General features: G+C 66.5%; 49 protein-coding genes (1 of these 49 only partly in view). 18 read left to right on the top strand and 31 right to left on the bottom strand.

What is annotated here, in order from left to right; translation table 11 throughout:
- Positions 1-132: 132 nt before the first annotated feature.
- The 5 genes from GJV37_RS21230 to GJV37_RS21210 form a co-directional block, all read right to left on the bottom strand.
- Positions 133-1,557 (bottom strand): cbb3-type cytochrome c oxidase subunit I, encoded by a 1,425-nt coding sequence (locus GJV37_RS21230; RefSeq protein WP_193452926.1) that lies wholly within the window; start codon positions 1,555-1,557, stop codon positions 133-135.
- 2 nt (positions 1,558-1,559) lie between these two features.
- Positions 1,560-2,000 (bottom strand): c-type cytochrome, encoded by a 441-nt coding sequence (locus GJV37_RS21225; RefSeq protein ID WP_024766105.1) that lies wholly within the window; start codon positions 1,998-2,000, stop codon positions 1,560-1,562.
- 113 nt (positions 2,001-2,113) lie between these two features.
- Positions 2,114-2,362 carry a cytochrome C oxidase subunit IV family protein gene (locus GJV37_RS21220; protein WP_246228395.1) on the bottom strand — a complete coding sequence of 83 codons (249 nt, stop codon included), beginning with the start codon at positions 2,360-2,362 and terminating at the stop codon, positions 2,114-2,116.
- Positions 2,359-2,952, bottom strand: coding sequence for a cytochrome c oxidase subunit 3 (locus tag GJV37_RS21215; RefSeq protein ID WP_065083741.1), 594 nt, complete (start codon positions 2,950-2,952; stop codon positions 2,359-2,361). Before GJV37_RS21215 ends, GJV37_RS21220 begins: the two co-directional genes overlap by 4 nt.
- The gene (locus tag GJV37_RS21210; protein ID WP_024766102.1) at positions 2,936-3,733 is read right to left on the bottom strand and encodes a CbbQ/NirQ/NorQ/GpvN family protein; all 798 of its coding nucleotides are present in this window, start codon (positions 3,731-3,733) and stop codon (positions 2,936-2,938) included. Before GJV37_RS21210 ends, GJV37_RS21215 begins: the two co-directional genes overlap by 17 nt.
- Before the next feature lie 199 nt (positions 3,734-3,932).
- On the opposite strand from GJV37_RS21210, the gene GJV37_RS21205 reads away from it, so the two are divergent.
- Entirely contained in the window at positions 3,933-4,238 is a 306-nt protein-coding gene (locus tag GJV37_RS21205; RefSeq protein ID WP_169889325.1) for a c-type cytochrome, read from the top strand.
- A gap of 39 nt (positions 4,239-4,277) precedes the next feature.
- Here GJV37_RS21205 and GJV37_RS21200 read toward each other — a convergent pair whose 3' ends face one another.
- A complete protein-coding gene (locus GJV37_RS21200; RefSeq protein WP_193452925.1) occupies positions 4,278-7,121 on the bottom strand; it encodes an EAL domain-containing protein in 2,844 nt (947 codons plus the stop codon).
- A 175-nt stretch (positions 7,122-7,296) separates the two neighbouring features.
- Here GJV37_RS21200 and uvrD point away from each other — a divergent pair, with 175 nt between their 5' ends.
- Entirely contained in the window at positions 7,297-9,477 is a 2,181-nt protein-coding gene (gene uvrD / locus GJV37_RS21195; protein WP_065083748.1) for a DNA helicase II, read from the top strand.
- A 144-nt stretch (positions 9,478-9,621) separates the two neighbouring features.
- On the opposite strand, the gene GJV37_RS21190 is transcribed toward uvrD, so the two are convergent.
- Positions 9,622-11,382, bottom strand: coding sequence for a cation:proton antiporter (locus GJV37_RS21190; RefSeq protein WP_024766093.1), 1,761 nt, complete (start codon positions 11,380-11,382; stop codon positions 9,622-9,624).
- Between the two features lie 257 nt (positions 11,383-11,639).
- On the opposite strand from GJV37_RS21190, the gene GJV37_RS21185 reads away from it, so the two are divergent.
- The 3 genes from GJV37_RS21185 (at position 11,640) to GJV37_RS21175 (ending at position 13,420) form a co-directional block, all read left to right on the top strand.
- On the top strand, positions 11,640-12,524 hold the full coding sequence (locus tag GJV37_RS21185) for a Tim44 domain-containing protein (protein ID WP_193452924.1): 885 nt from the start codon (positions 11,640-11,642) through the stop codon (positions 12,522-12,524).
- A 178-nt stretch (positions 12,525-12,702) separates the two neighbouring features.
- Positions 12,703-13,104: an SMI1/KNR4 family protein gene (locus GJV37_RS21180; protein WP_024766840.1), complete on the top strand. Its 402-nt coding sequence runs from the start codon at positions 12,703-12,705 to the stop codon at positions 13,102-13,104.
- A gap of 103 nt (positions 13,105-13,207) precedes the next feature.
- Positions 13,208-13,420: a YgdI/YgdR family lipoprotein gene (locus GJV37_RS21175; RefSeq protein WP_017521498.1), complete on the top strand. Its 213-nt coding sequence runs from the start codon at positions 13,208-13,210 to the stop codon at positions 13,418-13,420.
- 8 nt (positions 13,421-13,428) lie between these two features.
- Here GJV37_RS21175 and GJV37_RS21170 read toward each other — a convergent pair whose 3' ends face one another.
- Entirely contained in the window at positions 13,429-14,094 is a 666-nt protein-coding gene (locus tag GJV37_RS21170; RefSeq protein ID WP_024766839.1) for a GntR family transcriptional regulator, read from the bottom strand.
- 72 nt (positions 14,095-14,166) lie between these two features.
- Complete coding sequence (locus GJV37_RS21165; RefSeq protein WP_170858210.1) at positions 14,167-14,955, bottom strand: SDR family NAD(P)-dependent oxidoreductase; 789 nt, start codon at positions 14,953-14,955, stop codon at positions 14,167-14,169.
- 127 nt (positions 14,956-15,082) lie between these two features.
- Here GJV37_RS21165 and GJV37_RS21160 point away from each other — a divergent pair, with 127 nt between their 5' ends.
- From GJV37_RS21160 to GJV37_RS21135, 6 genes are all read left to right on the top strand, one after another.
- Positions 15,083-16,477, top strand: a complete 1,395-nt coding sequence (locus GJV37_RS21160; protein WP_084359552.1) for an aspartate aminotransferase family protein — start codon at positions 15,083-15,085, stop codon at positions 16,475-16,477.
- Positions 16,478-16,607: 130 nt separating this feature from the next.
- Complete coding sequence (locus GJV37_RS21155; protein ID WP_170858209.1) at positions 16,608-17,975, top strand: glutamine synthetase family protein; 1,368 nt, start codon at positions 16,608-16,610, stop codon at positions 17,973-17,975.
- Positions 17,976-18,272: 297 nt separating this feature from the next.
- Positions 18,273-19,031: an SDR family NAD(P)-dependent oxidoreductase gene (locus tag GJV37_RS21150; RefSeq protein ID WP_024766837.1), complete on the top strand. Its 759-nt coding sequence runs from the start codon at positions 18,273-18,275 to the stop codon at positions 19,029-19,031.
- Between the two features lie 201 nt (positions 19,032-19,232).
- Entirely contained in the window at positions 19,233-19,712 is a 480-nt protein-coding gene (locus GJV37_RS21145) for an acyl-CoA thioesterase (RefSeq protein WP_024766836.1), read from the top strand.
- 209 nt (positions 19,713-19,921) lie between these two features.
- Complete coding sequence (gene ybaL, locus GJV37_RS21140) at positions 19,922-21,625, top strand: YbaL family putative K(+) efflux transporter (RefSeq protein ID WP_170858208.1); 1,704 nt, start codon at positions 19,922-19,924, stop codon at positions 21,623-21,625.
- Positions 21,626-21,629: 4 nt separating this feature from the next.
- Positions 21,630-22,214 (top strand): YqaA family protein, encoded by a 585-nt coding sequence (locus tag GJV37_RS21135; RefSeq protein WP_024766834.1) that lies wholly within the window; start codon positions 21,630-21,632, stop codon positions 22,212-22,214.
- Positions 22,215-22,438: 224 nt separating this feature from the next.
- Here GJV37_RS21135 and pdxY read toward each other — a convergent pair whose 3' ends face one another.
- Entirely contained in the window at positions 22,439-23,308 is an 870-nt protein-coding gene (gene pdxY, locus GJV37_RS21130; RefSeq protein ID WP_045213929.1) for a pyridoxal kinase PdxY, read from the bottom strand.
- A gap of 147 nt (positions 23,309-23,455) precedes the next feature.
- Between pdxY and GJV37_RS21125 the strand changes: the two genes are divergently transcribed.
- A complete protein-coding gene (locus tag GJV37_RS21125; RefSeq protein WP_205896325.1) occupies positions 23,456-23,920 on the top strand; it encodes a DUF3301 domain-containing protein in 465 nt (154 codons plus the stop codon).
- On the opposite strand, the gene GJV37_RS21120 is transcribed toward GJV37_RS21125, so the two are convergent.
- Positions 23,917-24,270 carry a DUF7079 family protein gene (locus GJV37_RS21120; protein ID WP_024766832.1) on the bottom strand — a complete coding sequence of 118 codons (354 nt, stop codon included), beginning with the start codon at positions 24,268-24,270 and terminating at the stop codon, positions 23,917-23,919. The two genes, GJV37_RS21125 and GJV37_RS21120, sit on opposite strands and share 4 nt — an antisense overlap.
- Entirely contained in the window at positions 24,267-25,145 is an 879-nt protein-coding gene (locus GJV37_RS21115) for an alpha/beta fold hydrolase (RefSeq protein WP_024766831.1), read from the bottom strand. Before GJV37_RS21115 ends, GJV37_RS21120 begins: the two co-directional genes overlap by 4 nt.
- A 103-nt stretch (positions 25,146-25,248) precedes the next feature.
- Here GJV37_RS21115 and GJV37_RS21110 point away from each other — a divergent pair, with 103 nt between their 5' ends.
- The gene (locus tag GJV37_RS21110; protein ID WP_024766830.1) at positions 25,249-27,012 is read left to right on the top strand and encodes a sensor histidine kinase; all 1,764 of its coding nucleotides are present in this window, start codon (positions 25,249-25,251) and stop codon (positions 27,010-27,012) included.
- Complete coding sequence (locus tag GJV37_RS21105; RefSeq protein ID WP_024766829.1) at positions 27,009-28,343, top strand: sigma-54-dependent transcriptional regulator; 1,335 nt, start codon at positions 27,009-27,011, stop codon at positions 28,341-28,343. Before GJV37_RS21110 ends, GJV37_RS21105 begins: the two co-directional genes overlap by 4 nt.
- On the opposite strand, the gene GJV37_RS21100 is transcribed toward GJV37_RS21105, so the two are convergent.
- The 16 genes from GJV37_RS21100 to GJV37_RS21025 all read right to left on the bottom strand — a co-directional run bounded on the left by GJV37_RS21100 (position 28,325) and on the right by GJV37_RS21025 (position 48,580).
- Positions 28,325-29,341 (bottom strand): hypothetical protein, encoded by a 1,017-nt coding sequence (locus GJV37_RS21100; protein WP_065083758.1) that lies wholly within the window; start codon positions 29,339-29,341, stop codon positions 28,325-28,327. The two genes, GJV37_RS21105 and GJV37_RS21100, sit on opposite strands and share 19 nt — an antisense overlap.
- A gap of 65 nt (positions 29,342-29,406) precedes the next feature.
- Positions 29,407-30,411 (bottom strand): hypothetical protein, encoded by a 1,005-nt coding sequence (locus tag GJV37_RS21095; RefSeq protein WP_170858205.1) that lies wholly within the window; start codon positions 30,409-30,411, stop codon positions 29,407-29,409.
- Positions 30,412-30,799: 388 nt separating this feature from the next.
- Positions 30,800-30,994: a hypothetical protein gene (locus GJV37_RS21090; RefSeq protein WP_024766827.1), complete on the bottom strand. Its 195-nt coding sequence runs from the start codon at positions 30,992-30,994 to the stop codon at positions 30,800-30,802.
- Positions 30,995-31,187: 193 nt separating this feature from the next.
- The gene (locus tag GJV37_RS21085) at positions 31,188-32,123 is read right to left on the bottom strand and encodes a LysR family transcriptional regulator (RefSeq protein ID WP_037007681.1); all 936 of its coding nucleotides are present in this window, start codon (positions 32,121-32,123) and stop codon (positions 31,188-31,190) included.
- A gap of 331 nt (positions 32,124-32,454) precedes the next feature.
- On the bottom strand, positions 32,455-33,159 hold the full coding sequence (locus GJV37_RS21080; RefSeq protein WP_038803440.1) for an NAD(P)H-dependent oxidoreductase: 705 nt from the start codon (positions 33,157-33,159) through the stop codon (positions 32,455-32,457).
- A gap of 229 nt (positions 33,160-33,388) precedes the next feature.
- Entirely contained in the window at positions 33,389-34,807 is a 1,419-nt protein-coding gene (locus tag GJV37_RS21075) for an aldehyde dehydrogenase family protein (protein WP_024766825.1), read from the bottom strand.
- Positions 34,800-35,990 (bottom strand): pyridoxal phosphate-dependent aminotransferase, encoded by a 1,191-nt coding sequence (locus GJV37_RS21070; RefSeq protein ID WP_170858204.1) that lies wholly within the window; start codon positions 35,988-35,990, stop codon positions 34,800-34,802. Before GJV37_RS21070 ends, GJV37_RS21075 begins: the two co-directional genes overlap by 8 nt.
- A 55-nt stretch (positions 35,991-36,045) precedes the next feature.
- The gene (locus tag GJV37_RS21065) at positions 36,046-37,656 is read right to left on the bottom strand and encodes a 5-guanidino-2-oxopentanoate decarboxylase (RefSeq protein ID WP_170858203.1); all 1,611 of its coding nucleotides are present in this window, start codon (positions 37,654-37,656) and stop codon (positions 36,046-36,048) included.
- Positions 37,657-37,748: 92 nt separating this feature from the next.
- Positions 37,749-39,836: an acetate--CoA ligase family protein gene (locus tag GJV37_RS21060; protein ID WP_193452923.1), complete on the bottom strand. Its 2,088-nt coding sequence runs from the start codon at positions 39,834-39,836 to the stop codon at positions 37,749-37,751.
- 10 nt (positions 39,837-39,846) lie between these two features.
- On the bottom strand, positions 39,847-41,007 hold the full coding sequence (locus GJV37_RS21055; protein ID WP_193452922.1) for an acyl-CoA dehydrogenase family protein: 1,161 nt from the start codon (positions 41,005-41,007) through the stop codon (positions 39,847-39,849).
- Between the two features lie 17 nt (positions 41,008-41,024).
- Positions 41,025-41,813, bottom strand: coding sequence for an enoyl-CoA hydratase/isomerase family protein (locus tag GJV37_RS21050; RefSeq protein ID WP_170858200.1), 789 nt, complete (start codon positions 41,811-41,813; stop codon positions 41,025-41,027).
- A 391-nt stretch (positions 41,814-42,204) separates the two neighbouring features.
- Positions 42,205-43,632, bottom strand: coding sequence for an amino acid permease (locus GJV37_RS21045; protein WP_193452921.1), 1,428 nt, complete (start codon positions 43,630-43,632; stop codon positions 42,205-42,207).
- Positions 43,633-44,046: 414 nt separating this feature from the next.
- A complete protein-coding gene (locus tag GJV37_RS21040; protein ID WP_170858198.1) occupies positions 44,047-46,290 on the bottom strand; it encodes an ATP-binding protein in 2,244 nt (747 codons plus the stop codon).
- A complete protein-coding gene (locus GJV37_RS21035) occupies positions 46,287-47,072 on the bottom strand; it encodes a substrate-binding periplasmic protein (protein ID WP_084359829.1) in 786 nt (261 codons plus the stop codon). Before GJV37_RS21035 ends, GJV37_RS21040 begins: the two co-directional genes overlap by 4 nt.
- Positions 47,073-47,075: 3 nt before the next feature.
- Positions 47,076-47,822 carry a response regulator gene (locus GJV37_RS21030; protein WP_128082582.1) on the bottom strand — a complete coding sequence of 249 codons (747 nt, stop codon included), beginning with the start codon at positions 47,820-47,822 and terminating at the stop codon, positions 47,076-47,078.
- 110 nt (positions 47,823-47,932) lie between these two features.
- Positions 47,933-48,580: a TetR family transcriptional regulator C-terminal domain-containing protein gene (locus GJV37_RS21025; RefSeq protein WP_037013083.1), complete on the bottom strand. Its 648-nt coding sequence runs from the start codon at positions 48,578-48,580 to the stop codon at positions 47,933-47,935.
- Positions 48,581-48,737: 157 nt separating this feature from the next.
- Between GJV37_RS21025 and GJV37_RS21020 the strand changes: the two genes are divergently transcribed.
- From GJV37_RS21020 to GJV37_RS21005, 4 genes are all read left to right on the top strand, one after another.
- Entirely contained in the window at positions 48,738-49,841 is a 1,104-nt protein-coding gene (locus GJV37_RS21020; RefSeq protein ID WP_024766703.1) for a polyamine ABC transporter substrate-binding protein, read from the top strand.
- A 225-nt stretch (positions 49,842-50,066) separates the two neighbouring features.
- On the top strand, positions 50,067-51,485 hold the full coding sequence (locus GJV37_RS21015) for an aminotransferase (protein ID WP_193452920.1): 1,419 nt from the start codon (positions 50,067-50,069) through the stop codon (positions 51,483-51,485).
- Between the two features lie 53 nt (positions 51,486-51,538).
- Positions 51,539-52,408 carry a helix-turn-helix transcriptional regulator gene (locus GJV37_RS21010; RefSeq protein ID WP_024766701.1) on the top strand — a complete coding sequence of 290 codons (870 nt, stop codon included), beginning with the start codon at positions 51,539-51,541 and terminating at the stop codon, positions 52,406-52,408.
- Between the two features lie 219 nt (positions 52,409-52,627).
- Positions 52,628-53,638 (top strand): alpha/beta fold hydrolase, encoded by a 1,011-nt coding sequence (locus tag GJV37_RS21005; protein WP_193452919.1) that lies wholly within the window; start codon positions 52,628-52,630, stop codon positions 53,636-53,638.
- A gap of 421 nt (positions 53,639-54,059) precedes the next feature.
- Here the strand turns inward: GJV37_RS21005 and choV are convergent, their stop codons facing one another.
- The 3 genes in view from choV to GJV37_RS20990 are tightly spaced (at most 54 nt apart) and all read right to left on the bottom strand, a layout consistent with a single transcriptional unit that may run on beyond the window.
- Entirely contained in the window at positions 54,060-55,238 is a 1,179-nt protein-coding gene (gene choV, locus GJV37_RS21000; RefSeq protein WP_024766699.1) for a choline ABC transporter ATP-binding protein, read from the bottom strand.
- Between the two features lie 5 nt (positions 55,239-55,243).
- Positions 55,244-56,083: a choline ABC transporter permease subunit gene (gene choW / locus GJV37_RS20995; RefSeq protein ID WP_193452918.1), complete on the bottom strand. Its 840-nt coding sequence runs from the start codon at positions 56,081-56,083 to the stop codon at positions 55,244-55,246.
- A gap of 54 nt (positions 56,084-56,137) precedes the next feature.
- Positions 56,138-56,749, bottom strand: partial view of a choline ABC transporter substrate-binding protein gene (locus GJV37_RS20990; RefSeq protein WP_037010356.1) — the 3' portion only. Its footprint extends 327 nt past the window's final position; 612 of the gene's 939 nt are visible here — the last part of the coding sequence; the start codon falls outside the window, past its right edge — the gene reads right to left on this strand; the stop codon is at positions 56,138-56,140.

Below are 56,749 nucleotides of genomic sequence, written 5' to 3'. Positions count from 1 at the left end.
CCGAACCAGTCCCCTCTCCCCTCAGGGAGGGGGCGCTAGAAGCGCTGACGGTCATATCGCAGTCATCCGACAGGCGCTGTAAACGTCGAAAGGCCCGCCGCAAAGCGGACGGGCCCGGGTTGACGAGATCGATCAGCCCACCTGTGCCACGCCGGAAGCGACAGCCATACGACCGCGCTGACGGAAGCTCAGCAGGTAGCAGATCAGCCCGATGAAGAAGCCCACACCGGAGTACAGGCGCAGCCAGAAGAAGATCTTCAGTTGCTCGACCGTGGCCATGAATGGCATGGCAGCGCCATCGGCCGGCATGCGCTGCAGCCAGACCTGGACGATGCCGGCGGCGGTGAGCATCAGGGTGATCAGCAGCATGGCGATGGTCATCAGCCAGAAGCCCCAGATCTCCAGGCTCTGCGCACGGGCGTCAGGCGCTTCGCCGATGCCCCGCAGGCGCGGCATGGCGTAGCTGATCATGGTCATCACGATCATCGCGTAGGCGCCGTAGAAGGCCAGGTGCCCGTGGGCGGCGGTGAGCTGCGAGCCGTGGGTGTAGAAGTTCACCGGGGCCAGGGTGTGCAGGAAGCCCCACACGCCGGCGCCGAGGAAGGCGGTCACGGTGGTGCCCAGCGCCCACAGTGCGGCGGCCTTGTTCGGGTGCTCGCGGCGGCGGCGGTTCACCATGTTGAAGGCGAACAGCACCATGGCGAAGAACGGCAGCGGCTCCAGCGCCGAGAAGATCGAGCCCAGCCACAGCCAGACCTGCGGCGCGCCGATCCAGAAGAAGTGGTGGCCGGTGCCGATGATGCCGGTGATCAAGGCCATGGCGATGATCACGTAGAGCCATTTCTCCACGACTTCGCGGTCGACGCCGGTGATCTTGATCAGCACGAAGGCCAGCATCGCGCCCATGATCAGTTCCCACACGCCTTCCACCCACAGGTGCACGACCCACCACCAGTAGTACTTGTCGCGCGACAGGTTCTCCGGGTTGTAGAAGGAGAACAGGAAGAACACCGCCAGGCCCACCAGGCCGGTCATCATCACCACGCTGACGGCGGTCTTGCGGCCTTTGAGCATGGTCATGCCGATGTTGAAGAGGAAGCCCAGCGCCACGACCACGATGCCCATCTTGGTGATGGTCGGCTGTTCGAGGAACTCCCGGCCCATGGTCGGCAGCAACTCGTTGTGGGTCAGCCTGGCGAGACCCGCGTACGGCACGAACAGATAGCCGAGGACGGTCAGCACGCCGGCGATGGCGAAGACCCAGAACAGCACGATGGCCAGTTTCGGGCTGTACAGCTCGCGGTCGGCCTCTTCGGGGATCAGGTAGTAGGCCGCACCCATGAAGGCGAACAGCAGCCAGACGATCAGCAGGTTGGTGTGCACCATCCGTGCGACGTTGAACGGGATGGCGGGGAACAGGAAGTCACCGACCACGTACTGCAGGCCCATGATCAGGCCGAAGACGATCTGTCCGACAAAGAGCATCAGGGCGAACACGAAGTACGGCTTGGCCACCGACTGCGAGGCGAATTTCAGATAGGGATTGCCCGGGGTCATGCTCAACCCTCCTTGTTCGGCGGCCATTTGTTGGTGTCGATCTTCGAGGTCCACAGCAGGAACGCCGCGAGATCGGTGACCTCCTGGTCGCTCAGGTGGAACTGCGGCATCTGCCGGCGGCCGGGGACGCCCAGCGGCTGCATCTTCATCCAGGCCGCGAGGAAGGAGCCGAAGGCGGCGTCGCCACCGCGGCGGATCGCGACGTTGCCCAGTTCCGGCGCAAAGTAGGCGCCTTCACCGAGGATGGAGTGGCACCCCACGCAGTTGTTCTGTTCCCACACCAGCTTGCCGCGCACCACCGACTCGGTGAGCTCACTCTCGTTGGTGCGCTTGGGGAAGGTGGTTTCGGTGTGATAGGTCAGCGCGAGGAACACCAGGAAGAAGAAAACGCCTCCTCCCAGGTAGATGTTCCTCGCCATCCCTTTGGTAAATGTCTCTGACATGGGGCCCTCCTAGGTCACGGTCGGGGCCATTGTAGAAACCGTCCCTGGCCGCCTCGCTTGATGGCAATCAAGAAAGACCAATGCTTCTAGTCGGGTATTTTTCCTACATGAAATCAGTGAGTTGCATGTAGGACGAGGATTGCCCCGGTAACCAGCAGCGGCCAGCCAAGGAGCAGCGATTGCCACAGCCGCGGGCCATGGCCGAGTTCCATGAAGCGCAGCACGATGAGCCATGCCTTGCCCAGGCCCAGCAGCAGGATCACCGCCACCGGCAACAGGGCATCGGGCGCGTGGTGACCGAGCCAGACGGCGGCAGCGGACATCGGCAGCATCAGCAGCCAGGCAAGCAGCAGCGTGTTCACGAGCCAGGCGCCAGCACGTAGACCAGCGGGAACAGCACCACCCAGACCAGGTCGACCATGTGCCAATAGAGCGCGCCGGACTCCAGCCCACCCAGGGCATCGCCGCGGTAGGCGCCGCGCAGGCAGCGCAACGTCATCCAGCCGAGGATCACCAGCCCCAGCAGCACGTGCAGAAAGTGGAAGCCGGTGATCAGCCAGAACAGGGTGAAGAAGGTGCTGTATTCCAGGTCCAGCCCCTGCGCGGCGAGGTGATGGTATTCGCCGGACTTGAGCACTACGTGGACCAGCCCCAGCAACACGGCAACCCCCAGCAGTGCAGCCGCACGCCGCTGCCGGCCGTGGCGCACCTGCTCCACCGCCAGCGCTGCACAGAACCCGGCGGTAAGCAGTGTCAGGGTCAGCGCCAGGGCGGTGGACAGGTCCAGTTGCGCGCGGCCGGCACGGAAACCTTCGACGTCCAGGTACTGGGCCACGGCGAAGACAATGATGAGGATGGCGAAGACGGTCAGTTCGGCGAGGATGAACAACCACATCGCCAGGTCGCCCGGCAGGTGCCGGGCATCGAGTGTCGCGTCAGGCGAAGTGGACATCGACCAGGTCCATCAGCGCGGCGACCGTGGCCTCGTCGTCCGACAACGGCTCGGCGAGCCCGGCGCGGCAGGCATCGCGGGGCGCCACGCCGGCGTTGAACAGCCGCGCGGTAAGCACCAGCAAGCGTGTCGAGCAGACTTCCTCCAGCTCCTGCCGGCCCAGCCGGCGCAGGGCCACGCCCAGCTGCGTCAGGCGTTGCGCCAGTTCCGGCGCGACCCCGGCCTCGCGGACGATGATCGCAGCCTCCGCTTCCGGCGCCGGATAGTCGAAGCGCAGGGCGACGAAGCGCTGGCGGGTGCTGGGTTTCATGCCCTTGAGCAGGTTCTGGTAGCCGGGGTTGTAGGACACCACCAGCATGAAGCCGGGGGGCGCCACCAGGGATTCACCGGTGCGCTCGATGAACAGTTCGCGGCGATCGTCCGCCAGCGGGTGCAGCACGACCACGGTGTCCTGCCGCGCCTCGACCACTTCGTCGAGGTAGCAGATGCCGCCTTCGCGCACCGCGCGGGTCAGCGGGCCGTCCTGCCACCAGGTGCCGTCGCTGCCGATCAGGTGGCGGCCGACCAGGTCCGCTGCCGACAGGTCGTCATGGCAGGCCACGGTGTACAGCGGCAGGTTCAGGCGCTGCGCCATGTGCTGGACGAAGCGGGTCTTGCCGCAGCCGGTCGGGCCCTTGATCAGTACCGGCACGCCCTGCGCGGACGCCTGCGTGAACAGCGCCACCTCGTTGCCGGTCGGCTGATAGAAGAGCGGCGGATCGTTCTGCGCGGGGGCGTTCATGGCGGGCGACTCTCGGTTGGCAGTTGTCGGCTCGCACGCTAGCCAGCCACGCCTCCTGCCTCAAGCACGGCGCGAAGAGTTCTTGATTGCCATCAAGCCGAGTCTGCTCGAGCCGCTCCTAGAATCGCCACAGACGCCGGGGGGAAGCCGGCGAAAACGAACGGCGCCTCGATGCGCCCAGCCTGTGAGGAGAGTGTTCATGAACAAAGCCCTGGTTGCCCTGCTGTTCGGCGGCCTGCTGGTGCAGACCACCGCGATGGCCAGCACCGGCGAGGAACTGTTCAAGGCCAAGGCCTGCGTGGCGTGTCACGCCGTCAACAAGACGGTGGTCGGCCCGGCCTTCAGGGAAGTGGCAGCGAAGTACGGCGCCGATGGCGTGGCGCACATCAGCAACAGCATCAAGACCGGCAGCAAGGGCGTCTGGGGACCGATCCCGATGCCGGGCAACGCCGTCAGCCCGGACGAGGCCAAGGTTCTCGCCGAATGGATAGTCACCCTGAAGTAATCCATCCCGGGCGTTTCACGCCCCACGCGATCGGCACGCTCAGAGCCGGTCGCTTCTCTCCAGCAACGCCAGGCAGGCATCGGCCGGCACGGGCTGGCTGATCAGGTAACCCTGGATTTCGTCGCAGCCGTGGGCGCGCAGGAAGCGCAGCTGTTCGGCGTGCTCGACGCCCTCCGCCACCACTTTCAGTTCCAGGCTGTGCGCCATGGCGATGATCGCGCGGGTGATAGCCGCGTCCTCGCCGCGCTCCGACAGGTCGCGGATGAAGGTCTGGTCGATCTTCACATAGTCCACCGGGAAGCGCTTCAGGTAGCTGAGCGAGGAATAGCCGGTGCCGAAGTCGTCGATGGCCAGCTTCACGCCCATCTCGCGCAGCTGGCGGAAGGTCGCGGTGACGCTCTCGACGTTGTCCAGCAGTTGGCTTTCGGTCAATTCCAGCTCCAGCAGGTACGACGGCAGGCCGGTTTCCTCCAGCACGGTCCGCACCAGGTCGACCAGATTGCCGGTGCGCAACTGGTGCACCGACAGGTTGACCGACACCCGCAGCTCGCGCCCCTGGCGCTGCCACGCGCGGGCCTGCTGGCAGGCGCGGCGCAGGACGAACTCGCCGATGGCGCCGATCAGCCCGGTCTCCTCGGCCAAGCCGATGAAATCGCCCGGCGGCACCATGCCCATCTCCGGATGGCGCCAGCGCACCAGTGCCTCGGCGCTGTCCAGGCGCTCGTTGGCGAGGTTCAGCTTGGGCTGGTAGTGCACGTCCAGCTGCCCCTCGTCGATCGCCTTGCGCAACCGCGTCTCCAGCTGCAGGCGCTCCAGGGTGCAGGCCTGCAGGTTGTCGGTGAAGAACTGGAAGGTATTCCCGCCCAGGTGCTTGGCATGCTGCATGGCCATGTTCGCCTGGCTCATCAGCGCAGAAATTTCCCAGGCGTTGTCCGGCAGCAGGCTGATGCCGACCGAGGCACTGACCACCAGTTCGTGGCCGCCCACGGTCATCGGCGTGCGCAGCTTCGCCAGCAGGCGGCTGGACAGCCGCGCCAGCGCGGCGAGGCTGGCGTAGGAGTCGATCAGCACGGCGAACTCGTCGCCGGACAAGCGGGCGATGGTGTCGGCCTCGGGTACCGTCTGGGTCATGCGCCGCGACATCTGCCGCAGCAACTGGTCGGCGACCTCGTGGCCGAGGCTGTCGTTGAGCAGCTTGAAGCGGTCCAGGTCGATCAGCAGCAGCGCCGCCGTGCGGCCTTCCTGGCGCGCGCGCTGGCTGGCCTCGTGCAGGCGCTCCTTGAACAGCGTGCGGTTGGCCAGCCCGGTGAGTTCGTCGTAATGCGAGAGGTAGCGCAGGCGCTCCTCGGCATCGCGGCGAGCGGTGAGGTCGGCGAAGAAGCCGACCACATGGGCGACCTGACCGCGGCTGTCACGCACCACGTTGAGCTGCAACCACTGCGGGTACAACTCGCCGTTCTTGCGCGTCTCGATCAGCTCGCCCTGCCAGGTGCCCAGGCGCTCCAGGTCGGTGCGGATCGCCTGGTAGCGCCGCAGGCTTTCCGCCGACCCCATCAGGCGCGCCACGTTATGCCCGAGCAATTCCTCGCGGCGGTAACCGGTGAGGGAGGTGAAGGCCTCATTGATGGCGATCAGGCGGTAATCGGGGTCGAGGATGATGATGCCTTCGCTGGCGGCCTCGAACACCGTGGCGGCCAGGCGCTGTTCCTCCTCGCGCAGCTTGCGCGGGGAGATGTCGGCGCGGGTGCCGACCATCCGCGTGACCTGCCCGCGACCATCGCGCTCCATCACCCGGCCACGGTCTTCCACCCAGACCCAGTGGCCGGCGGCGTGGCGCACGCGGTATTCGATGCGGTAGCCGTCGGTGCGGCCCTTGAGGTGCTCGACCAGCGCGCGGCGCAGCAGCGGTACGTCGTCGGGGTGCAGGCGCGGGCGCAGGTCGTTGCGCACGCTCTTCACCGATTCCTGGGTGATGCCGAAGATCTCCTCCAGGTGCGAGTGGTGCACTTCGTCGGTCAGCAGGTTCCAGTCCCACAGGCCCAGCTCGCTGGCCTCCAGCGCCAGGGCCAGGCGCGCCTCGGTGTGGCTGAGCTTGGCGCTGCCCGCCTCCACTCGCTCCTGCAGCGCGTCGCGGGCGCGGCACAGTTCGCGCTCGGCGCGGCGGCGCTGCTCGACTTCATGCTCCAGGTCCTGGTTAAGCGCCTCGGTCTGTGCGTTGGCGCGCTCCAGGTGCGCCACCAGCGCCTGGGCCTGGAAACGCCGCAGCAGGCCGACGTGGACGACCCGATGAATCTGCCAGGCCACCACCAGCAGCGCGGCCAGCAGGATCACCCCGAGCACGCCCCAGCCCTGCTGCAACGGGTTATCGCTGATCAATAAATAGGCAATGGACGGAAACAGGCAGGGCAAGGCGAAGGTGAGAAAGGCCGGCAGGCTGACCGCGTAGGCGACACTGGCGGACAGGATGGCCGCGGCGATCAGGCCGAACACCAGGGATTGCTGGAGGAAGGCATCCGGCGGGACCAGGGCGATCGCGGCAAAGGCCAGGGTCAGGCCCGAAGCCCCGGCGCCGAACAGGAAGGTGCGCTGCCAGTGCGGGCTGGCCTGGCGCTCGGCGGAAGCGGCATTGAAGGCGGAGACCTGGATCAGCCGCAGCACGGCCAGCAGCACCAGCCAGACCAGCCAGCCGGCCAGCAGCCCCGGCTGCACGTAGTCCCACAACAGCCCGGCGCAGGCCAGGCCATTGAGCAGCATGAGCAGGGTCGGCACCCGCGAGCCCTGGTAGAGCAGGCGCGTGCGTTCGACGGCAATTTCGTGAGCGTACTGCTGGCGGATCTCGGCATGGCTCACCGGGATCGCCGAAGGCTCTACATAAGCGGTCATAGGCGTTTTTCTTGTAGGTTCTGGCCTAGGCGTCGGCGGAGCATACCCGAGGAGCTAGCCCCACCCAAGCAGGATGATGGCAATTGGCTGCAAGCCCTCCCAACTTTCGTCGGGAAGACGCCGGACGGCGGCCCGGTTTGCCGGGGAAAACCGCCCGTCGGTAGAATGCCTCCCCATGAACGATGACATCTCCTACCTGCTCAACTCCCTCAATGACCCGCAGCGCCAGGCCGTAGCCGCGCCGCTGGGGCGCCAGCGCGTACTCGCCGGCGCCGGGTCCGGCAAGACCCGCGTGCTGGTGCACCGCATCGCCTGGCTGATCCAGGTCGAGAACGCCTCGCCGCACAGCATCCTGGCCGTGACCTTCACCAACAAGGCCGCCGCCGAAATGCGCGCGCGGATCGAGCAGTTGCTGGGGATCAACCCGGCGGGCATGTGGGTCGGCACCTTCCACGGCCTGGCGCATCGCCTGTTGCGCGCGCACTGGCAGGAAGCCGGCTTGCCGGAGAACTTCCAGATCCTCGACAGCGACGACCAGCTGCGCCTGGTCAAACGCGTGGTGCGCGAGATGGGGCTGGACGAGCAGCGCTGGCCGCCGCGCCAGGCGCAGTGGTTCATCAACGGCCAGAAGGACGAGGGCAACCGCCCGCAGAACATCCAGGCCGGCGGCGACCTCTACCTGTCGACCATGGTCAGCGTCTACCAGGCCTACGAAGACGCCTGCGCCCGTGCCGGCGTCGTCGACTTCGCCGAACTGCTGTTGCGCTCGCTGGACCTCTGGCGCGACCGCCCGAGCCTGCTGGAGCACTATCAGCGGCGCTTCCGCCACATCCTGGTGGACGAGTTCCAGGACACCAACGCCGTGCAGTACGCCTGGCTGCGCTTCCTCGGCAAGGGCGGCGAGAGCCTGATGGTGGTGGGCGACGACGACCAGTCGATCTACGGCTGGCGCGGCGCGAAGATCGAGAACATCCAGCAGTTCGGTGACGATTTCGCCGGCACCGAGGACATCCGCCTGGAGCAGAACTACCGCTCCACCGGCACCATCCTGAAGGCCGCCAACGCGCTGATCGCCAACAACAGCGGGCGCCTGGGCAAGGAGCTGTGGACCGATGGCGTCGACGGCGAGCCGATCACCCTGTATTCGGGCTTCAACGAGCACGACGAGGCGCGCTACATCGTCGAGACCATCGAGGACGCCCTGCGCAAGGATGGTCTGAAGCGCAGCGAGATCGCCATCCTCTACCGCTCCAACGCCCAGTCCCGCGTCCTGGAAGAGGCGCTGCTGCGCGAGAAGATCCCCTACCGCATCTACGGCGGCCAGCGCTTCTTCGAACGCGCCGAGATCAAGAACGCCCTGGCCTACCTGCGACTGATCCGCCTGCGCGATGACGACGCCGCGCTGGAGCGGGTGATCAACGTGCCGCCGCGCGGCATCGGCGAGAAGACCGTCGAGGCGATCCGCAACGCCGCGCGCCTGAACGGCACCTCGATGTGGCGCGCGATCAACGACGTGATCGCCGCCAAGGCCGTGGCCGGCCGCGCCGCCAGCGCGTTGAACGGCTTCCTGGAGACCGTCGACCTGCTCGCGGTGAAGGTCGAGGGCCTGCCGCTGCACCAGATGACCCAGATCGTCATCGAGCAGTCCGGCCTGGTCACCTACCACAAGGAAGAGAAGGGCGAGAAAGGCCAGGCCCGGGTGGAAAACCTGGAAGAACTGGTCAGCGCCGCCCGCGCCTTCGAGACCCCGGACGACGAGGACACCCCGCCGCTGGTGGCCTTCCTCGACCACACCGCGCTGGAATCCGGCGACACCCAGGCCGACGCCTTCGAAGACAGCGTGCAACTGATGACGCTGCACAGCGCCAAGGGCCTGGAGTTCCCGCTGGTGTTCCTCGCCGGCATGGAAGAAGGCCTGTTCCCGCACAAGATGAGCCTGGAAGAGCCCGGCCGCCTCGAAGAAGAACGCCGCCTGGCCTACGTGGGTATCACCCGTGCCATGCAGCGCCTGGTCATGACCTATGCGGAAACCCGCCGCCTGTACGGCAGCGAGACCTACAACAAGGTCTCGCGCTTCGTCCGCGAAATCCCGCCGAGCCTGATCCAGGAAGTGCGCCTGTCCAACTCGGTGAGCCGCCCGCTCTCGGGCAACCAGCGCAGCGGCAACCTGTTCAGCGGCGCCAGCGTGCCGGACACCCCGTTCAGCCTCGGTCAGTCCGTGCGCCACCCGCTGTTCGGCGACGGCGTGATCCTCAACTTCGAAGGCTCCGGCGCCCAGGCACGGGTGCAGGTGAACTTCGACAGCGAGGGCAGCAAGTGGCTGATGATGGGTTACGCGAAGCTGGAAGCGATCTGAGCCGCTAGCCCCCACCGCAAGAGAGCGTAGGGCGAATAACCGGGAACAGGTTATGCGCCGGTTCCTCGGCGGCGGATGACGCTGCCGCGTTATTCGCCCTACGACTGTGCTCCCTGGAGGCAATCCAGGGCTGAGACGGCGGGCTCAGTGATGCCCGCCGCCGTTCTGCTCGAAGGTCTCGATCAGCGCCACCTGCATCCGCGAATGCACGCGGATGAACCAGCGCCAGAACACCGCGATCACCAGCGCGGCGATCAGTGCCACCACCACCAGTAGCTCGCCCGGCGGCAGGATGCTCGAACTGAGCGCCGCCAGCAGCAGCATCATGCCGCCCAGCGACAGCAGCGGGATCAGCTCGGAAATCACCCGGCGCACGCGGGCCGTGTGGCGGCCGGCGCTTTCCGCCTTCACGCCCATTTCCGCCAGCAGCATCGCCAGCGCCTTGAGCTTGCGGTAGGCGGCGATCAGGAACGGCAGCGACAGCAACAGCGCGGCGCCCCAGATCAACGCCTTGTGCAGCGCCTCGGGCTCGACGAACTGCGCCAGCCACTGGCCGATCTGCCCGGCGAAGAACGCCAGGCCGAAGAAGATGCCGATCACCAGGGTCAGGTTGACCCCGACCTGCAGCAGGATGCGCCGGATCATTCCGGCGAGGATCGCCTTGTCGCCCCGCGGCTTGATGCTGCGCAGCCACTCGCCGTACAGGCTGAACACCCGCACCATAGGTGACGGCAGGCTGCGGCCCAGGTACAGCGCCAGCGGGTCGGCGGAGCGGATCAGGTAGGGCGTCAGCAGCGTGGTGATGGCCGACACGCCGACCACCACCGGGTAGAGGAAGTCACTGGTCACGCCCAGGCTCATGCCCAGCGCGGCGATGATGAAGGAGAACTCGCCGATCTGCGAAAGGCCCATGCCCACGCGCATCGAGGTGCGCCCGTCGTTGCCGGCAATGAAGGCGCCGGCACCGCAGGAGATCAGTTTGCCGGCGACCACCACCAGGGTGATCACCAGGATCGGCGCGGCATAGTCCACCAGCACCTTGGGGTCGATGGTCAGGCCGATGGCGACGAAGAAGATCGCGCTGAACATGTCGCGCACCGGCTCCATCAGGCGCTCGATCTGGATCAGCTGGCGCGACTCGGCCATGATCGCGCCGATCAGGAAGGCACCCAGGATCATGCTGTATTCCAGCTTCACCACCAGCAGGCAGAAGCCGAAGCACAGGCCGAGCACCGTCACCAGCAGCATCTCGTTGCTTTCGAATTTCGCCACGTAGGCCAACAGGCGCGGTACCAGCAGGATGCCGACGACCAGTGCGACGACCATGAACAGGCTCAGCTTGCCGACCGTGGAGAACACCTGGTCGGCCTCCACCGTGCCGCTCACGGCAATGCCGGAGAACAGGGCGATGATGCCGATGCCGAGGATGTCCTCGATGATCAGCACGCCGAAGATCAGTTGGGCGAAGCGCTCGTTCTTCATCTTCAGATCGCCCAGGACCTTGATGATGATGGTGGTGGAAGACATCGCCAGGATCGCGCCGAGGAACAGCGAATCCATGGTGCTCCAGTCGAACAGGCGGCCGATCTCGAAGCCGGCCCAGATCATCAGGGTGATTTCCAGGAACGCGGCGATGAAGGCCGTGGCGCCGACCTGGAACAGCTTGCGCAGGCTGAATTCCAGCCCCAGGCAGAACATCAGGAAGATCACCCCCAGTTCGGCGAGGGTCTTGATCGTGTCCTCGTCGTGCACCAGCGCGAAGGGCGGGGTGTGCGGGCCGATGATCACCCCGGCGATGATGTAGCCCAGCACCACCGGCTGCTTGAAGCGGTGGCAGAGGATGGTGACGAAACCGGCGATCAGCATGATCACCGCGAGGTCCTGGATGAAGTCGATGGCATGCATGGTCGGCGGTCCTCGCGGCGTGGGGTCAGGGGATCGCGCGGCTGACGGCCTCGCTCAGCGAAGCCTACCATCCGAGCCTTCCGACAGGCGGCTCTGAAAGAATCAGTAACAGACTGATTTGGAAAGGGATTCAACCGCCCCCATATCAGGGGTCGGGCCCGAACAGGGCAACAGCACGAAACAAAATCCGGCTGGCCCTCACCGGCCCCGGCCTGCAACATGACGTGCGTCGTATACCAACCAAGAGAATGACAACGATGAAGCGCTTTCTCAGCCTTGCCATGGCCTTCTGTGTCGCCGTGACGCTCAGCCTCGACGTCAACGCCGCCAAACGTTTCGGTGGCGGCAAGAGCATGGGCTCTGCGCCGAGCCACCAGGCCCGCCAGGCGCAACCCAACGCCGCGCCGAATTCCCCGACTGCCGCCGGCCCGGCCGCGACCGGTGCCGCCGCAGGCGCTGCCGGCGCCGCTGCCAAGAGCGGCGCTTCGCGCTGGCTCGGCCCGCTGGCCGGCCTCGCCGCCGGTGGCCTGCTCGCCTCCATGTTCATGGGCGACGGCTTCCAGGGCATGCAGTTCCTCGACATCCTGATCATCGCGCTGATCGCCTTCATCGCGTTCCGCTTCATCGCTTCGCGTCGCCGCCAGCAGCAGGGCCAGCAGCCCGCCATGGCCGGCGGCCACGCGCCGATGCAGCGTGAAATGCCGGCTGCTCCGCCGTCGATCTTCGGTGGCGCGTCCCGCCCGGTGATGGACAGCCGTCCGGTGATCAACGCCCCGAGCTGGTTCGATGAGACCCGTTTCATCGGCGCCGCCCGCGAGCACTTCATGTCCCTGCAGCAACACTGGGATGCCAACGAGATGGACAAGATCGCCGAGTTCGTCACCCCGCAGATGCTGCAGTTCCTCAAGCAGGAGCGCGCGGACCTGGGCGACAGCTACCAGTCCACCTACATCGACAACCTCGACGTGCAGCTCGAGGGCGTGGACGACCAGGCCGACAAGACCATCGCCACCCTGACCTTCAGCGGCGTGTCGAAGTCCTCGCGCTTCGACCAGGGCGAACCCTTCAGCGAAAGCTGGCGCATGGAGCGCGCCCAGGGCGACAACCAGCCCTGGCTGGTGGCTGGCATCCGCCAGAACTGACCCTGCGCGTGAAGAAGAAGCCCGGCGATTGCCGGGCTTTTTCGTTTTTGCACATCGGCCACAGGCTTGCCCTGCCCCCGCCGCTCGTCCGGACGGCGCCCGCGCAGTGGTCTTGCGCGGAGGGCCGGCTACTACTGTATAAAGCGCGCCATTCGTCGAATATAGAGAGGCCCCGTCTGTGGAAGATGTGATCGAGAAACTGCGTGAAGCGAACGAGCCGGTTCCGGTACCGCTGGAACTGCCCGACGAAGAACTGCTGGTGGAGATCGAGGAAGCGCTGCTGATCGGCATTCCGTCGGAATTCCGCGAGTTCCTCCTGCTGGTCAGCGACGTCGTCTATGGCCGCCTGGAACCCGTCACGGCGACCGATCCACAGTCCCACACCTACCTGCCGGAAGTCGCGGCCGTGGCCTGGGCCAATGGCCTGCCACGCGAGCTGATCCCGCTCTGCGCCGACGGTGACGACTACTACGCGGTCGCCGAGGACGGCGAGGTGATTCTCTGGGCCGACGGCGAGCTCACCGAGGAAACATGGGACTCCGTCTGGACCTGGGCACGCGACGTATGGCTCGATACTTGAAGCCCCATGTCGGAATTTCCTGAAACTTCCATGGTCACACAGGCAACCCAGCGTACCTCCAGCCCTTGCTGCCCGGGCGGGTACGATGCCCCGTGGAGAAACTATGAAGTTGAAAGCCTTGTTCACCTGCCTGTTGCTGCTCGGCCTCGCCGGATGCGCCGACAAGGCCGTGGTGACGCTGCAGGACGGCAGCGAAATCCTGGTGAAGGATCACTCCGACTACGACAAATACAATGACTACTACGAATTCGAGCAGTTGAACGGCGAGACGATCCTGATCAAGAAGGACAACGTCCGCTTCATCAAGACCCCCTGAAGGGCGCCCTAGCGCGCCCCCAGCCTTCCCCCGCTTTCCAGCTCCAGCAGATTGAGCAGGTACTGGCCGCAGTAGCCCAGGTCCTGTTCGATGGCTTTGCGTGCGCCTGCGCCATCTCCACGCTCCAGCGCCTGCAGGGTGTCTTCGTGGAAGTCGTTGAGGCGCAGCGACAGGTCGGCCTCGGTGAACAGCCGGTTGAAGAACGGCCCCACCTGCAGCCACAGCGCCTCGATCATGCGCAGCAGCGTGGGGTTGCCACAGGCGCGGTAGAGCGTCAGGTGGAACAGGCTGTTGGCTTCCAGGTAGCCATGGACGTCACGGGCGTTCAGCGCGTTTTCCATGCGCTCGGTGCAATCACGCAGCACGGCCATGTCGGCGGGCCGCAGGTGCCGCGCCGCATCCTCCACCGCCAGCCCCTCCAGGGATTGCCGCACCTGCAGGATCTGCAGGTAGCGCTCGCGGGTCATCACCGGCACCCGTAGCGAGCGCTGCGGCTCACCTTCCAGCGCGCCCTCTGCCACCAGGCGTTGCAGGGCGGCGCGGACCGGCATCGGGCTGGTGCCCCATTCGTCAGCCAGGTCGCGGATCTTGAGCCGCTCGCCAGGCTGGAAGCGCCCGCTCAAAAGGGCCTGGCGCAGGTTCTGGTAGAGCTGTTCCTGAAGGTTGTCGGCCATGGTTTCACTCCCGCCCGGCCGGCGGCGCCGGCAGTTGGGCGAAGGTCAGGCTGCAGTCGTGCTTCATCTCGCTTATCCCTTGTTTTCGATCAGACAGTTGCCGCCATCCACCACCAGCACTTCGCCGGTGATGTAGCTGGCTTCGGGCGAGGCCAGGAAGGCAATGGCGGCGGCCACCTCCTCCGGTCGCCCGGAACGACCCAGCGGCGTGCGCCGCCCGGCCTGGATTTCTTCTTCGCTGCTGGAGCCGGTGGCAATCCAGCCCGGCGCCACGCTGTTCACCGTCACCCCGCGCTGCGCCACTTCCAGCGCCAGCCCCATGCTCATGCCGAGCATTCCGGCCTTGGCCGCGCTGTAGGCCGACTCGCCCGGATTGCTGGCCCGCGTGCCGGTGGTGGAGCTGACGTTGACGATGCGCCCGTAGCCGCGCTCCAGCATGCCCGGCAGCAGCGCACGAGTGAGCAGGAAGGCGCTGGTCAGGTTGCGCGCCAGCGACAGGTTCCAGGTTGCCAGGTCCATCGCCGCGAGTTCGGCGAAGGGTTCGGGGCTACCCTGCATGGCCATGCCGGCGTTGTTCACCAGCACGTCTACCCTTCCCCATTGCGCCTGCGCCCACTCGGCCAGGGCAAGGACGTCGCCTTCATCGGTCAGGTCGGCGGGCAGAGCGCGGGCCTCGAAGCCCTCGGCGCAAAGCTCCTGCGCCCGCTGCAGGACCCGCTCGCTGCTGGCGGTGAGCAGCAACTTCACACCGTTGCGCGCCAGCTGGCGTGCACTGGCGAAGCCGATGCCGGACTCGCTGCCGGCGCCGCTGACCAGAGCTACCTGGCCGGCCCAGGCGGACTCATTCGTGACATCTTTCATGGGCATCTTCTTGTTCTGTGATCACAAAATTCGTTACAGGGCAGATTATCAGGCAGTTGCTTCGCTGTATTGACATTTTTGTGATCACAAATGGAAGATGTGCGAAATAACAAACGAGGTGTGCAACATGACCGCCAGCGGAATCGCCCAACAGGCCGTGGATCTCTTCACCGCCCGCGAGCGCCAGCGCTTCCTAGAACAGAACCCCAAGTCCGTCGCCCTCGCCGAGCGTGCGCACCAGTCGCTGTACGCCGGTGTGCCGATGCACTGGATGGCCGACTGGTCCACGCCCTGCCCGCTGTTCGTCGAACGCGCCCAGGGCGCCCGCTTCTACGACGTGGACGGCCATGACTACGTGGACTTCTGCCTCGGCGATACCGGCAGCATGTTCGGCCACTCGCCGGCGCCGATCGCCCGCGCCCTCGCCGAACAGGGCGCGCGCGGCCTGACCACCATGCTCCCCGGCGAAGACGCGGTGGTCTGCGGCGAGTTGCTCGCCGCGCGCTTCGGCCTGCCCTACTGGCAGGTGACTGCCACTGCCACCGACTCCAACCGCTACGTGCTGCGCTGGGCTCGCGCGGTGACCAAGCGCAAGACCCTGCTGGTGTTCGACGGCTGCTACCACGGCACCGTCGACGACGTGATGGTGCGCTACCGCGACGGCGAAACCGTGCACCGCTCCGGCCTGGTCGGCCAGGCCTACGACCTGACCCAGCACAGCCGCTCCATCCCCTTCAACGACGTCGAGGCGCTGGAAGCCGCGCTGGCCCAGGGCGACGTCTGCGCCCTGCTGTGCGAGCCGGCGATGACCAACATCGGCATGGTCCTCCCCGACCCAGGTTTCATGCAGAAGTGCCGCGAGCTGACCCGTAAATACGGTTCGCTGCTGATCATCGACGAAACCCACACCATCTCCACCAACATCGGCGGCTGCACCCAGCTGTGGAACCTCGATCCGGACTTCTTCGTGGTCGGCAAGCCGATCGCCGGCGGCGTGCCCTGCGGCATCTTCGGCTGCAGCGCGGAGATGGCCGAACGCATGGCCGCCTCGCGCCAGAGCGCCCAGGAAGACAGCCACGGGCACGGCCACAGCGGCATGGGCACCACGCTCTCGGCCAACGCCCTGGCCATGCACTGCATGCGCGCCAACCTGGAACAGGTGATGACCCAGGCGGCCTACGACCACATGCTGCCGCTGGCCAAGCGCCTGGCTGATGGCTTCCGCACGCTGATCACCAAGCACGACCTGAAGTGGTCGGTGACCGAGCTGGGCGCGCGCAGCGAGTTCCAGTTCTGCCCCGTCTCCCCGCGTACCGGCGCCGAGGCCGAAGCGGCCTTCCACGACGAGCTGCAGATGGCGCTGCACCTCTACCTGATCAACCGCGGCATCCTGATCACGCCGTTCCACAACATGACCCTGTGCTGCCCGGACACTACTGCCGCGGACGTGGATCGCCTGATCGAGACCCTCGATGCCGGCATCACCGAGCTGCTGGCGATCCCCGGCGCGCGCGAGGCCTGATCGAAACTCCCCCTGTAGGAGCGAGCTTGCTCGCGAACCCGCCCCGCAGCGGATTTACAAAAGAGCGTTCGCGAGCAAGCTCGCTTCTACGAAGAGACAATTCGGCGCCCCGCGCCCACCGAGGACCACCATGCAATTCGCCGATCGAAAGGAAGCCGAAGCCTTCCTCGCCGCCCACCCGGACGTGCGCAGCATCGAACTCTTCATCATCGACTCCAACGGCATCCCGCGCGGCAAGCTGCTGCACCGCGACGAGCTGCTGGCGATCTACGACAACGGCCGCCCGCTGCCCAGCTCGATCCTCGCGCTGACCGTGCAGGGCGAGGACGTCGAAGGCACCGGGCTGGTCTGGGAAGTCGCCGACGCCGACTGCTGGACCTACCCGCTGCCCGGCAGCCTGACCCTGCAACCCTGGCGCGCCAGCCCCACCGGCCAGCTGCAGGTGAGCATGCACCCGACCCAGGGCCTGCCCGCCACGCCCGCCGACCCGCGCCAGGCGCTGTCCCGCGTGGTCGACCGGCTGAAGGCCGACGGCTTCCACCCGGTGATGGCGGTGGAGCTGGAGTTCTACCTGCTGGACAAGCAGCGCGACGCCAACGGCCGCCCGCAGCCGGCGCTGCAGATGAACGGCATCCGTCCGGAAGCGCCGCAGGTCTACGGCGTCTACGAGCTCGAACAACTGCAGCCGTTCCTCGACGACCTCTACGCCGCCTGCGAAGTGCAGGGCCTGCCGGTACGCACGGCGATCTCCGAGTACGCGCCAGGCCAGGTCGAGCTGACCCTGGAGCACCGCTTCGACGTCATGCAGGCCATCGACGAAGGCGTGCGCTACAAGCGCCTGGTCAAGGGCGTGGCGAACAAGCACGGCCTGCAGGCCTGCTTCATGGCCAAGCCGTTCGGCGACCGCGCCGGTTCCGGCATGCACCTGCACGTCAGCCTGGCCGACGAACAGGGCAACAACCTCTACGCCAGCGAAGACATTCACGGCACTCCACTGCTGCGCCACTCCATCGGCGGCATGATGGCGCGCCTGCTGGATTCCCTGGCGATCTTCTGCCCCAACGCCAACTCCTTCCGCCGCTTCCAGGCCAACAGCTATGCGCCGCTGGCCAAGAGCTGGGGCGTGAACAACCGCACCGTGTCGTTCCGCGTGCCTGGCGGCCCGGCGAAGACCCGGCACATCGAGCATCGCATCTGCGGCGCCGACGCCAACCCGTACCTCGCGGCGGCGGCGATCCTTGCGGCGATCCATGAAGGCATCCGCGAGCAGATCGACCCAGGCGCGCCCATCGTCGGCAACGGCTACGAGCAGGCCACCGAATTCCTCCCCACCGACTGGCTCACCGCGCTGCGCGCGCTGGAGTCCTCCACCTGGGCGCGCGACGCGCTGGGCGAGGAATTCCTCAAGGTGTTCCTGGCGATCAAGTGGGAAGAGTTCCGCCAGTTCATGGGCGAAGTCGGCGAGCAGGATTGGCGCTGGTATCTGCATCACGCCTGAACGACTGACCGAAACGGCGGATAACCGTGAACGGTTATTCGCCCTACGTAAGATGTCCGCTGGGCTCCCGTAGGGCGCATAACGCGAAGCGTTATCCGCCATTTTGCGCCCAGCAATCAGCTCACCCGCCGACACGCAAAAGACTTACGAAAAATTTACCCTGCCAGAGTGAAGATTCTGGTCTTTTCTTGGTCAGTAGTTCCACGGGGCGCGGCTGAGCGCTTCCGTGGTCAACGCGGCGCCGCCGGTCTGCCTGCCGGCCGCCGTCCTCTCTCAGGCAGGGAGAACCCGTAGACAATGAGCACTCCCGTCGTACTGATCACCGGCGCTGCCGGTGGCCTCGGAAAAGCCATCGCCAAACGTTTCGCCCAAAGCCACTGGCGCATCGCCGCCACCGATGTGGATAAAGCCGGCCTGCATGCGCTGAACGCGCAAGTACCGCTGGACGCCACCGCCGTCGGCGACCTGCGACGAGCGGACAACTGCCACAGCCTGATGTCCGACATCCTCGCCCGCACCGGCCGCCTCGATGCCCTGGTGAACGCCGCCGGCGTCTGGCGCGAAGGCCCGGTGGAAGACTTCAACGAGGACGACTTCGACCTGGTCCTGGGGGTCAACCTCAAGGCGGCGTTCTACATGTGCCAGGCCGCGACGCCCTACCTCAAGGAAAACCACGGCAGCATCGTCAATATTTCCAGCGACTCCGGCCGCCAGGCCTACCGCGGCTCCGCGGCCTACTGTGCGAGCAAGGCGGCGCTGACCATGCTCACCCGCACGCTGGCCCTGGAACTCGCCGAATCCGGCGTGCGGGTCAACGCCATCTCGCCGGCCGACATCGCCACGCCGATGCTCGACTACCAGGCCGAGCGCTACGGCCAGGGCAACCCGGCGGCCTACAAGCGCGAACTGCTGAAGGATTATCCTCAGGGCAAGGTGGCGCGCTTCATCCGCCCGGAGGAAGTCGCCGAGCTGGTCTGGTACCTCTGCAAGCCGGAATCCGAAGCCATCACCGGTGCGGACCTGGCCATCGACTTCGGCCTCTCGGCCGGGCGCTGAAGCGCAGCGACGTGAACGGGCGGCCAGGGGTCGCCCGTTTTCGTTCAGGGCGTTGTTCGAACGGCAGATACACCGCTGGCGAAGGGTCCACTGGCGCCGCTGCTCAATCAGGGATATAGAAAAAACTGTGTCGCCAGCCGCGCTCGGGTTGTCCAGAGTGAGGCCCCTTTCCTTTTCCCCAGACAATTGCCCGAGAATTCCATGGAACCTGGCAACCACCAGCTCAGCATGACCGTCCTGATGACCCCCGACATGGCCAACTTCTCCGGCAATGTCCACGGTGGCACCCTGCTCAAGTACCTCGACGAGGTCGCCTACGCCTGCGCCAGCCGTTACGCCGGCTACTACGTGGTGACCCTGTCGGTGGACCAGGTGATCTTCCGTCAGCCGATCCACGTCGGCGAACTGGTCACCTTCCTTGCCTCGGTGAACTACACCGGCCGCACCTCCATGGAGATCGGCGTGAAAGTGGTCACCGAGAACATCCGCGAGAAGTCCGTGCGCCACACCAATAGCTGCTTCTTCACCATGGTGGCGCTGGACGACGAGCGCAAGCCGATCGTCGTGCCACAACTCGATCCGCAGACCAAGGACGAGAAACGTCGCTTCGCCCAGGCCCAACAGCGTCGGCAAATTCGCCAGGAGCTGGAACAGCGCTACAAGGAGCTTCGCGACGAATGACGGACGTTCGCGACATTTCCTGAAAAGAAATCCCGCGTGTCGCGGAAATTTCCCAATGCGTCAACAGGTTACCCTTGCGTGAAAGCAAGGTAGGAATTGATTACTACGCCTAAACTTTTCACACGCGGGTTTGCCCCCGTGACCCACCGTCGAGCGACCCGGTGCTGATGCGCAGTCCAGTCGCTCCCTGAGTGCCCGGAGCCCAGACCATGCATCACACCCCGTTACTGACCACCCTCGCCGTCGGCTTCGTGCTGGCCTTCGTCCTCGGCGCCCTGGCCAACCGCCTGCGTATCTCGCCGCTGGTGGGCTACCTGCTCGCCGGTGTGCTGGCCGGGCCGTTCACCCCCGGCTACGTCGCCGACCAGGCGCTGTCCGTGGAGATCGCCGAACTGGGCGTGATCCTGCTGATGTTCGGCGTCGGCCTGCACTTCTCGCTCAAGGACCTGTTGTCGGTGAAAGCCATCGCCATCCCCGGTGCGGTGGTGCAGATCGGCGTCGCCACCCTGCTCGGCCTGGGCCTTGCGTGGATGATGGGCTGGAACTTCGGCGGCGGGCTGGTCTTCGGCCTGGCGCTGTCGGTGGCCAGTACCGTGGTTCTGCTGCGCGCGCTGGAGCAGCGCCAGCTGATCGATACCAAGCGCGGGCGCATTGCCATCGGCTGGCTGATCGTCGAGGACCTGGCGATGGTCCTCACCCTGGTCCTGTTGCCGGCCCTGGCCGGCTCCCTGGGCGGCACCTCCGACGGTGGCGACGGCGGCCTGCTGATGCCGATCCTGCTGACCCTGGGCAAGGTCGCGGCCTTCGTCGCGGTGATGATCGTCGGCGGTCGCCGCTTCGTGCCCTGGGTGCTGGAGCGCGTCGCCAAGACCGGCTCGCGCGAGCTGTTCACCCTCGCCGTGCTGGCCATTGCCCTGGGTATCGCCTACGGCTCGGCGGTGATCTTCGGCGTGTCCTTCGCCCTCGGCGCCTTCTTCGCCGGGATGATCCTCAACGAGTCCGAGCTGAGCCACGAGGCCGCCGAGAACTCGCTGCCGCTGCGTGACGCCTTCGCCGTGCTGTTCTTCGTCTCCGTCGGCATGCTGTTCAACCCGGCGATCCTGGTCCAGGAACCGCTGCCCGTACTGGCGACCTTCCTGGTCATCGTCTTCGGCAAGTCGGTGGCGGCCTACGTCATCGTGCGGATGTTCGGCCACCCCAACAGCACCGCGCTGACCATTGCCGCGAGCCTGGCGCAGATCGGCGAGTTCTCCTTCATCCTGGTCGGCCTGGGCGTCACCCTGAACCTGCTGCCCGAAGCCGGCCGCGACCTGGTGCTGGCCGGCGCGATCCTGTCGATCCTGGTCAACCCGCTGCTGTTCATCGCCATCGACCGCCTGCAGGCGCGCCAGGAGCAGAAGGCCGAGAGCGAGCCCGGCGTGGTCCAGGTGGAGCCCCAGGACCTGCCGCCGCCGGTGCTGGAGCACAACCACGCGATCCTCATCGGCCACGGCCGCGTTGGCGCGCTGGTGAGCGAGCGGCTGCGCAAGGACAAGGTGCCGGTGGTGGTCATCGAGGACAAGCGCGAGAAGGCCGCCGAACTGCGCGAGCACGGCCTCTGCGTGGTGGTGGGCAATGCCGCCAATCCCGATGTGCTGACCCAGGCCAACATCACTTCGGCGCGCTGGCTGCTGATCGCCATTCCCAACGGTTTCGAGGCCGGGACCATCGCCAGCCACGCGCGGGCGATCAACCCGAACCTGGACATCATCGCCCGCGCCCACTTCGACGCCGAAGTGGATTACCTGGAGCAGAACGGCGCCAGCCTGGTGATCATGGGCGAGCGCGAAATCGCCCGCGGCATGGTCGAGCGGGTCGAACGCGAGGACGCCGCCGCGGCACCGGGCGACGACCACCTGCCGCAGTCGGCCTGACGCCATGCTGCGCCGGCTCTACGACTGGACCATGCGCCTGGCGGGCCATCCGCGGGCGGAGCTGGCGCTGGGCGGAGTGACCTTCGCCGAGAGTTCGTTCTTCCCCATCCCGCCGGATGCACTGCTGGTGCCGATGGTGCTGGCCAACCGCGCCAAGGCCTGGCGCTACGCGGCGATCTGCATTGTCAGCTCGGTGCTGGGCGGCATCGCCGGCTACTTCATCGGCCTGCTGCTGTTCGAGACGGTGGGCCAGGCGATCCTGGCCTTCTACGGGCTGCAGGAGAACTTCGCCGAGGTCGCCGAGCGCTACAACGAGCTCGGCTGGCTGATGGTGCTGTTGGGCGGCGGCTTCACCCCGCTGCCCTACAAGCTGATCACCCTCACCAGCGGGGTGACCCAGCTCGATCTGGTGCTGTTCATCGCCCTGAGCGTGGTGGCGCGCACCCTGCGTTTCGCGGCGACCTGCGCCCTGCTGTTCTGGGCCGGCCCGGCGCTGCGCGAGGCCATCGAGAAACGCCTGGGGCTGGCGTTCGGCCTGCTCACCGCGATGGTGGTGGGCGGGTTGCTGCTGGGCAAGTACATGCTCTGAGGCGGCAGGCGGCAGGCGGGATGGTGTAGGAGCGAGCTGGACATGCCCTCACCCCAACCCTCTCCCGGAGGGAGAGGGGGCCGATCAGCATTCTGTGGATAACTCGGCGTCAGCCGGAGAGCTTCACTCTGCCCACCCGCTCAGGACAGTCCCCTCTCCCCCGGGAGAGGGTTAGGGTGAGGGGCGCACCCAGCGCAGGATTCCCCCCTAAAACCCCGTTCAGATCACCCCAACTTCACCGCCTCGAACTTCACCCGCGGATGGGCGATGCGGTCCTGGGCGCGCACCAGCTCCAGCTCGTAGCTGCCGCAGGCCTGGGTCTCCAGCAGCACTTCGTGCACGGCGGCGGCGCAGAATTCGAAGGCTGTGCGCAGGTCGTCGCCCAGCAGCAGACGGGCGAGGAACAGGCCCGAGGTCAGATCGCCCACGCCTACCGGCTGGCGCGGGAAGGCCAGCAGCGGGCGGCGCAGGTGCCAGGTCTCGTCGAGGGTCACCAGCAGCATCTCGAAGGCATCCGCCGGCTTGCCGGGGTAGTTCAGGTGCTTCACCAGGATCGCCTTCGGGCCGCGCACGAGGAGGCCACGGGCCATTGCCGCGCAGTCTTCCAGGGAGGTCGGCTGGCGGTCGCAGAAGCTGTCCAGCTCCAGCTGGTTCGGGCACAGGTAGTCGGCCACCGCGGCGGCCTCGTGGAGCAGGAACTCACCGACTTCCGGGGCGACGATGCAGCCCTTCTCCGGATGGCCCATCACCGGGTCGCACAGGTAGACCGCACGCGGGTTCACCTCGCGGATGCGGCGCACCACTTCGAGGATCGAACGGCCCTGCGCCGCACTGCCCAGGTAGCCCGACAGCACCGCGTCGCAATTGCCCAGCTCGCCAATGGCAGCGATGCCGTCCACCAGCGCCGGAATCTGCTCCGGCGGCAGCACCTGGCCCGTCCAGTGGCCATACTGGGTATGGTTGGAGAACTGCACGGTGTTCAGCGGCCAGACGTTCACCCCGACGCGTCGCATGGGGAACTCCGCGGCGCTGTTGCCGGCGTGGCCGAAGACGACGTGGGACTGGATGGCGAGAACGTGGGGAGTGCGCGGCATAACGGTGTCCTGCTACAGAATGGGGCAGTATGGGGCGCAATTCACACGCTGTGAACATCCCCCTCTCGCCGCCCGGCGGCGGAGTGAGTAAGCTGATGCGCCGATTCCGAGGAAGCCGAAGTGGACCTGGGCAATCTTTTCATTTTCATGCTGGTTGTCGCGGGCGCCGCCTGGTGGTGGCGCGCCCATGGCATCCGCGAGCGTGCACTGGTCCTGGCCAAGCAGCACTGCGCGCGCGAGGGCGTGGAACTGCTGGATGACGCCATGGCCCTGCAGCGCTTCCGCTTCCAGCGCGACGGCCGCGGCAACCTGCGCCTGGCCCGCGAATACGCCTTCGAGTTCACCGCCACCGGCCAGGAACGCTACGCCGGTAGCATCGCCATGTTCGGCCAGCACCTGGGCCGGGTCGAGCTGGCGCCGTTCCGCATGGAGCCGGAGCCGCGCATGCCGCTCTCGCCGGTCGCTACCTTCCATCCCACCGCCCAGCCGGTGGACGAAGAGATTATCGACGCGGTCTTCGACGACACCCCTGCAGCGCCGCGCGCCAAGGCAGAAGTGGTGCGCCTGGACGAATGGCGCCGCGCGCACCAGGGCAAGAAAGTCGGCGACTAGAGCCGCGCGCGGATCTTCCGCCAGTCCTCTTCCACCGCCGCCGTCATGGCCTTGCGTAGCAGCCGGCAGCGCCCGCGATGCCAGAGTGAATAGCGCCGCTTCTGGTTGCGCCGGCAGCCCTCGAACAGCCAGTCGGGATCGAAGCCGTCCCACACCCCCGCCGTTACCCAGCTATTGCTCCAGACCACCGGCGCCACTTCCAGGCGGAAGATCTTCTCCAGTTCGTCCAGTGGGTAGCCGCTGATCGCCAGGGTGCTCGCGATGGTAGCGAGATCGGCCTCGTCCAGCTCGGTATCCAGCCACAGCTCGGACAGGGCCAGCCAGACGGACTCGCGGGCCGGGTCGTTCATTCGTGGCCCAGCAGGAAGCGCGACACGCGCTCGGCGCTGTCTTCGGGAAACTCCTGCATGAAGCAGTGGCCACCGTCGACGCACTGGCCACTCACCACCGTGTTCGAAGCGCACCAGCGTGCCACCGACTTGGGCACGAACGGGTAGGTGCGCTCGCCGAACAGCACCTGGGTCGGCGTCACCACCTTGCCCAGCGACGGCCACAGGCGCTTGGGAAAGGAACTGAAGATTTCCGCCTCGCGGCTGGGCCGGCATTTCAGTTCGACACCTGCTTCGGTGCGCTTCATCGCGTTCTCCACGTAGGCCCGGAGCGCGGCGTCGGTCCAGCCCTTGAAGATACCGCGGCCGTGCAGGCCGGCGTAGGCCGCCTCGCGGTCCGGCCACTGGCTGCGCCGCGAGCGCGCCTTCTGCACCATGGTGCGGCGCTTGTGCAGGCCGAGTACTTCGGAAAGCGCCATCACGCCGATCATCGCCGGGGTAAAGAGCACCGGGTCGAGCAGCACCGCGCGGCGGAACAGCTCGGGATGCCGGCCGAGGATCAGGCTGGTGAGCACGCCGCCAAAGCTGTGCCCGGCGGCGTAGTGCGGCACGTCGCCAAAGGCTTTGTTGCCGGCCTGGAAGGCCTCCACCGCCATCTCGGCATTGCGGTTCCAGCCATGGAAGCGCCCGCCGTGGTCACTGTCGCCGTGGCCCTGGACGTCGCACAGCCAGAGGTCGAAATCCTCCGCCAAGACTTTCAGCATCGGCTCGTAGGCACGCCCACAGAAGCCATTGCCATGCAGGAAGTGCAGCAGCGGCTTGCCACTGGGCTCGCTGCGCCAGCCGCGCAGGGTGAAACCGGCGGACCCTTCGTGGGTCCAGGACGACAACTGCATCGAAGCTCTCCATCGGGATGCGGCAGTTTAGCGAGGCAGCGGGGCGCCGGACCAGCGCGCGGTCATGCTATTGTCGCCGACCCTTGGTCGAACACCGTCGAACATGTCGCCTACCCGCCCCCTTCGCCTGCTGCTGATCTGCCTGCTCCTGCTGGCCGGGCTGGTGCTGTCGGTGTTCTGGGCAGGCGAGAAGGCGCGGCACCGCGCGCTGCTGGCCGAGGCGGAAACCGCCCATGAGCAGCTGGGCCTCTACGCCAGTTCCCTGCATACCCTGATCGAGCGTTTCCGCAGCATTCCCTCCGTGCTGGCGCTGGACCCGGAACTGCGTGCGGCCATGCGTGGCCCGTTGACGGACGAGGTGCAGCACCGGCTCAACCTCAAGCTGCAGGAAATCAACGGCGCGGCACGCTCGTCGACGCTGGAGCTGCTGGACCGCAGCGGCCTCGCCGTGGCCGCCAGCAACTGGAACCTGCCGACCAGCTACGTCGGCCACAACTACAGCTTTCGGCCCTACTTTCGCCAGACCATCGCCCAGGGCGCCGGGCGCTTCTACGCAGTCGGCGTGACCACCGGCATTCCCGGTTACTTCCTGTCCAACGCACTGCGTGACGACGCGGGCACCTTCCTCGGCGCCATCGTGGTCAAGCTGGAGTTTCCCGACCTCGAACGGCAGTGGAGCCAGACCCCGGACGTGGTGCTGGTGAGCGACAGCAAGGGCGTGGTGTTCCTCGCCAACCACCCGCGCTGGCGCTACCGCGAGCTGATGCCGCTGGACGCGGTGGCCCGCGCGGAACTGGCCGATACCCGCCAGTACCACCGGCAGCCGCTCAGCGCGTTGCCGCACCGGACGCTGGAAAGCCTCGGCGAGCATGCGCGCATGGTGCGTGTCGACGGCCAGGAAATCAGCGGCGACTACCTCTGGCAATCGGTCGGCCTGCCGGAAGAAGACTGGACCCTGCACCTGCTGCGCGACACCCGCGGCGTGCAGTCGGACGTCACCAGCGCCCGCCTGGCCGCCGCCGGCGCATGGATGGCACTGGTATTCCTCGTCCTCTGGCTGCAGCAGCGACGGCGCCTGGCCCGCCTGCGCCAGCGCAACCAGGAAGAACTGGAGCGCCTGGTCGAGCAGCGCACCGCCGCCCTGCGCACTGCCCAGGACGGCCTGGTGCAAGCTGCCAAGCTGGCGGCGCTGGGGCAGATGTCCGCCGCACTGGCCCACGAAATCAACCAGCCGCTCACCGCCCAGCGCATGCAGCTGGCCAGCGTGCGCCTGCTGCTCGATGCCGGCCGCCAGGACGACGCCCGCGCCGCGCTGGTGCGCGTGGACGAGCTGCTCGAACGCATGGCCGCGCTGACCGGCCACCTGAAGACCTTCGCCCGCAAGACCCCCGGCGGCCTGCGCGAGCGCATCGAACTGGGCCACGTGGTCGAGCAGGCGCTGCAACTGCTGGCCGTGCGCATCCGTACCGAAGGCGTGGACATCCACCAGGCGCTGGAATCACCGGCCTGGGTGCTGGGCGACGCGATCCGCCTGGAGCAGGTGCTGGTCAACCTGATCCGCAACGCCCTGGACGCAGTGGCCAACAGCGCCCAGCCACGCATCGAGCTGACCCTGCGCCGCGACGGCGAACACTGGTGCCTGGAAGTCGCCGACAACGGACCGGGCATCGATGAGGCGCACCTGGCCAGCGTCTTCGACCCCTTCTTCACCACCAAGCCGGTGGGCGAAGGACTGGGCCTGGGGCTGGCGGTATCCTACGGCATCGTCCACGAACTCGGCGGGCGCCTCGGCGCCGCCAACCAGCCCTCCGGCGGCGCCGTATTCCGGCTCAGCCTGCCGGCCGCCAGCGAAGAATCCAGACCATGAGCGAGACCATTCTCTTCGTCGACGACGAAGCCGCCATCCGCGACGCCGTGCAGCAATGGCTGCAACTCTCCGGTTTCGAAGTGCGCCTGTGCAGCAGCGCCGACGAGTGCCTGAAAGGCGTCGCCCGCGAGCTGCCCGGCGTGGTCATCAGCGATGTACGCATGCCCGGCACCGACGGCCTGGCCCTGCTCGACCGCCTGCAGCAGCTCGACCGCGACCTGCCGGTGATCATGGTCACCGGCCACGGCGACGTGCCCATGGCGGTGCAGGCGATGCGCCAGGGCGCCTACGACTTCATCGAGAAACCCTTCACCCCCGAACGCCTGCTCGACAGCCTGCGCCGCGCCCTGGAGAAACGCCGGCTGGTGCAGGAGAACCGCCAGCTGCGCGAGCAGGCGGCGCTCAAGGACCAGATCGAATCCCGCCTGCTGGGCGTCTCGCGGCCGATGGAAACCCTGCGCCGGCAGATCATGGCGCTGGCCGGTACGCCGGTGAACGTGCTGATCCGTGGCGACACCGGTAGCGGCAAGGAGCTGGTCGCGCGCTGCCTGCACGACTTCGGCCCGCGCGCCGGCAAGCCCTTCGTCGCGCTGAACTGCGCGGCGATTCCCGAGCAGTTGTTCGAGACCGAACTGTTCGGCCACGAAAGCGGCGCCTTCACCGGCGCCCAGGGCAAGCGCATCGGCAAGCTGGAGCATTCCAACGGCGGCAGCCTGTTCCTCGACGAGATCGAAAGCATGCCGCTGGCCCAGCAGGTGAAGCTGCTGCGCGTGCTGCAGGAACAGCAGCTGGAACGCCTGGGTTCGAACCAGAGCATCAAGGTCGACCTGCGGGTGATCGCCGCCACCAAGCCGGACCTGCTGGAAGAGGCCCGCGCCGGGCGCTTCCGCGAGGACCTGGTGTATCGCCTGAATGTCGCCGAGCTGCGCCTGCCGCCCCTGCGCGAACGCCGCGAGGACATCCCGCTGCTGTTCGAGCACTACGCGCTGCTGGCCAGCGAGAAGTTCGGTCGCGAGGCCGTGCCGCTGTCGGCAACCCAACTGGCCCGCCTGCTCGCCCACGACTGGCCGGGCAACGTCCGCGAACTGGCCAACGCCGCCGAGCGCCACGTGCTCGGCCTGGACCGCGCCGAGCTACCGGAAGCGCCGGCCGGCAACGGCCTGTTCGAACGCATGGAAGCCTACGAGGCGCAGTGCATCCGCCAGGCGCTGGGCCAGTGCAAGGGCGACATCAAGGCGGTGATGGAGCTGCTCGGCCTGCCGCGCCGCACCCTCAACGAGAAGATGCAGCGCCACGGGCTGAGCCGTGGGGACTACCTGGGCGAGGACTGAGCCGGCAACGGCTCGGACTTCGTGCGCCGGGTCAACCAGAGGGCGCCTATGCAAGCCCAATGAACCAGCAGAAGCAACGGCCCGAGGATCGCGATTGACGCGACGAGGGGCAGACCGCTGGAAGCCTGCAGACGCATCACGGCTTCATGGAAAAAGACGTAGCCCAGCAGACCAAACATGGCGGTGATGCAAACCCAGCCGAAGAAAGTGCTTACGGCTGCGAGCAGAATTCGGCCCGTAGAATACCGGGGCAGCCATGGCGGAAGCTTCAGATAGACGCACGCCAGCACCACCGTGGCAGGAACCAGCCAGGACAGCATTTCCACTGCCAGCGCCCACTGCCCCACCTTGTTGAGCAGAAACACCCGCACCACACCCGACAGCGGCTTCGCGGCGAGTGCAGAAAAGCCCAGCGCTACACCCAATGCAACGTGCACCCGCGGAATCGGCAACGGCTCTGTCAGACGCTGGCGCGCACAACGCGACCGGATGGCCGCCAACAGGATCCACAGAGGAACAAGGCAGAGCAGCAGGTGCGCCAACGTGCCGACAATCAGTACGGCCGGGATGACGAACATCGAGAAGTCACTGAGCTCGTTCAGCAGACGGGCGATCCCCTGGATCTTGCCCAGGAGGAATGCGCGGTACAACTCCATCGCAAGCGCCTGCAAGACCGCAAAGACTACTGCCAGTGTCACGAGGGGCATGAATTTTCGAATCCGATGGCGCTCGCGCTGTGCCTGCATGAACAGCACGACCACCGCTGCGCTGGCCACCAGCGAAGACAGCCAGGGCCCAAGCAAATCCGGTGCATCCGACAACAGCCGCATTATTGGGGCGCCTTCGCTCCAGCGTCGCAGTGTATCCAACAGCATGGCGCCCATGCCGACGAGAAACATCGCTGCCACCACGAGATATGGCTGCCAGAGCGCTGGCACGGAGGCCTCCGCCTCTTCCCCCAGTTCGGCCAGGGGGGTACTGAATGGGCTTTCCTGCACTTGTCGGGATCCTGAAAGTTTGCTGCTGATGACTATTGTGCCGGGCATCAGCAATCGACAGAGGGCTACCGGGGCGCGGCAGCCGCCATCTGCTCGGCGAAGAACCAGCCGGTACACCAGCGCGCCAGCGGCCAGAGCAGTGCGAGCAGCAGGATCGCTGGAGGCAGCAGGTAGAGCGGCAGGCTGCTGGAGTTCAGCGAGCTGTAGGCGGCGAAGGCCACCAGGACCGACGCCAGCACGATAGCGACCATCCATAGCGCCAGCAGGACCAGCGCGCAGGCCAGCACGCGGCCGGCGGCGAAGCGCGAGAGCCGGGCGGGCAGGCGAGTCCGCACGGCCGTCATGACGATGGCGAAAGGCAGTACGCAGCTCGACAGCATGAATACCGACTGCCAGCCGTCAGCGCCGCTGTACAGGTAGAGCACTCCGTAGCCGAGTGCCGTGACCAGCTTGTAGATCACCACGGTGAAGCACAGCGCAACCGCCAGCGCCACATGCCAGGAAGGCAGCGTGGCGGCCTGGCCCGGCGCCATCGGTTCACACCGTGAGCGCGCCAGGTGCAGGACCAGCCAGAGCGGCAGTAGGCAACCCAGGGCCAGGTTGATCAGCGAATTGACCTGGCCATACAGGGCTATCCAGAGGGTCCGGGAGCCCTGCTCGAACGCCCACTGGTAGAAGGACACGCTCAGGTAGGACACGGCGATGCTGACGACCATGGTGGCGATCAGATAGGCCACGCCGAAGCCTACCAACAGTCCGGCCAGCGGCTGGAAGCGTGCGATACCGTGGCGCTCGCGCTGGTAATGCACCAGCAGCAGGACTGCCGCGGCATAGAAAGCCAGCCCACCCAGCCAGTTCGCCAGCATGGTCGGCAAGTACTGAGGCAGGCGCTCGCGGTAGTTGCCCAGGTCGAAGATCCACTGCACGGCATTGCTGCCGAAGAACACCACGGCCGCGGCCACGATCATGGCGGCGACGAACTGTAGGGGCTCGCGGCCGACCGATGCCAAAGCGGCTTTCGGTGCGGTGAGCGGTGCCTGGGGTGTCGCAAAGGGATTGTCACTGGTCATCTCGGCATCCTTGTCGAATCCGGCCTGCGGCGCGGAGTGTGCCCAGCCTACCAGCCCGCCGGCTCTTTTCCACCGCGCATAAAAAAAGGCCGCTGATAGCAGCGGCCTTGAGACGGACGTCGATCTGGAGCAATCAAGAATCGGCGTCGGGAAGCTTGCCGGCGGTGAGGCCGGTAACGGCGTTGCTCGAAAGCCGCGCTGTTGGGTCAAGTATATTGACCGATCAGACAGGAATACAGATCACGGACGGGGAAAGACTGTTACAGCATCTGTAACAGTCATCTGGAAACCATCTGAAACGCGGGCAAAAAAACGCCGCATATCGTATGCGGCGCAAGGTGTTGAGAAGCCCGGCTCACGCTCCGGACTTCCCGGGGGAAGCGGCCGATCAGGAATCGGCGTTGCTGCTGGCAGCGGCCTTGGCAGTCTGCTCGGCGGACTGGGCCTGCTGCTGGGCGATCACTGCTTCGTTGGCCTTGACCATCTTGTCGGTCATCAGGCGCGATTCTTCGGCGAAGCTCAGCTGAGTGAAGGACAGCGAGCAGACGGACAGCAGGGCAGCAACATAAAGCGAACGGGACATGACGGTGATCCTTTCTGAACACCCGATTGGTCGGGGTTGGAGAAAGGTTACGGCGCAACAGTGGGTAGAAAAATAGCTAGCTAACCAACAAAGCATTGCCTAAAAAGCAACAATCCGCGCCGATCGTCCGAGAACACCGATATAGAGCGGCTGCGACGATCTGCCGCGCCAGCGCCCAAGGTCCGAGATGGCCTTATGCCCAGTTGACGGGATCGTTGAGCGCTGCTTCGTCCTCTTCGAACATCTTCGGCAATTCCATCTTGAGGAACTCGACCCAGGTGCGGATCTTCGCGTCGAGGAAGCGTCGCGACGGGTACAGCGCGTAGATGTGCCTCACGTGCAAGCTGTGCCGGGGCAATACGCGCACCAGCGAGCGACGCCGCAGGGCGGGCGCGGCGACATAGCTGGGCAGCAGGCAGATGCCCATGCCGGCGGCAGCTGCGCCGGTCAGCGCCTCGGCAACGTTGACCATGAAGGTGTCGCGCGGGCGGATCACGCTCTCTTCATTGCCCTCCTCGAAGGCCCAGCCCTCGGGGAAGGTCGGGTCCTGCAGGCGCAGGCACTGGTGCTGGTGCAGGTCGGCGACGCTGGTCGGGGTGCCGCGCCGCTTGAGGTACTCGGGGCTGGCACAGAGCACGCTGTAGATAGTGCCCAGGGTCTGGGCGACGAACTCGGAGTCGGGCAGTTCGCGGTCGCGGGTGATCACCACGTCCTGGCCTTCCTCGAGGATGTCCGGCTGCCGCTGGGCCAGGGTCAGCTCGATGTAGACCTCGGGAAAGGATTCGCAGTAGCGCGAGATCAGCGGGATCAGGTGCTGCTGGCCAAGGCCGGTGAGCGAGTGCACGCGCAGCCGGCCGCGCGGCTTGAGGTGCGCGCCGCTGGCCTCGGCTTCCGCCTCTTCGACGTCGGCGAGGATTTCCCGGCAGCGCAGCAGGTAGCGCTCGCCGGTTTCGGTCAGCGCCAGGCGCCGTGTCGTGCGGTGCAGGAGGCGGGCTTCAAGTTGCGCTTCAAGGTCGGAAACCACGCGCGAGACCTGGGCGGTGGACAACCCCAGGGCGTTGGCGGCGGCGGTGAAACTGCCAGCATCCACCACCCGGACGAAAGCCCGCATCGCGTGAAGTACGTCCATCCTTCCCCCTGCTTATCCGTCTTGTAGGAGACGGCGACAATTATTGTCCGCGCCGCAAAACTGAATCGCAGTATAGGGTCGTTTTTTAGCGATTGTTACCACGTATAGTGCCGGACAAGTCGCTGCAGCAACGTTGGGCATACCAGGCTCATCGTACGGCCGCCGATACACCAATCGACGGCCCTCTCCCCCGCGCATACCTGGCTGCAGCGACTGACTCTTTCTCCAGGGGCGGCCTTCTTCGGATGGCCGCCCTTTTTCGTTTCTGGTCAGCTGATTGGCAGGCGCAAGCCATTACACCGGGCAGAAGGCAGAACCTGTAGAAAAGCGTCTAGCGCGGCAGCGGGTAGAGGCGCTCGTCGAACTGCTCCAGGCGCACGAACTCCAGCGGTTGGTCGTTCTCCAGATTCTGCAGACGGTCCTGATACTGACGCAGGAAGTCCTGGCGCGCGTCGTTGCTGATGTAGGGCACATGCCAGGCCACGAACGGCGGCAGCACGCTCATGCCGGTGTAGGCCAGGGTGCCACGCAGGATCGGCCGCAGCATGTCTTCCAGCGGACCGTGGATGGCGCCGTCGCCGAACATGTGGTCGCGCCCGCCGAGGGTCACGGTCACCAGCGCCTTCTTGCCGGCCAGGCCGCCCTGGTCGTAGAAGCGCTTGCCGCCGTAGCAGATGCCCGAGACCAGCACGCGGTCGAACCAGCCCTTGAGGATGGCCGGCGCGGAGAACCAGTAGATCGGGAAGTTGAAGATCACCAGGTCGGCCCAGAGCAGCTTGTCCAGTTCGGCCTGGATGTCGGCGGCGATGGTTTTCGCCTTGGCGCCTTCGCGCTGTTCCAGGGCGTAGACCAGGTACTCGGGGTTGGCGCGGGCGCCGAAGTCGGCGGCGCTGGCCACCGGGTTCCAGTTCATCGCGTAGAGGTCGGAGACCTGCACTTCGTGGCCCTGGCCGCGGAGGGTTTCCTCGGCGAGCTGGTACAGCGCGGTGCTGAAGGATTGCGGTTCGTTGTGGGCGTGGACGATCAGTACGTTCATGTGGATTCCTGGCCGGAAAGGCAATTCTTGGCGGATCGGTGTGTTGGCTCGGCACCCTCTCCCCAGCCCTCTCCCTGAAGGGCGAGGGAGTATTCGTATTCATGCACCGTCTCCCGCCGGTCGCGCCGAAGCGCTTTTGCGCCCCTCTCCCGCTTACGGGAGACGACTGCATGGCTGCAGGAGGTAGAGCGCAAAGCCGAGGGCTGGGGAGAGGGCGCTGTTCAGGCGCTCAGAGTTGAATGGCCTTGAGCTCGACGAACTCGTGCAAGCCCTGCTCACCCCATTCGCGGCCGTTGCCGGACTGCTTGTAGCCGCCGAAAGGCGCACGGTAGTTGAAGGCACCGCCGTTGACGAAGCATTGGCCGGCGCGCATCTGCCGCGCCAGGCGCAGGCCATCTTCGCGATCACCCGCCCAGACGGCGCTGGACAGACCAAACGGCGAGTCGTTGGCGATAGCGATGGCTTCTGCTTCATCGACATAGGGAATCAGGCACAGCACCGGGCCGAAGATTTCCTCGCGGGCGATGCGCATCTGGTTATTCACCCCGGCGAAGATCGTCGGCTGCACATAGTGCCCGCGCTCCAGATGCGCCGGGCGTTCGGCGCCGCCGCAGACCAGCTGCGCGCCCTCTTCCTGGCCGACGCGAAGGTAGTCGAGCACGGTGCGGCGCTGGCCGCCCGAGCACATCGGGCCGAGGAAGCTGTCGGCGTCCAGCGGGTCGCCCATCTTCAGCGCAAGGGTTTCGGCGCGGGCGATTTCCACGGCTTCGGCATAGCGATGAGCCGGCAGCAGCATGCGCGTGAGTGCGGTGCAGGTCTGCCCGGAGTTGATCATCACGTCCTGCACACCATGGCGCACGGCGGCGGCGAGGTCGGCATCGGCGGTGATCAGGAACGGCGACTTGCCGCCCAGCTCCAGGCACACGCGCTTGACCGTCGGCGCCGCGGCTTCGGAGACCTTGACGCCCGCGCCGGTGGAGCCGGTGAACGAGACCATGTCCACGTCCGGATGCCGTGCCAGCGCTTCGCCGACCTTGGAGCCGGGGCCGCTGACCAGGTTGAACACGCCGGCTGGCAGGCCGATGGCGTGGACCATGTCGGCCAGCAGGAAGGCGTGCAGCGGGGTGTCCTGACTCGGCTTGACCACCACGGTGCAGCCGGCGGCAAGCGCCGGGGCGAGCTTGCCGATCAGCTGGTGCAGCGGGTAGTTCCAGGGGTTGATGAAGGCGCAGACGCCCACCGCTTCCTTGACGATCAGCGAGTTGCCGACCTCGCGCACTTCGTCCATGTGCGCGGCCATCGCGGCATAGCTTTCCAGACCCTCGATCGGCCCGTCGACCTGTACCATGCGGCACCACTGCACCGGCATGCCCAGCTCGGCGGTGATCAGCGCGGCCATTTCGTCGGCGCGGTTCTTCAGTTGTTCGGCAAGGGCGCGGATGTAGCCGGCGCGCACGTGGGACGGCGTTTGCGACCAGGCCGGGAAGGCACGGCGGGCGGCGTCCACCGCGCGGTTCACGTCGCCTTCGCCGCCCAGCGGCACGCGACCGACGCAGTCCTCGGTGGCGGGGTTCTGCACCTCGGCCACGCCCTGCCCTTGCGGCGCCACCCAGGCGCCATCGATGTAAAGCTGAGAACGATCACGCATAACGTTTCTCCTGGAGCAGTTCGGCGGCGCACAGGGCGATGCGGCGGCAGGCTTCGCGCAGCGGTTCGGCACCGAGCACCAGGCCCAGGCGGATGTGCCCGGCGGCGCTGGGGCCGAAGGCTTCGCCGGCCAGCACGGAGACTCCGTGGCGGTCCAGCAGCACATCAGCGAAGTCCTGGGCGGAGAGCCCGGTGGCGCGGATATCCACCATCACGAACATGCCGCCGTCCGGGCGCAGGGCGCGCACGCCGACGCAATCGGCCAGGCAGTCGAGCACCAGGTCGCGGCGCTGGCGGTAGGCCTCGCGCATGGCTTGCAGTTCCGGCAGCCTGGCTTCCAGCGCGGTGCAGGCAGCGTCCTGGATGAAGTCCGGCGAGCCGTAGAGCATGCACAGGGCGAGGTTTTCCAGGTGCGCGCAGAGCTCGCGCGGGCCGACCACCCAGCCCACGCGCCAGCCGGTCATGGCGTGGGATTTCGACAGGCTGTTGAGGGTCGCGGTGCGCTCGGCCATGCCCGGGAGGCTGGCGGGGCTGATGTGTTCGCCGTCGAACAGCAGCTCGCTGTAGACCTCGTCGGAGATCATCCACAGGTCATTGCTCACGCACAGCTCGGCGAGCTTTTCCCAGGTGGCGCGCGGCAGGCTGGCGCCGGAGGGGTTGTGCGGGCTGTTGATGGCCAGGGCGCGGGTGCGCGGGGTGATCAGCGCGGCGACGTCCTCGGCCTGCACGCGGAAGCCGTGCTCGGAACGCACCGACACCGGGATGACCTTGGCGCCGCAGGCACCGAATACCGCTTCGTAGGTGACGTACATCGGCTCGGCGACGATCACCTCGTCGCCCGGATTGAGCACGCACTGCGCCACGGCATACAGCGCGCACTGGGCGCCAGCCAGCACCACCACGTCATCGGCGGTGACGGCCTGGCCGCTGCGCTGGCTGTGACGGCGAGCAATGGCCTCGCGCAGCGAACGCTTGCCGCGCACATCGGCGTAGTGGGTGTTGCCGGCCAGCAGGCTGTCGATGGCCGACTGCACGATGGGCACGGGAGTATCGAAATCGGGGTCGCCCACCGACAGCAGCAGGATGTCGTCGCCCTGCTCCATGCGCGCCAGGGCGCGGTAGTGGATGTCCCAGGCGGCGGCGCCGTCGCCGGCGATGCGTTGGGTGAAGTTCGAGTAGCGCATGGTGTTCATCCTTCAAGGTGCCAGGGCCCAGGGGCCCCGGCGGGTGCAACAGGTGCTACTGGGCGCAGGCGTGTTTCAGCTCGATCAGGGTCACGCCCGGATGGGCGAAGCCGCTGCGCAGGTCGCGCTCCAGTTCGTCCAGGCTCTTCGGCTGACGCATCTCGCAGCCGTAGGCACGGCCGAGCAGGGCGAAATCCGGGTTGCGCGGCAGGACGCCGATGGGCTCGATGTCCAGGCCGATCATGTCGTCGCGGATCTGCCCCAGCGCATCGTTGTTCCACAGCAGCACCACCAGCGGGCTGTCCAGCTCTTCGGTGGCGGTGGCCAGTTCCTGGGCGGTGTAGAGGAAGCCGCCGTCGCCCACCAGCACCAGGCCGGGGCGCTCCGGCGCGCCGAACTTGGCGCCGATGCCGGCCGGCACGCCATAGCCCAAGGTGCCGTAGCCGGTGGGGTGCAGCCAGCCGCGCGGTGCCTTGCTCGGGTAGAGGTAGTTGGCGGTGTAGGCCAGCTGGGTCATGTCGCTGGCGATGAAGGCGTTGTCCGGCAGGACCTTGGCGATGCGCTGCAGGATCGACTGGTGGATGCGTTGCAGCGGCGCGTGGCCAGCTTCGATCTGCGCACGCAGCTCGGCGATGCGCGACTGCGCTTTCGCCGCGTCACGGGTCGCGCTGGGCAGTGCGGCGAGCAGGGCTTCGGCGGTCGCTTTCGAATCGCCCAGCAGCGCCACGGCGCTCGGGTAGAAGTCGTTGAACTTGCGCGAGTCGACATCGACGCGGATCACTTCGCCGCTGACCGGCAGGCGGTCGCGCCAGAAGTCGGTGTCGGCCATCTCGGTGCCGATGGCGAGGACCACGTCGGCCTCGGCGATCATGTCCCAGCCGGCCTGGGTGCACAGGGTGGCGCCGGCGGAGAGCGGCGCTTCCGGCGCCAGCAGGCCCTTGCCGGCGACACTGGTGAACAGCGGCGCGGCCAGGCGCTCGCTCAGCGCAGCCAGGGCATCGGCGGCATGCAGCGCGCCGCCGCCGGCGATGATCATCGGGCGCTGGGCGGCCTGGAGTTTATCCACAGCCTGCTGGAGCGCATCGGCGCTGGGCTGGCCGCGGCCGGCGCGGCGCACCACTTCGTGGGTCCAGTCGCGGGCGACGGGGTTGGCGAGCACGTCCAGCGGCACCGAGATGTGCACCGGGCGCGGGCGCTCGCTGTCGAACACGGCAAAGGCGCGGGCGATCAGTTCGGGCAAATCCTCTGGGCTCAAGGCAACAGCCGAGAACGCGGTGATCGGCGCGGTCATAGCACGCTGGTCCTGGGTCTCGTGCAGGCAACCCCAGCCCTTGCCCAGGCTGGCGGTGTGGTTGACGCTGGAGATCACCAGCATCGGGATCGAGTCGGCGTAGGCCTGGCCGATGGCGGTGGCGGCGTTGGTCACCCCCGGCCCGGTGATGATGAAGGCCACGCCCGGCTTGCCGCTGACCCGCGCGTAGCCGTCGGCCATGAAGCCGGCGCCCTGCTCGTGGCGCGTCAGCACATGGCGGATGCCGCTGCCGGGCAGGCCGCGGTACAGCTCCAGGGTGTGCACACCGGGAATGCCGAACACGGTGTCGACGCCATAGTTGGCCAGCAGGCGTACCAGGGCCTGGCCGCCGGTGAGTTTCTTGTCGTTCTGCATGTTCACTCCTCGAAGCGTTCTTCGTAGAAACACGCCTGCCGCGAACGCTCCTCGGTGGATTCGTTCGCGGGCAGCCCGTGCCTACAGGCAGGTCATTCAACGGTGCGGATCAGCGCATCCACCGCCACGGCGCCGTCGGCGTCCGCCAGCAGCGGGTTCACGTCCAGTTCCAGCAGGGTGTCCACGTGCTCGCAGGCGTAGTCGGCGACGGCGCGGATGGCTTCCACCAGCGCCTCCAGGTTCACCGCCGCACGGCCACGGAAGCCGGTGAGCAGCGGCGCGCTGCGCAGGCTCAGCAGAGCATCACGGATCGCCGCGTCGGTTGTCGGCAGCAGCAGGCTGCGGCTGTCCTTGAGCAGCTCGACGAGGATGCCGCCGGCGCCCAGCACCAGCGCCAGGCCGAAGCCGTTCTCGCGCTTGATGCCGACGATCAGCTCGGCCAGCGGCGGATTGGCCATGCGCTCCAGCAGCACCTGGTCAAAGGGCACGCCGGGCGCGTGGCGGGCGATGTTCTCGCGCATGTCGAACAACGCCGCTTCCAGCGCCGCCTCGTTGCGCAGGTTGAGCGCCACACCACCGGCTTCGGTCTTGTGCGGCAGTTGCGCGCTGACCACTTTCAGTGCCAGCGGGAAACCGACATCGGCGGCCGCTTCGCGGGCTTGTGTGGGGGTGCTCAGCGCAGCGCGCGGCAATGGCAGACCGAAGGGTTTCAACGCCTGCTTGGACTGCCACTCGTCCAGCAGACGACCTTCGCCTTCCAGCGTCTGCGGGCAGAGCGGCACCAGGGCGGCTTCGCCACGGGCCAGCAGGGTTTCGCGACGCTGACGGTAATGGGCGATGCGGCCCCAGGCGGCGAGTCCGTCTTCCACGCCTTGCAGCGCGGCGACGCCGTGGGAGTGCAGCAGTTCTCGGGCATGCCTGGGCAGCAGCTCCGGCAACGCGGAGGCAATGAAGCCCACCTTGCCGTGACGCTCCAGCGCGGCGCAGTACAGCTCCAGCAGCAGGTCGCACTGCGGACGCTCACCGGTCTCTTCGCCGGGATAGTCGAGCACCAGCAGGGCGGCGTCGGCTTCCGTGCGCAGGGCGCTGTCGAGCATCTTCTCCAGCGCCGGGCCATCGCCCCAGATGGCGGTGGTGAAGTCCAGCGGGTTGGCGATATTGGCGTAGTCCGGCAGCACCTGGGCCAGTTCGGCGCGCTGGGCATCGAGCAGCTTGGGCAGGCTCAGGCCATTGCGTTCGGCGTAGTCGGCGATCAGCCCGGCGTCGCCCCCGGAGCAGGCAAGCGCGGCTAGGCTGGGGCCGGCCGGCAGGTTGCCGCAGGCGGCCGCCTTCAGGGTTTCGATGAAGCTCACGGGACCGCTGACGCGAATGACGCCGAGGCGGTCGAACAGCGCGTCGTACAACGCATCGGAGCCGGCCAGGGAGCTGGTGTGGCTGAGCGCGAGCTCGGCACCGATCTCGGAAACGCCGGTCTTCAGCGCAATCACCGGAATGCCTTTGCTCAACGCCTTGAAGGCGGCGCGGGCGAAGCCGGGGACGTTCTTCAGGCCTTCCAGGTGCAGGCCGATGGCGGTGACGCGCGGCTCGTCGAGCAGCACGTCCATCAGTTCGGCCACGCCCAGCTGCGCCTGGTTGCCCACCGAGGCCATGTAGGCGATGGGCAGCGAGCGGTCGCTCATGGACAGGTTGTAGGCGAAGTTGCCGCTCTGGGTCAGCACCGCCACGCCCTTCTCGACCATGTGCCCGCCGTGGGCCACCGGCCACAGCGCGGAGCCGTGCAGGTAGTCGAGCAGGCCATAGCAGTTGGGGCCGAGCAGGGCCATGTCGCCGGCGGATTCGAGCAGGCGACGCTGCAGCGCTTCGCCTTCGGCGCCGGTCTCGGCGAAGCCGGAGGCGTAGCAGATGGCGCCGCCGGCATCCTTGGCGGCCAGCTCGGCGACGGCCTGCAGGGTGAGGTCGCGGTTGGTGGCGACGAACACTGCATCGGGGCCTTCGGGCAGTTCGGCGACGCTGCGCACGCAGGGCACGCCTTCGAGTTCGTCGTATTGCGGGTTGACCAGCCACATCGCACCGGGAAAGCCGCCTTCGGCGCAGCGCTTGAGCGCGCGCGCCATGCTGCGGCCACCGATGAAGGCGACGTGACGGGGGGCCAGCAGGCGCTGGAGGTTTTCGCGTTTCATGACACGGGCCTCAGCGCAGCAGCGGACGCAGCAGTTCGCGGGAAATGATGTGGCGCTGGATTTCCGAGGTGCCTTCCCAGATGCGCTCGATGCGCGCATTGCGCCAGATGCGTTCCACCGGGCCTTCGTCCATCAGGCCCATGCCGCCGAAGATCTGCACGGTCTCGTCGGCGACCTTGCCCAGCACTTCGCTGGCGAACAGCTTGGCCATGCCGGCTTCGCCGTCGGTCATGGTCCCGCGGTCCATCTTCCAGGCGGTGTGCAGGGTCATCAGTTCGGCGGCGCGAATCTGCGTGGCCATGTCGGCAAGCTTGAAGGAGATGCCCTGGTAGCTGCCGATGGCCGCACCGAATTGCTTGCGGTCTGCGGACCATTGCAGCGCCAGGTCCAGCGCGCGCTGGGCCTGGCCGACGCAGTTGGCGGCAACCATCACACGGCCAGCGGTGAGCCAGGCGTTGGCCACTTCCCAGCCCTTGTCGACTTCGCCGAGGACCTGGGAGGCCGGCACGCAGCAGTCGTCGAAGAAGATTTCGTAGGTGTGGTAGCCCTTGTTGCTCACGCATTTCGGGCCGCGGCGCACGGTCATGCCGGCAGTGCCCTTGTCCACCAGGAAGGCGGTCACGGCGTTGCGCTTCTTGCCGTTGCGCTCGAAGGTGTCGGTCACCGCGAAAACAATGGCGAAGTCGGCGTGGCCGGCGTGGCTGATGAAGTGCTTGGAGCCGTTGATCACGAAGTCCTCGCCGTCACGCACGGCGCGGGTCTTGATCGAGTTGGCGTCGGAACCGGCGCCCGGCTCGGTGAGGGCGAAGCAGTCGATCTTCTCGCCCTGCACCACTGGCAGCAGGTAGTTCTGGATCTGCTCGCCCTTGCAGGCCATGAGGATCTTCGAGGGCCGCGCAACGAACACGTGCAGCGCCCAGGAGACCTTGGACAGCTCGCGCTCGACCAGCGCCTGGGACAGGTAATCCAGGCCGCCGCCGCCCGCTTCCTCGGGCATGTTGAAGGCATAGAAGCCGGCCGCCAGGGCTTTGCCACGAATCTTCGCGGCCAGCTCCGGGGACACTGCGTCGGCGCGGTCCACTTCTTCTTCGTACGGCAGCAGTTCTTTCTCGACGAAAGCCTTGACCGCCTCGACGAGCATTTCCTGTTCCTGGGTCAGTTGGAAATCCATCACATCACCTGCAGCCGTCAGCGGCCTTTGAATTGGGGGGAGCGTTTTTCGGCCACGGCGCGCAGCGCCTCGGCGGCGTCTTCGCTGCGACCGCAGAGCAAGCCGGCGGCCTGTTCGGCTTCCAGCTGCTGGGCCAGGGTGCGGCTGGCGCCTTCACGGATCAGGCGCTTGGTGTGGCCGAAGGCGTAGGTCGGACCAGCGGCCAGGCGTGCGGCGAATTCGCCGACCTGAGCCTGCAATTGATCGTCAGCGACCACTTCGCCCACCAGGCCGGCGTTCAGCGCGCGCTCGGCGTTCCACAGTTCATCGAGGAACAGCAGGCGCTTGGCCGCTTCGCTGCCGATCAGGCGCGGCAGGTGCCAGCTGGCGCCTGCGTCCGGGCAGTAGGCCATGCCGGTGTAGCCGGCCTTGAAGCGGGCGGAGGCGCCGGCGATGCGGAAATCGCAGCACAGGGTCAGGTCCATCCCGGCGCCGACGGCGGTGCCGTTGACGGCGGCGATGGTCGGCTTGTCCAGGCTGTGCAGGCGGCGCATCAGGGCGTGGGCGGTTTCGGTCCAGCCGTAGGTTTCCAGCTCGCCACGGGCTTCGGCCTCGGCCCATTCGGCAAGGTCGGCGCCGGCGCAGAAGCTGCGGCCTTCACCGCTGAGCACGATGACGCGCGCGGCCTCGTCGACTTCATAAGCGTCGAGCAGGGCCAGCAGGTTCTTGAGCGTGGGGACGTCGAGCGCGTTGCGCTGCTCGGGGCGGTTCAGGGTGATCCAGGCGATACCGTCCTGGACCCGGCTGAGCGGGGATGGCTGAGTCATGCTGCCCTCGTTCTTGTAGTCGTTGGCTGAGGCGGATGAAGCGTTGGAGGCAATACTAAACAAGTGTTCAGCAAGCTCGCAATCCACCCGAATGGGGGGCTTGTAACGTGCCGTCGAACGGCGGGAAGGCCGCGCGACGCGGGGGCTGAGGGGTTTCCACAGGGTTTTCTCCGAGAGCTTGTTACAACTTCGAACAAACGGCCCTGCGGGCCTTCGCGGACAGAGTCCGCTCCTGCGCCTCCGGGAGCGGTGGAATCCTTGTAGGAGCGAGCTTGCTCGCGAACAGATTTTCCGGCGGTTCCGGCGTTGGGCGGGTTCGCGAGCAAGCTCGCTCCTACAAAGAGCCAAAGAAAAAGCCCCGCGAGGCGGGGCTTTTCCGATGCAGGAAGACTCAACCGATACTCGGCAGCGCCTCCTCGCTCAACACCTGGCCACGCTTGCGCCTGAGCAGGTAGTAGGCGAGATAGCACGCGCCCATGAAGCCGAAGCCCCAGTACAGCGACGGGCGCTGGGTCGGGTCCAGGGCGAGGAACACGAACAGCGAGCAGCAGATCGCGATGCACGCCAGCGGGATCAGCGGGAACAGCGGCGCTGCGTATTTCAGGTCGGCCACGGTGCCGCCCTTGGCCATGTGCTCGCGGCGGAAGCGGTACTGGGCGTAGGCGATGACGATCCAGGTGACGGTGCCGGCCATTCCGCTCACCGCCATCAGCACCATGAACAGGGTGTCGGCGGCGACCACGCTGGTGAGCAGCGACAGCAGGGCGAAGCCGAGGCTGATCAGCAACGCGTAGAGCGGCACGCCACGGGCACTGAGCTTGGACAGCTTGCGCGGCGCCATGCCGGTCTTGGACATGGCCCAGAGGATGCGGGTCGACGCGTAGAGGCCGGAGTTACCCACCGAGAGGATCGCGGTGAGAATCACGAAGTTCATCAGGTCGGCGGCGTAGGGAATGCCGACCCTGTCGAACACCTGCACGAAGGGGCTTTCCATCAGCCCAGCCTGCTTCCACGGCACGATGCAGGACAGCACGGCAATCGCCAGCACGTAGAAGATCAGCACGCGGAACACCACGTTGCGCACGGCGCGCGGGATGCTCTTTTCCGGCTGGTCGGTCTCGCCGGCGGCGACGCCCATGATCTCGCAGCCCTGGAAGGCGTAGACCACCGTCATCATCACCGCGAACACGGCGGACAGGCCGTTGGGGAACAGGCCGTCGCCGACCAGGTTGGACAGCCCCGGCGCGGCCTCGCCGCTGTTCAGCGGAATGGCGCCGAAGATCACCAGCAGGCCGACCACGATGAAGCCGAGAATGGCGGCGACCTTGATTCCGGAGAACCAGTATTCCGCCTCGCCGAAGGCACGGGTGGCCAGAGCGTTGAGGGAGAACAGCACGACCACGAAGAAGCCCGACCACAGCCAGATCGGCACGTCGGGGAACCAGCGGGTCATCAGCATGCCGGCGGCGGTGAATTCCAGGCCGACGGTGGAGGCCCAGCTCATCCAGTAGACCCAGCCGATCATGAACCCGGTGGCCGGGCCGATGAAGCGCGTGGCGTGGGCCTGGAAGGAGCCGGAGACGGGCATCTGCACCGACAGCTCGCCCAGGCAGACCATCACCAGGTACATCAGCAGGCCCGCAACCAGGTAAGCGAGGATGGCGCCCATCGGGCCGCCCGAGCTGATGGTGACGCCCGAGCCCATGAACAGGCCGGTACCGATCACGCCGCCGAGGGACAGCATGAAGATGTGGCGGCTCTTGAGCGCGCGGGTGAGCTGGATCTTCTCGCCGCTACGGGCGTGATGGGACTCAGACATGGCGCACCTCCGGGAAACGGCGGGCGCGACGGAGCGGAACTCTACGTTGGATCATTATTGTTATCTCCAATCAATCAGAGGCCGTGGCTCGGGCACGGATGCCACCGGATTATTGGAAGGCGATGTAAGACCCCGTTGTTCCTACGGATCGAAGTTGTAGAAAGATGTAAGGATTTTGTGCGGGGCGCGTGGGGCTGGGCTTTCAGCGGGTTTCTTTTGTAAGAGCGCTCCCTGGCTGGCAAGACGCTGGGGCGATCCCCTCACCCTGGCCCTCTCCCAAAGGGAGAGGGGACTGTCCTGGGCAAGCTGCAAAATTGGTGCTCGCCGGCGAATGCCGAACGCGCCAACTACGCCGAACGGCCCCCTCTCCACCTGGGAGAGGGCTGGGGTGAGGGCCGTCCGCCCGCGCCGAAACTACGCCCGGATGCTCTTAAAAAGCTCAGAAGCAACCACCCTCTCCCGCTCCAGCCGCTCCAGCCAATCACCGAGCAAAGCCCCCGCCAACGCCGCCTCCTCCAGCTCACCCAGGCAATCCCCCAACCCGCGCAACCCCATGGACCGGCAGCTCCCGGCCAGCCGATGCGCAAGGCTCGCGGCTTCGACGGCGTCATCCTGGCGCAGCGCATCCAGCAGCAGCGGCCATTGCTCATCGAGCAGCTTCCACAGGCTGGCGAGCAGCTCGTTCAGTTTGTGCTCGCCCAGCAAACGACGATGGGTCTCTAGGACCTGCCGATCCAGCGGGCCGTTATCCACAGCCTCCGGCAACAGCTCCCAGGTCACGCCGGACAGCGCACGGCGCAGGTCGTCCAGGCGCAGCGGCTTGCCCAGCACACCCTGCATGCCAGCCTCGAAATAGCGCCGGACCATGCCCGGCTGCACGCTGGCGGTGAAGGCGTGGATCGGTGTGGTCGCGTTGAGTCCGCTGGACTGCGTGCGGATCGCCCGGCACAGGTCGAGGCCGTTCATCCCCGGCAGGTGCATGTCCAGCAGGATCAGATCGAAGCGCCGTGCAGCGGTAAGCGCCAGCGCCGGCGCCGCGTCCTCGGCGAGTTGCACGCGGTGACCGTCGCGCTCCAGCAGGGCCTGGGCGACCTCGCGGTTGAGGGCGACGTCCTCCACCACCAGCACGTCCAGCGCTGGCGCCTGTTCGTCGGCCACGCTGGAGCGCGGGACCACGCCCGGCGCCAGGACGATGTCGAACCAGAAGGTGCTGCCCTCGCCTTCCAGGCTTTCCACGCCAATCTCGCCGCCCATGGCTTCCACCAGCCGCTTGCTGATCGCCAGCCCCAGCCCGGTGCCACCGTAGCGCCGCGCTACCTCGTCGCTGGCCTGGGTGAAGCGCTGGAAGATCTTTTCCTGCTGCTCGGCGGAGATGCCGATACCGTCGTCGGTCACCGTGAAGCGCAGCCGCTGGCCGGCGTCGCCGGTCTCCAGCACAGCGACCTCCAGCAGCACCTCACCCTCCTCGGTGAACTTCAGCGCATTGGCCAGCAGGTTACTCAGCACCTGGCGCAGGAACTGCTCGGCGCCCCGGCAACCGTCCTGTACCTGGGGTTCGATACGCAGGCGCAGGCAAGTGCCGTTGTCGTCGGCGCATGGCTCCAGCAGGGTCACCACGTCGTCCAGCAGGCGCCGCAGGGAGAAGTCCACCGGCTCCGGCTGGCTGGCGCCGTCCTCCAGCTTGGCGAAGTGCAGCACCTCGTTGAGGATCGCCAGCAGTCCTTCGCCTGCTGTGGATAACGCTTGAAGCCGGCGCCGGTCCTGCTCCCCCAGGGGCGCGGCGCGCAGCAGTTCGGCCATGCCGAGGATGCCGTTGAGCGGTGTGCGGATCTCGTGGCTCATGGTGGCAAGGAAGCGGCTCTTGGCGCGGTTGGCGGCCTCGGCCTCCTCCTTGGCGCGGCGCAGGCTGGCGGTGCGCCGCTCGACCCGCCGCTGCAATTCGTCACGCTTGCTCTGCAGCGCTTCGCGGTCAGCCTCGCGGCGCCGCAACTCGGCACGCAGGGCCCGGCGCAAACCGTCGAGGGCATCGGCGACGGTGTCGATCTCGTCTTCTTCGCCTGAGCGTTTTTTAGCCAGCGCCAGCTCGGTGCCCAGGTTGCCGCCAGTGAGCCCGCGGACGAATTCGGCCATGGCGCGCAGGTGGCGGGTAACCAGGCTGTGGAACAGCCAGCTCAGTGCCACCGCCAGGCCGCAGAGGAACACGCCCATCCACAACAGGCTGGTCAGCCCGCCGTGGAGCAGGCGCAGGTAGACAGCGCCCAGGTCGATGCTGACTTCCAGCTCGCCCAGGTCGCGGCGCTCGCCGTCCGGCGGCTGGAAGGCCAGGGCGTAGCGCTCGGTACGGAACGGCCCACGTGTGTCGTCGGCGTCCTGCACCAGGTTGAAGTCGGCGCTGCGCAGGCGCACCTGGGCGATGTCGGGGAAGTCGGCCAGGCCGTGCAACTGCACGTTGAGCTGCTCCTGGTTGAGGTCCCACAGGCTGCGCTCGAAGCTGGCGAGGTAGCCGACGCGGATCAGCTCCAGGCGCGCATCGATGTCGCGCATCTCGCGGCGGTACTCGAAGTACAGCTGCACGGCGCTGGCCAGCACGGTGAAGCACAGGCTGAACAGCAGCACCCGCAGCAGCAGGCGCCGGGCCAGGCCGCCGGGCAGCTTCAACGCGGCACCCCGTCGCCGGCGAGCATGGCGCGGTAACCGCGCTCGCTCTCGTCCAGCCAGCGGGCGATGCTGCCGTCGTCCACGCGCCGCTTCAGCGCGGCGTCGATCTCGTCCATCCGCGCGGCCAGCGGCGAATGGCGCGAGACGGCGATGCGCAGGTAATCCACGGTGAGCGGCCGGGGCAGCGCGGCGATGTCCTGCCCGCCGGCCAGTTGCTCGGCGAACAGGGTGCCGGTGCGCCGCTCATGGGCGATGAAATCGATGCGCTGGCGGATCAGCTTGCCGAAGTTCTGGCGGCTGTCGGAGACCCATTCGACGTTGCCGTGCTCGGCGACGAAACGGTCGAACTCAGGTCCGTAGCTCTCGCCGAAGAGCAGCCCGCCGCGGTAATTCGCCAGATCGCTCAACTGGTCGAAACGCACCGGCTTGCGGCGGTTGTAGAAGATCGCCACTTCCTCGCGCAGCACCGGCACGCGGGAGAACAGCAGGCCGTCGTCGCGCTGCGGGGTCTGGTAGGCGAGCACCACGTCGACGCGGCCTTCGGCGGCGTCCAGCAGGCAGCGCTTCCAGTTGCCCAGCACCACGGTCTTCACCTCGTAGCCCAGTTCGCCAAGCACGCTGCGCACGGTTTGCGGCGCCAGGCCGCGCACTTCGTGGCCGTCGCTCCAGGAGATGGGCGGATAGACGGGGTAGTCGCAATAGCGGACGGGTTGGGCGGCGCCAGCAACACCGTCCGCAGTCGGCAGAGATAGCGCCAGGCACAGCAGGAACAGCCAGCGCATGTCTCAGGCGTCGGCAGGCGTGGCGGTGAACAGGTAGCCGGCGCCGTGGATGGTGATGATCAGCTCCGGCTCGGCCGGGTCGTCGCGCAGCTTGCGGCGCAGGCGGCCGACCAGCACGTCGATGGAGCGGTCGTTGGGCAGCCATTCGCGGTTGCGGATCTGGTCCATCAACTGGTCGCGGCTGAGGGTATGGCCAGTGTTGCGCAGGAACACGCCGAGCAGCTGGAACTCGCCGTGGGTCAGCGGGGTTTCGCTGCCATCGCGGTCGATCAGGCGGCGGCGGTCCGGGTCCAGGGTCCACTGGGCGAAGCGCTTGTGGTGCTGACGACTGACTGGCGTGCAGGCGGCAGCGGGCTGGCGCGCGTGGCGCACGCGGCGGATCAGGTTCTTGGCGCGGGAGACCAGCTCGCGGGGGTTGAGCGGCTTGATCACGTAGTCATCGGCGCCGCACTCCAGGCCGACGATGCGGTCGATGTCGTCGTTGCGGCCGGTGATCAGGATGATGCCGACCTCCGAGCGCACGCGCAGCTCGCGGGTCAGGGTCAGGCCGTCCTTGCCGGGCAAACGGATGTCGAGCATCACCAGGTCGATGGGCTGCCCGCCCTGTTCGGCTTCGGCCAGGCTCGCCTCGGCCTGTTCGGCGGTGCCGGCACAGAGCACGTCATAGCCCTCCTCGCCCAGGTAGGCCTGGAGGAGCTCGCGAACCACCGGATCGTCGTCGACGATCAGTACACGGGAAGTCATCGCAATACCCTGCTGACGCCACCGCTCGTGGCGGGGCAATTCTTGTTATACGTGGAGGTAGAGCTGTAGGAGCTGTCCTGCAGATGGCCGCAGGTTACCGCTCGCTGAACAATCGATCAACAGGCCGCCGGCGACCGGCTGAAACGCTGCCGGCCGCCATGCTGGAGGCCGTCTACCCAGGCCTCGCAGATCTGCACGCCCTGTTCCGGGGTGAAGGTATTGGGGTTCAGCCCGGATTCCAGCCACAAGCCATCGAGCAAGGCGCTGAGGGCAATGGCGGCGAGGTCGGCGTCGAAATCGGACCATGCCTGTTCCTGCGCCAGATCCTTCAGCGCCTGCGCCAGCAAGGTGCGGTACTCACCGTAGGAATGGTCATGCGCCTGGTTGATGGCTTCGGCGGTCTTCACCGCGCCCCAGAACGCGAGCCAGGCATCCAGCAGTTGCGGGTCGAGCAGTTCGGCACAGAACGACGCCCGGAAGAACGCCGACAGCCGAGCGCGTGCATCCGGCGCCGCCTCGGCGATGGCTTCGCGCAGCAACTGCATCACGCGCCCGGTGACGGTCAGGTAGGCCTCGGCCACCAGTTCGTCCTTGCCCGAATAGTGGTGGTTGATCAGCCCCACCGAGACGCCGGCTTCGGCGCAGATCTTGCGAATGGAAGCCCCCTGGAAGCCATGGCGCTTCAGGCACGCGAGGGTCGCCTCGATCAGCAGCGCCTTGCGCTGCTCCGGCTCCAGTCGGGTAAAGCGGACTTCCTCGTTCATGCCTGGCTCCTAAAGTGTCAGGTGGCCAATCTGAACGATTGTTCGATTAGGCGCCAGTACCTACCCGTTCGGGGAATGGTCCGGGTTGTGCCCCTGGTCGAGAGTGGCTTCATCCGCGATATCTCCAATCCATAACAAAATCAAAGGTGGGACTGACATGCAGAAAACGCTCGCAGCAGTACTCAGCGCGGCGCTGGCGACCTTGCCGGCACTGGGTCACGGGGAGGATGCCGCCGGCGCGAAGACGCTGCGGCTGTACAACTGGACCGACTACATCGGCGAGCACACCGTCGCCGACTTCGAGAAGGAAACCGGGATCAAGGTGGTCTACGACACCTTCGATTCCTACGAGACCGTGCAGGGCAAGTTGCTGCCCGGCCGCTCGGGCTACGACCTGGTGGTGCTCAACGCCGCCCTGGTGCCGCCGCTGCTGAAAGCGGGCGTGTTCCAGCCGCTGGACAAGTCCAAGCTGCCCAGCTGGAACAACCTCGACCCCGACGTGCTCAAGCACCTGGACCACTACGATCCGGGCGTGAAGTACTCGGCGCCCTACACCTGGGGCAGCAACGGCATCACCTACAACATCGACAAGATCAAGCAGCGCATGCCCGATGCGCCCATCGGCTCGCTGGCGATGCTGTTCGATCCGAAGATCGTGTCGAAATTCGCCGATTGCGGGGTGACCATCATCGATTCCCCCACCGACGTGATCCCGCTGGCCCTGGCCTACCTCAAGCGCGACCCCAACAGCGCGCTGCCCGAGGATCTGAAGGCCGCCCAGGACCTGCTGCAATCGATCCGCCCGTATATCCGCAAGTTCGACTCCACCAGCTACCTCAACGGCCTGGCCAACGGCGACCAGTGCATGGCGATGACCTGGTCCGGCGACTACGCCACCGCCCAGGCCCGCGCCGACGAAGCCGGCGCCAAGGTCAAGCTGGGCTACTTCGTGCCCAAGGAAGGCTCGCTGATCTGGTTCGACGACTTCTACATCCCGGCCGACGCGCCCCACGTGGAAAACGCCCACAAGTTCATCGAGTACATGCTGCAGCCCAAGGTCGCTGCCGGTGTCGCCGACTACATCCGCTACGCCTCCAGCAACGCCGCCGCTACCCCGCTGCTGGCCGCCGAAGTGCGCAACGACCCGGCGATCTACCCCGACGCCGAGACCCGCGCCCGCCTGTTCACCCAGAAAGTGCAGACCCCCAAGGCCACCCGCCTGATCACCCGTACCTGGAACGCGGTGAAGACCGGGACCTGATAGCGCAAGACCACAGCCCCCTCTCCCCAGCCCTCTCCCTGAAGGGAGAGGGGGCAGCCCGCAGCCACGTTCAAGGAAGTCGTCTTCCTGTGATGTCGCTGACTGCGTGCCCGCAATGACCGTCGTAGTCACCGAGTACTCCGAACGGTCCCCTCTCCCTTCAGGGGGAGGGTCAGGGAGAGGGCAAGGACTCGCACGACGAACCGTAATTTCGAGGTACAGACAATGACCACCACCACCCCAGCCTTCTTCGCCCAGTTCAACGACGAGCAGCTGGTCGCCGCCGACAAAGCCCACTACATGCACGGCTACCACGTGTTCGACGATCACCGGGTCAACGGTGCGCTGAACATCGCCGCCGGCGAGGGCGCGTACATCTACGACACCAAGGGCAATCGCTACCTGGATGCCGTAGGCGGCATGTGGTGCACCAACATCGGCCTGGGCCGCGCGGAAATGGCCGACGCCATCGCCGAGCAGGTGCGCCAGCTGGCCTACTCCAACCCGTTCTGCGACATGGCCAACGTCACCGCCATCCAGCTCTGCGAAAAACTCGCGCAGCTCGCCCCTGGCGACCTGGACCACGTGTTCCTCACCACCGGCGGCTCCACCGCCGTGGACACCGCCTACCGGCTGATCCAGTACTACCAGAACTGCCGCGGCAAGCATGACAAGAAGCACATCATCAGCCGCGTCAACGCTTACCACGGCTCGACCTTCCTCACCATGTCGCTGGGCGGCAAGGTCGCCGACCACCCCGCCGAGTTCGACTTCCTCAAGGACGTCATCCACCACATTTCCTGCCCCAACCCCTACCGCGCGCCGGAAGGGATGACCGAAGGGGACTTCCTCGAATTCCTGGTGAAGGAATTCGAAGACAAGATCCTGGAACTGGGTGAAGACAAGGTCGCCGCCTTCTTCGCCGAGCCGATCATGGGCTCGGGCGGCGTGATCATCCCGCCCAAGGGCTACCACCAGCGCATGTGGCAGGTATGCCAGAAGTACGACGTGCTCTACGTCGCTGACGAAGTGGTGACCTCCTTCGGCCGCCTGGGCGCCTTCTTCGCCTCCGAGGACGTGTTCGGCATGCAGCCGGATATCATCACCACCGCCAAGGGCCTGACCTCCGGCTACCTGCCGCTGGGCGCGTGCATCTTCTCCGAGCGCATCTGGAAGGTGATCGGCGAGGCCGACAAGGGCCGCTGCTTCGCCCACGGCTTCACCTACAGCGGGCACCCGGTGAGCTGCGTCTCGGCGCTGAAGAACATCGAGATCATCGAGCGTGAAAATCTGCTGGAGCACGTGAAGGACGTCGGCGGCTACCTGGAGCAGCGTCTGCAGGAACTGGCCGACCTGCCGCTGGTGGGCAGCGTGCGTTGCCAGAAGCTGATGGCCTGCGTCGAGTTCGTCGCCGACAAGCGCAGCAAGGTGCTCTTCCCCGAGGAGCTGAACATCGGCGAGAAGATCCACCTGCGCGCCCAGGCCAAGGGCCTGCTGGTGCGGCCCATCGTGCATCTGAACGTGATGTCGCCGCCGCTGACCATCACCCGCGCGCAGGTCGACGAGATCGTCGACACCCTGCGCGAATCGATCCTGGAGGCCGCCGCTGACCTCCAGCGCAGCGGTGATTACGCGGGGCACTGATGATCGATCCGAGGATTTTGCCTACACCCCGGCAGCCCTTTATGCTGGCGGGCATGAGCGAATCTCAGGCACTGAGCGAAACGTCCGATGCACTGGCCCTGCATGCCTGGCATGCGGGGCTGGCGCGCGTCATGGCCAGTGTCGGCGAGGTCGTCTTCGTCGAACGCCTGGCCGACGCCCTGGGCTGCCTGGTACCACTGGAGTCGGTGATGCTCGGCCTGGAACAGCGTGGCCAGCCGCCGCAACCGCTATACCAGCGCGGCATCGACCCGGAGCACCACGAGGCGCTGATCGATCGCTACTACGCCCGCGGCTACCTGCTCGACCCCTTCTGCCTGGCCATGGAAGACGGCCTCACCGAAGGCTTCTACCCACTGGCCGATATCGCCCCGGACGATTTCTTCGCCAGCGAGTACTACAAGACCTACTACCTCAAGTTCGGCTGCACCGAGGACTGCCACTTCATCATCGACCTGGGCGAGTCGCGCAAGGTCTCGCTGTGCCTGTACCAGGGCAGGAGTGGCGCGCGCTTCAGCGAAACCCAGCTGGACCTGCTGGCTACCGTCCTGCCGCTGGTGCGCGAACTGATCCGCCAGTTCGAGCGCAACGGCGGGCTGGACCTGCTGCTGGCCGGGCGCGGTGTGAGTGTCAGCGACCCGGACGAGCAGGCGCCGCTGAACCGGCATATCCGCGCCGCCTTCATGAACTTCGGCGCCGACCGGCTGACCGAGCGCGAACGGGAAATCGCCCACCTGCTACTGCGCGGCCACTCGGTGAAATCCAGCGCGCGGGTGCTGGATATCTCACCGGAAACCGTGCGCATGCACCGCAAGCACCTCTACACCAAGCTGGAGATCAACTCCCAGGCGGAACTGTTCTCGCTGTTCATCGACTGGCTGACCGGCGGCGCCACCGCGGCCTGACGCCACTTCGGCGCTGGCCCAAACCTGTAGGAGCGAGGGGGGAGCCTAGCCCTTGCTCGCGAACGCCTAGGCCGCACCCACCCGGTTGGCGAGCAAGCTCGCTCCTACAAAAAAGCGCTTCTCGCATTACCCGCCGATGCGGCATCCCGCCCGGAAATCTGCCAACCTATGGCCTTTCCCGCTGTCTGACCCGTGCCCCACCACCAGGAGAGCTTCCCGATGCCCCGCCGCTGGCTTCCCGCCTTGCTGTTGGCCGCCGCCCTGCCGCTGCACGCCGCCGAATCCAAACCCACCTATGGCCCGGAACTGGAGCGTTTCAACTACGCCTACCCGGTCGGCCATTACAGCTTCGCGTCCCAGGGCCACCACATGCACATGGCCTATATCGACGTGAAGCCGAAGAAACAGCCCAACGGCCGCACCGTGGTGCTGCTGCACGGCAAGAATTTCTGCGCCGGTACCTGGGAAACCACCATCGCCGCGCTGAGCGACGCCGGCTACCGCGTGGTGGCGCCGGACCAGATCGGCTTCTGCAAATCCACCAAGCCCGAGCGCTACCAGTACAGCTTCCAGCAGCTGGCGACCAACACCCACGCGCTGCTGGACCACCTGAAAATCGGCAAGATCACCCTGCTGGGCCACTCCACCGGCGGCATGCTCGCCGCCCGCTACGCGCTGATGTACCCGCAGCAGGTGGAGCAGCTGGCCATGGTCAACCCCATCGGCCTGGAAGACTGGAAAGCCCTGGGCGTGCCCTACCGCACGCCGGACCAGTGGTACGAGCGCGAGCTGAAGACCAGCGCCGACAGCATCCGCCAGTACGAGCAGGCGACCTACTACGCCGGCCAGTGGAAGCCGGAGTACGACAAGTGGGTGAACATGCTCGCCGGCCTGTTCAACGGCGCCGGCCACGAGCGCGTGGCATGGAACTCGGCGCTGCTCTACGACATGATCTTCACCCAGCCGGTGGTCTACGAATTCGGCCAGCTGAAGATGCCGACCCTGCTGCTGATCGGCACCAAGGACAACACCGCCATCGGCAAGGACATCGCTCCGGCCGAGCTCAAGCCGAAGCTGGGCAACTACGCCGAACTGGGCAAGGCGACCGCCAAGGCGATCCCCAACGCCACCCTGGTGGAGTTCGACGACATGGGCCACGCGCCGCAGATCCAGGACCCGAAGCGCTTCCACGAGGCGCTGCTCAAGGGGTTGGCTGATCTGAAGCACTGATGCTCCTTCCGTGGTCTGTGCCGGCGTGGGGCTATCGCGAACAGAGTCCGCTCCCACGTTCCCCTGAAGCTCCGGTACGGGGAGAGCCCCTCCCCCCAACCCTCTCCCAAAGGGAGAGGGAGCCGTTCGGTGTACTGGATCGGTAACGAAGATAGCCGGAAAGCTCCAAGCTTCCCGAGCGCAGAGGACAGTCCCCTCTCCCCCTGGGAGAGGGTTAGGGTGAGGGCCTGCCGAGGCACCGGGCACAAGTTGTAGGAGCGAGCTTGCTCGCGAACCGCCCAGCGCCAGCGCCGCCGGGTAATCCGTTCGCGAGCAAGGACTGGGCGTCCCCCTCGCTCCTACAGGCGAATACCGTCGACAGCGCCAACAAAAACGCCGGCTCCCCTCGCAGGGAGCCGGCGTTTTCATTCAGCCGAAAGAATCAGCCCAGGTTCTTGCCCAGCAACGCGTGGTACAGCTCGCTATCGCCGAGCACGCCGACCACGCGGCTCTGCTCCTGCAGTACCAGCTTGTGGCCGGTCTGGTAGCGAATCTGCAGCGCGTCGCGCATGCGGATGTTGACGTCCACCAGGGTCGGCTCGTGCTTGAGCTTCTCCACCGGGTCGCCCGGGCGCCATTGCTGCAGGTCGATGATGTTGCTGCCCTGGCGCGCGGTCTTGATCTGGTTTGTCTCGGTCAGGCCCAGCCAGCAGTCGCGGCCCTGGTCGAAGCACACCTCGTCGGCCTGGCGGCGGCACTGGTCCAGGCCACGCATCAGGCTCGAACCACAGAGCACATTGAGCGGATTGGTGTGGGCGACGAAGGTACGCACGTAGTCGTCCGCGGGGCTGAGCACGATTTCCTCGGGCTTGCCGTGCTGGATGATGCGGCCGTCCTTCATGATCGCGATGCGCGTACCGATCTTCAGCGCCTCGTCCAGGTCATGGCTGACGAAGACGATGGTCTTGTGCAACTGCCGTTGCAGCACCAGCAGTTCGTCCTGCAATTGCTGGCGGATCAGCGGGTCCAGCGCGGAGAAGGGTTCGTCCATCAGCAGGATGTCGCCATCCATGGCCAGCGCACGGGCCAGGCCGACGCGCTGCTGCATGCCGCCGGAGAGCGAGTCCGGGCGCTTGTCGCGCCACTGCGACAGGCCGACCAGCTCCAGCTTCTCGTCGATCACCTTCTTCCGCTCGCTGGCCGGGCGGCCCTGCATCTCCAGGCCGAAGCCGATGTTCTCGGCCACGGTCAGCCAGGGCATCAGCGCGAACTTCTGGAACACCATGGCGATGCGCTTGGTGCGCATGGTCTTGAGCGTCGCCGGCGAGCAGTTGGCGATATCCACCTGCTGGCCCTCGTGCTCGATCAGCAGCTTGCCGCGGCTGACCCGGTTGAGGCCGTTGATGCAGCGCAGCAGGCTGGACTTGCCCGAGCCCGAGAGCCCCATCATCACGCAGATCTCGCCGCGATTGACGTCCAGGCAGGCATCCTCCACGCCCAGTACCTGGCCGGTGCGCTTGAGGATTTCCTCGCGGCCCAGGCCCTGGTCCAGCAGCTTGAGCGCTTCCTTGGTGTGGGTGCCGAAAATCACATCCACATGTTCGAATCGAATCGCCGACATAGTGCTTACCTCCCCCGCAGCGAACGTTGCTTGCACACCCGGTCGAGCAGGATGGCGAGCAGGACGATGGCCAGACCGGCCTCGAAGCCGAGGGAAATGTCCGCGGTGTTGAGCGCATTGACCACCGGCTTGCCGAGGCCATCAGCACCCACCAGCGCGGCGATAACCACCATCGACAGCGACAACATGATGCATTGGGTGATCCCCGCGCCGATGCTCGGCATGGCGTGCGGCAGCTCGATGCGCGTCAGCAGTTGCCAGCGCGAGCAGCCGAAGGCCTTGCCGGCGTCCATCAGTTCCGCCGGCACGTCCTGGATGCCCAGGCAGGTCAGGCGGATGGGCGCGGCGATGGCGAAGATCACCGTGGAGATCAGGCCCGGAACCACACCCAGGCCGAACAGGGTCAGGGTGGGGATCAGGTAGACGAAGGTGGGTACCGTCTGCATCAGGTCCAGCAGTGGCCTGAGCCCGGTGTAGAACCAGGGCTTGTGCGCCGCCAGGATGCCCAGCGGCACCCCGATGGCGATACACACCACCGTGGCGAAGATCACCTGCGCCAGGGTCTCCATGGTCTCCTGCCAGTATCCCAGGTTGAGGATCAGCAGCAGCGAGGCCAGGGCGAATACCGCAAGGCCCCAGCTGCGCTGGATGTAGAACACCAGGAAGACCATCAGCGCGATCAGCACCAGCGGGTTGAACCAGAGCAGGCTGTTGGTGACGCCGTGGATGAGGAACTCGAGGGTGTCGGAAATCTTGTCGAACACCGACGCGCCATGTTGCGTGAGCCAGTCGACGAAGGCGGCGATATGCTCACCCAGCGGTAGCTTGTGGTCAGTCAGAAACATAATGCGGGCCCATCAGAAGCTTAGGGAATCGGCCAACGGCAATTACTTCGGCTCTTAGTTCGAGAATGCCACCTTGGCTGCCGCCAAGGCTGGTTTGCCGTCACGGGTGGTCACGCCGGCGAGCCAGGCGTCGAGCAGTTCCGGATGGTCCTTCAACCAGGCTTTGGCCGCCTCTTCGGGCTTCTTGCCCCCGTTGAGGACGGCGTCCATGAGTTTGTTCTCCATGTCCAGGGTAAAGGTCAGGTTGGTCAGCAGCTTGCCGACATTCGGACACTCCTGGGCGTAGCCCTTGCGCACGTTGGTGTAGATGGTCGCGCCGCCGTAGTTGGGGCCGAACACGTCATCGCCACCTTCGAGGTACTTCATCTTGAAGCGGGTGTTCATCGGGTGCGGTTCCCAGCCCAGGAACACGATCCACTGGTTGCGGCGGTCGGCGCGTCCGACCTGCGAAAGCATGCCGGCCTCGCTGGACTCCACCAGCTTGAACTTGCCCAGGCCGAACTGGTTCTTGTCGAGCATGCCCTGAACCAGGCGGTTGCCGTCGTTGCCCGGCTCGATGCCGTAGATCTTGTTGTCGAGCTTGTCGGCGAACTTGGCGATGTCGGCGAAGGACTTCAGGCCGCCGTCATAGGCCGCCTGGGTGACAGCCAGGGTGTACTTGGCGCC

Source organism: Pseudomonas nitroreducens (assembly GCF_010994165.1).
In the GTDB taxonomy this organism is placed as follows: Bacteria; Pseudomonadota; Gammaproteobacteria; order Pseudomonadales; family Pseudomonadaceae; genus Pseudomonas; species Pseudomonas nitroreducens.
Note: the sequence above shows the minus strand (reverse complement) of the source record. Positions and strands in the feature narration are given on the sequence as shown.

Bases quoted from the DNA above. Each gene is read 5' to 3' on its own strand.
- GJV37_RS21055 (WP_193452922.1), bottom strand. From the start codon at position 41,007: ATGGATTTCCAACTGACCCAGGAACAGGAAATGCTCGTCGAGGCGGTC.
- ybaL (WP_170858208.1), top strand. From the start codon at position 19,922: ATGCATCACACCCCGTTACTGACCACCCTCGCCGTCGGCTTCGTGCTG.
- GJV37_RS21060 (WP_193452923.1), bottom strand. From the start codon at position 39,836: ATGAAACGCGAAAACCTCCAGCGCCTGCTGGCCCCCCGTCACGTCGCC.
- GJV37_RS21125 (WP_205896325.1), top strand. From the start codon at position 23,456: ATGCTGGTTGTCGCGGGCGCCGCCTGGTGGTGGCGCGCCCATGGCATC.
- GJV37_RS21185 (WP_193452924.1), top strand. From the start codon at position 11,640: ATGAAGCGCTTTCTCAGCCTTGCCATGGCCTTCTGTGTCGCCGTGACG.
- GJV37_RS21045 (WP_193452921.1), bottom strand. From the start codon at position 43,632: ATGTCTGAGTCCCATCACGCCCGTAGCGGCGAGAAGATCCAGCTCACC.
- GJV37_RS21175 (WP_017521498.1), top strand. From the start codon at position 13,208: ATGAAGTTGAAAGCCTTGTTCACCTGCCTGTTGCTGCTCGGCCTCGCC.
- GJV37_RS21115 (WP_024766831.1), bottom strand. From the start codon at position 25,145: ATGCAGTTGTCGTCCTGGACCCACGAAGGGTCCGCCGGTTTCACCCTG.
- GJV37_RS21160 (WP_084359552.1), top strand. From the start codon at position 15,083: ATGACCGCCAGCGGAATCGCCCAACAGGCCGTGGATCTCTTCACCGCC.
- GJV37_RS21205 (WP_169889325.1), top strand. From the start codon at position 3,933: ATGAACAAAGCCCTGGTTGCCCTGCTGTTCGGCGGCCTGCTGGTGCAG.
- GJV37_RS21190 (WP_024766093.1), bottom strand. From the start codon at position 11,382: ATGCATGCCATCGACTTCATCCAGGACCTCGCGGTGATCATGCTGATC.
- GJV37_RS21075 (WP_024766825.1), bottom strand. From the start codon at position 34,807: ATGCGTGATCGTTCTCAGCTTTACATCGATGGCGCCTGGGTGGCGCCG.
- GJV37_RS21170 (WP_024766839.1), bottom strand. From the start codon at position 14,094: ATGGCCGACAACCTTCAGGAACAGCTCTACCAGAACCTGCGCCAGGCC.
- pdxY (WP_045213929.1), bottom strand. From the start codon at position 23,308: ATGCCGCGCACTCCCCACGTTCTCGCCATCCAGTCCCACGTCGTCTTC.
- GJV37_RS21010 (WP_024766701.1), top strand. From the start codon at position 51,539: ATGAGCGAATCTCAGGCACTGAGCGAAACGTCCGATGCACTGGCCCTG.
- GJV37_RS21105 (WP_024766829.1), top strand. From the start codon at position 27,009: ATGAGCGAGACCATTCTCTTCGTCGACGACGAAGCCGCCATCCGCGAC.
- GJV37_RS21135 (WP_024766834.1), top strand. From the start codon at position 21,630: ATGCTGCGCCGGCTCTACGACTGGACCATGCGCCTGGCGGGCCATCCG.
- GJV37_RS21085 (WP_037007681.1), bottom strand. From the start codon at position 32,123: ATGGACGTACTTCACGCGATGCGGGCTTTCGTCCGGGTGGTGGATGCT.
- GJV37_RS21230 (WP_193452926.1), bottom strand. From the start codon at position 1,557: ATGACCCCGGGCAATCCCTATCTGAAATTCGCCTCGCAGTCGGTGGCC.
- GJV37_RS21080 (WP_038803440.1), bottom strand. From the start codon at position 33,159: ATGAACGTACTGATCGTCCACGCCCACAACGAACCGCAATCCTTCAGC.
- GJV37_RS21145 (WP_024766836.1), top strand. From the start codon at position 19,233: ATGGAACCTGGCAACCACCAGCTCAGCATGACCGTCCTGATGACCCCC.
- GJV37_RS21165 (WP_170858210.1), bottom strand. From the start codon at position 14,955: ATGAAAGATGTCACGAATGAGTCCGCCTGGGCCGGCCAGGTAGCTCTG.
- GJV37_RS21225 (WP_024766105.1), bottom strand. From the start codon at position 2,000: ATGTCAGAGACATTTACCAAAGGGATGGCGAGGAACATCTACCTGGGA.
- choW (WP_193452918.1), bottom strand. From the start codon at position 56,083: ATGTTTCTGACTGACCACAAGCTACCGCTGGGTGAGCATATCGCCGCC.
- GJV37_RS21070 (WP_170858204.1), bottom strand. From the start codon at position 35,990: ATGCGCTACTCGAACTTCACCCAACGCATCGCCGGCGACGGCGCCGCC.
- GJV37_RS21110 (WP_024766830.1), top strand. From the start codon at position 25,249: ATGTCGCCTACCCGCCCCCTTCGCCTGCTGCTGATCTGCCTGCTCCTG.
- GJV37_RS21155 (WP_170858209.1), top strand. From the start codon at position 16,608: ATGCAATTCGCCGATCGAAAGGAAGCCGAAGCCTTCCTCGCCGCCCAC.
- GJV37_RS21095 (WP_170858205.1), bottom strand. From the start codon at position 30,411: ATGACCAGTGACAATCCCTTTGCGACACCCCAGGCACCGCTCACCGCA.
- GJV37_RS21015 (WP_193452920.1), top strand. From the start codon at position 50,067: ATGACCACCACCACCCCAGCCTTCTTCGCCCAGTTCAACGACGAGCAG.
- GJV37_RS21090 (WP_024766827.1), bottom strand. From the start codon at position 30,994: ATGTCCCGTTCGCTTTATGTTGCTGCCCTGCTGTCCGTCTGCTCGCTG.
- GJV37_RS21035 (WP_084359829.1), bottom strand. From the start codon at position 47,072: ATGCGCTGGCTGTTCCTGCTGTGCCTGGCGCTATCTCTGCCGACTGCG.
- GJV37_RS21120 (WP_024766832.1), bottom strand. From the start codon at position 24,270: ATGAACGACCCGGCCCGCGAGTCCGTCTGGCTGGCCCTGTCCGAGCTG.
- choV (WP_024766699.1), bottom strand. From the start codon at position 55,238: ATGTCGGCGATTCGATTCGAACATGTGGATGTGATTTTCGGCACCCAC.
- GJV37_RS21025 (WP_037013083.1), bottom strand. From the start codon at position 48,580: ATGAACGAGGAAGTCCGCTTTACCCGACTGGAGCCGGAGCAGCGCAAG.
- GJV37_RS21210 (WP_024766102.1), bottom strand. From the start codon at position 3,733: ATGAACGCCCCCGCGCAGAACGATCCGCCGCTCTTCTATCAGCCGACC.
- GJV37_RS21215 (WP_065083741.1), bottom strand. From the start codon at position 2,952: ATGTCCACTTCGCCTGACGCGACACTCGATGCCCGGCACCTGCCGGGC.
- GJV37_RS21005 (WP_193452919.1), top strand. From the start codon at position 52,628: ATGCCCCGCCGCTGGCTTCCCGCCTTGCTGTTGGCCGCCGCCCTGCCG.
- GJV37_RS21065 (WP_170858203.1), bottom strand. From the start codon at position 37,656: ATGCAGAACGACAAGAAACTCACCGGCGGCCAGGCCCTGGTACGCCTG.
- GJV37_RS21200 (WP_193452925.1), bottom strand. From the start codon at position 7,121: ATGACCGCTTATGTAGAGCCTTCGGCGATCCCGGTGAGCCATGCCGAG.
- GJV37_RS21020 (WP_024766703.1), top strand. From the start codon at position 48,738: ATGCAGAAAACGCTCGCAGCAGTACTCAGCGCGGCGCTGGCGACCTTG.
- uvrD (WP_065083748.1), top strand. From the start codon at position 7,297: ATGAACGATGACATCTCCTACCTGCTCAACTCCCTCAATGACCCGCAG.
- GJV37_RS21050 (WP_170858200.1), bottom strand. From the start codon at position 41,813: ATGACTCAGCCATCCCCGCTCAGCCGGGTCCAGGACGGTATCGCCTGG.
- GJV37_RS21150 (WP_024766837.1), top strand. From the start codon at position 18,273: ATGAGCACTCCCGTCGTACTGATCACCGGCGCTGCCGGTGGCCTCGGA.